We start from the raw sequence: 57671 nt of genomic DNA, 5'->3' as shown, positions 1-57671 counted from the left end.
CATCCTGTGCGCTAGCGGCATACGCGTTTGCAAAGTTGAAGTTCAAAGGCAGCGGCATCCTCTTTGGATTCGTTATATTCACCATTGTTGTACCGCCGCAGACGATTATGATTCCGCTATATTTAACGTATAGGTACTTTGATATGTTCGGTTTAGTAGGTTTGTTTTCGAAGAGGGACAGCTTTAATCTAATTGATACCTTTTGGCCTTTCCTGATTTCATCCGCAACGGGAATGGGGCTCAAAAACGGTCTTTACATTTATATTTTTCGGCAATTTTTCCGAGGCATTCCGAAGGAGATTGAAGAAGCGGCCGTTGTTGATGGCTCAGGTGTTTTTAAAACCTTCTATAAGATCATGCTGCCGAATGCCGTTCCTGCTATCGTTACGGTTGTGCTGTTCTCCTTCGTATGGCAGTGGAATGACAGCTATTATGTTTCGTTGTTTCTCAGCAAAGTAAAAGTATTATCAACGCAGTTAGCAGACATGGGCTCTGTGCTTGGCAAAGAACCCGATCTTGTGTATCAATCCATGCTGCTGAATACAGGCGTTCTCCTGCTTATGCTCCCGCTTATCATCATGTACTTGTTCGTACAGCGCTATTTCGTCGAAAGTGTAGAGCGTACAGGCATCGTAGGCTAACGCAAGCAAAGTGAGCATTAATCGGCATTAGGCAAGAACGTGGAGCGGCGTCTTTGCTTTCATCCCAAACAGAGAATGGAGAAGGATACTTTGATATCATCTACTACTGTTCATATCATTTCACACACCCATTGGGACAGGGAATGGTACTTGCCATATGAGAAGCACCATGTTAGATTAATTGCGCTTATCGACCGTTTGCTTGAGACGCTGGAGCGAGATTCGGATTTCAAAAGCTTCCATCTTGATGGCCAGACGATTATATTAGAAGACTATTTGCAAATTCGTCCGGAAAAAAGAGCGCTGCTTGAGCAGTATGTTCGCGAAGGACGCATTCATATTGGACCGTGGTATATTTTGCAGGATGAATTTTTGACGAGCGGTGAAGCAAATGTGCGCAATCTCGTTTATGGACACCGAGATGCCATGCAGTTCGGCAAAGTTGCAAAGGTGGGTTATTTCCCGGATTCGTTCGGGAACATTGGGCAAGCACCGCAGCTGATGCTGCAAGCAGGGATCGAGAATGCTGTGTTCGGACGCGGTGTGAAGCCAACTGGCTTTAATAATGAAGTTTCTCAAACGAAAGTCTACGAATCACCGTTCTCCGAGATGATTTGGGAGGCTCCTGACGGCTCAAGAGTGATCGGCATTCTGTTCGCCAATTGGTACAGCAACGGCAATGAAATTCCAACTGATCCTGAAGCTGCTGGTGTTTATTGGCAGCGTAAATTAAAGGATGTCGCCGAGTATGCTTCAACGCCCCACTGGCTCATGATGAATGGCTGCGATCATCAGCCGGTGCAGACGGATGTAGCACAAGCTATTGCGACAGCGCAGCAGCTATTTCCGGAATATCAATTTGTCCATTCGAATTTTGAAGATTATATTGGGGCGGTAACCGCATCGCTTCCTGAGAAATTGTCCATCGTTAAGGGTGAACTAAGAAGCCAGCATACCGATGGCTGGTCGACGCTAGTTAATACTGCATCTTCGCGAATCTATCTTAAGCAAATGAACCAAACAGGTCAGGCGCTGCTGGAGAAAGTGGCCGAACCGATAGCAGCCTTTGCTTATTTGACAGGCCATGCTTATCCTCATCATCTATTCACTTATGCTTGGAAAACATTGATGCAAAACCATCCGCATGACAGCATTTGCGGATGCAGTGTCGATGAGGTCCATGCAGAGATGGTGACCCGTTTTGCCAAAAGCAAGCATGTCGCCGAAAGCATTATCGAAGACAGCTTATCCGCAGTCGCTTCGAAGGTAGATACGAGCGGATTTACTTCCTTTGGAGAGGTTGCTTCAACACTCGTTGTTGTTAATACAACGGGCTGGCTGCGTTCTGGTATTGTTACCACTGATGTTGAGATCGAGCGCATCTATTTCAATAGTGGAATAGATTTTTACACGATGAAGCAGCGACTGAAGGAAATTGATTTAGCAGGCCTATACCTCGTGGAGTCAGAGGGCAGCAAGGTCTCCAGCGGCATAGAAGATCTAGGCGTACAATTCGGATACGATTTGCCCGAGGATCAGTTCCGTCAGCCTTATTTTGCTAGAAAAGTACGTATTCAATTTGAGGCGCACGGTGTACCAGCACTTGGCTACAAGACCTATGCGCTGATTAGAAATGATTACTCTAAACAGCTTCAAGCTGAAGAAGGCTCTCTAATTAGGAATGAACGAGAGATGGGCAATGATTATTTAACCGTAACGATCGCTGATGACGGTTCCTTGACTATTGTTGATCATCGTTCGAATGAAGTGCTACGCAATCAATGTATATATGAAGATACAGGAGACATCGGTAATGAGTATATGTACCGCCAGCCAAACGGTGACGTCCCGCTGACAACGAGAGGCCTTCGAGCCGAAATACGCATAACGGAAGATACACCTTATCAAGCCAGCTTTGAAATTACGCACCAGATGTTAATCCCGAAGTCGGCAGAAGAGCTGTTGCAGCAGGAGAGAGAAGAGCTGATTTGGTTTACTGGACGAAAATCAGGCAGGTCGGATAAGCTCATTCCTTTTACGATTAAGACGAAGGTATCACTTAACAAAAACGGGCAAGAACTGCAAATAGAAACAACCTTTAACAACGAGGCTCTTGACCATCGTTTGCGTATGTTGTTCCCGGCAGACTTTCAATCGAAGACACATTTGGCAGATTCAATCTTTGAAGTGGTGGAGCGGGATAATACCCCTTCGGAGGAATGGAGAAATCCAAGTAATTGTCAGCATCAGCAAGCTTTTGTGACATTGATTGGCGAGAAGCAGGGGGTTACGATCGCCAACCTTGGTTTAAATGAATATGAAGTTTTGCGAGATGAAGATGAAAACAATACCATTGCGGTTACTTTGCTGCGTGCGGTGGGAGAGCTAGGTGATTGGGGGTACTTCCCGACCCCTGAGGCACAGTGTCTCGGCGAGCATACGGTTAAGCTTGAAATTATACCGTTTCCGGTGGAGAATCAGCATGCAAAGTCGGAGTTCATTGGACATGGAGCTATGGCATCGATGAAGGAAGCTTATCAATATCAAGTTCCTTGGATAGTGAAGCAGACGGGTACACATGAGGGTGAGCTTCCCAGCCGTTTTTCCTTTATGCAATGGGAAGGTGACAAACTATGTTTGTCTGCTCTTAAGGTATCGGAGAACACGGGGGATTTGATTGCGCGCTGGTATAATCTATCACGAGATGAGCAAACGTTAAGCGTATACCCTACGCTGGGCGTGAGCGCAGCACATCGCAGCAGCGTTATGGAGCAGAGGCTGGAGGAGTCAGAGCTTGGCCGAATGGTGGTTCGTCCCGCTGAAATCATTACGCTGAGTTTAGATGTTTTTTTGTAAATTAGCATACGGAGTATAACACACCCCTAACTGTCTTTGAGAAACGGTTGGGGGTGTGCTATATTTCAAGAGGGATGAGGATGACATGTACGTAAGCATCAAGTTTGCGGCATGGGCAAATATTATGAAAACAAGGGGAAGGTGTTACGGATGAAAAGAGTACTGCTGCTCGGAGATTCGATCCGAATGGGCTATGAACCGCTTGTGCGCGAGGCTTTGAAAGAAACGGCACAGGTTGTTGCGCCTGAGGAGAACGGCAGATTTGCGAAACATACGTTATGGGGAGTTAACTTGTGGATTAAAGATCTGGGCAAACCAGATATCGTTCATTGGAACAACGGATTATGGGATTTGCATCATGAAGCGCCAATGGTCGAGGCACTTACTTCATTAGAAGAATATTTGGAAACGCTTAAACGGACGGCGAATGAGCTGCAAAGAACGGGTGCAAACATCATATTTGCAACAACGACGCCTGTTCCAGCCGATGCGATTGGGCGCAGCAATGCAGAGATTGATTTATACAATGCGGCAGCTGTAAAGCTGATGGAAAGCCTGGGCATACAAATAAATGATCTGAACGCTACCATAAAGGAAGATCTAGCATTACATATTTGCGAGGACCGTTTGCACTTATCTGAACGAGGAAATCGTAGATGCGCGGAGAAAGTCATCGAGCACATACATAAATATTTGTAATGTAAGGAATAAAGGAAATGGCAGTCCAAAGCCTGAAGCTAGGCCGGACTGCCATTTCTTGTTTTAACGGATAAGGTTCACATCGTCGCATCGATCAAAAAAAGCGGTTTGCTGCTGCAAAGAGGCTTCATCATTTTTGACAGCGTGTATCGCTTTGGCGAAGTTGCTTGCGCACATTGAAATATACTCCTTACCATAAGCTGCCGTCGATAATGAAGGATCGCCCGCAATCTGATTTGGGAACTCCATATACCAATGGATGCCAGCGGACAGCCTATGCTCCGTTAGCGTTCGTCCAAGACCTTTGGACTCCCACTCGCCTGGATTCAAACGGTCCATATGGACAAGAGACGGATTAATATGAAGAATTTGCGATGTTTCCATATGATCGGCATGCCCATAGTCATCTGGCGTTTCATAGGATTGATCAAGATGAGCAAGCTGCTCGGCATTTAATTCCCATAGATTATAGGCGTACACAACATAATCCTTGCGTTCATCGAGCATCGTTTGGACGAAATAGCTCAGCAGATTGTTATTGCCGCCGTGCCCATTGGCCAAAATAATTTTGTTGAAGCCGTTGCGCCTAATTTCCTTGCACACTTCCTGCAAGAGGCGCAGCTGCAGCTCACTGCCAAGAGCAACTGTGCCTGCGTAATGCTTCACCTCGGATACTTGGCCGAAAATATAATAAGGAAAGATAACACAGGACTCTAATTGAGCTGACTTCTCTACAATTTCTCTAGCGATCATCATATCCGTTCCGAGGGGAAGATGATCGCCATGCTTTTCAAGACAGCCGATTGGAAGCACGCAGACTCGATTCGTTGACTTAACGGCCGCCTCAAATTCCTTGACGGTCAAGTTTTCCCATAACATACAGTTGGTCCTTTCTGCGTGTTGTTTAGTGGGCTGCCTTGGATACGTAAACGAGAATAATGGTTTCCAAATAATTAAGATCCGCAGCCATTCGTTTTTTAACTTCTATGTTCAAAGCACGATCCGATTCGATACGCTCCAGAAGCTTCTCTATTTTCTTAAGTGCTTCTTTGGCGTCCTTGCCAACTGATTTTTTATCCTTCCAGCTTTTTTCAAGCTGCTCCAGCTCTTTTACATATTTCTTATCGTTATCCATCCCATTGAACGGGACATAAATCTGTTTGATTTTGCGCTGCATTTCGGAAATGATCGTTTTGAATGATGTTAAAACATCTTTGTCTGGCACGATGGCGGGTTTGCTGTAGAGCCCTGCTAAAAGCGCCTTGTCATATTCATTTCCAAACAACGATTCAAATTCGAACAAAGCTGAGCCGGAGACGCCTACTGCGACGGAGTCGTTTATTTGTTTAAGCAGCATCTCCTTCGTTAAGCCAAGATTCGTTCCGACACCAATGACGATCAGCGCTTTGTTGTTTGCGAGTGCAACTGAGTTTAAGGAATCAGTGGCAACAGATGAAGCGTCTGGATGATAGGACATCGGAAAGAGCTGGTCGATATAGTTTTTGGCAATCCAGTCCTTTGGCTCTTGGTGCATGAACTCTGGCCCATTCACGTAGTTCGGCCATACGGCGGCGGAGACTCGGATATCCGGCTTCAGGTTTTTGGCTTCACTGGAGATCCGATATACGAACTCATTAATCGTATTTTTTCTAAAATCAACCCACGCTTGCCAAAGCTTGTCGACGGGATGAAGGTCGATCGGATCTGCGCCATGCTTCTGCTTGAACAGATTGCGCGTATAAGAGTCATAACCAAAGTCGTTCGTGTAATCACCTGCATCGGGATAACGAATATAGTCCAAATGCAAGCCGTCTACTTTATATTTCTGAAGCAGCTCCTTATAAATTTCAGAAACAAAGTCCCGTACTTCAGGCCTTACAGGATTGAGGAAATAATACTGGGTGTTGTAAAGCGGAACGTCTTGATAATCGTGGCCTTGTCTACTAATCATGGACCATTCCGGCTTAAGGCTTCTGACGGGACCTGCCATACTGCCGACGCCTACCAAAAAGTTTTCGACCCATGCATGAACCTCGATGCCTGCTTTTTTGGCTTCAGTTATATAGGCGTTCAAAACGTCAAAACCGCCATAAATCGGATTTTGAGCAGCTAGCGGATGGCTCGTTGGGTAAATCGTAAAGCCATTCCACCAGGTCTCTAAGTAAATGGAGTTGATATTTAAGGCTTGAAGCTTCGCAATATGCTGCTGAACCTGCTCGAGATTCGTTTCCTTCGGACGAATCCAAATGGATCGATGATCTACAGCGCGGGATTCATAGCCCATGAAGCTGGCCTTCTCCACCCGTGCGTTCAGCTCTGCGAACTGGATCGTGAAGGAATTGAAATCGCCTTGAGCAATCTGGCTTTTCAAATCGACCAATGCTGCTTGTGCAGATGTAATTTGCTGTTCCATACCGTTATAGTTAATGTCTAGAAACTGCTGCTTGGAGAGAATAAGCTTTTGCTTCGCGGCATCTATTCCTATTTGCGCTTTATCCAAATAGGATTCTGGCGTGAACAGAAATAACGCTTGTTTCTTATCCGTGAGCAGCTTGAAGCTACTGCCAATGGATACATGCTCGCTTAGCCAGCTTGCTTTGACGCCATGCCCGGATATGACATATCCGCCAGCTGGAATGGTAGAATTATTGCCGCTCACCTGCGTGACCTTGCCTTCCGAGTTTACGACAACCTCGTATCCCCAAGGATTCGTTCCCGTTGCTGGGCCATAGCTGTTGTCGTAAATAATGAGCTGATCCGTTCCGCGGTGTCCGGGGTATGGTTCATTGCTGCCGTCATCCCAGCCTCCGGGATTATCTTCTCTCGTTCGCGGATTTAAGGCGTCGTATCCTATTTTGGAGGCTTCAACTAACACTTCATTGTTCATATTCAATTCAACGGCATCTCCAATCCGCACAGTTCCATTTAATTTAGCAAAAAACGGACTTTCAGCTTGAATAGAGAGAACGTATCCACTTGCAGGAATGGATGAGTTGTTATCGAGCCAATTGCCGCTAGTATCCTGCGTCATCGTTGCTATTCGCGTAACGGAACCTCCGTCAACGGTAATCTCCATGCCCCATGGATTTGTTTTTGTTGCAGGGCCGTATTCTGGTAAATACAGAACGATATCCGCCGCTCCGCGCCCTGCATTAACCTGAGTAATTGGAACGATCTCTTCATTAACGGTGAAATATTGGGCTGGATAAACCGATATAGGAAAGCTCGTAGTAATGGAATCTCCAATCTTGAAGCCGTTGATCAATGAAGCTTTGTTTCCCGTTCCAGATATGACGTATCCGTTAGCAGGAATATAAGTGCCGTTAGTGCTGTTTGTATATATGGCTGTAACGATATCGTTTGTAATGATGGCTTCTGTTGTCGGAACGAGTGGAGGTTTTGTTGTGGTTCCGTAGCTGCGGGTAAATATCATGAGTTTGTTGTCTTGACTCTCTTGATTAATGAGGTCAACGATGTGGTTTGTGCCGTCCTCAAGCGTAATGGATGGCTGGTCAGGAGAAGCGGGCTCTGAGAAGGCGGTTGAAGAAATGCTGATCAGAAGAAGGGCAACACAAAGAACGAAATTAAACAATCGTTTGGTCATCATGGCATACACCTCGAATCTTCTCATTTGTACGCATAAAACAGAACCTTACACTTCACCGCCTTTCGGATAAAGTAGCTGTTCATGTTCATGATGGATTGTTTATCTAGCAGTAGTGTAACAGTAAGCGGATTGTTTTTCCATAAATTTTATAAAAAGAGGATAATATTTTTATTTTCAAACTATCGCTTCAAATTTTCTGGCCAATGCGTCTCAATGCCTTGATTTTGAATAAGTGTTAAAAAAGCTTCCAGATGCAGCTTGTTTTCTCGTACTTCATGCGGGGTGACTTGATTTATAATGGAGTAAGCGGCTAAATAGCCTGCTGATTCACCGATGTTCCATTCGGTTGGATGCAGTCGGTAGCAGCCGTTTGTAATTTGAGTGGTGCCAATATTTTTACAGGCAGGGAGCAAATTTTTCATCCGAACGGGGAGGAGGGCTCCGAGCGGAATTTCGTAAGGCAAGCTGGGAATGTAGAAGCCGCGATTGGATTTTGTTGTTGTGTGGAGATCTAGATGATAACTTCCGACGCCTACACTGTCCTCATATCGTTTGATCCCTTGATCCCCCCTGATTTCGAGGCTGACATCATGCTCCGTAATCGTATATTTCGCCTTTATTCTGCGAGATTCCCGAATATAAGGATGTTTGGCAATGCCATCTTCTGTTCCAACAATGTCACCGCGAAGTCGAAGGCCGGGATAACCAATGCCTCCATCTGGACGCGGTGCTTCCGTTTGCAGCCAATAAACGAGCGATAGACTTTGCTGACGCGCACTCTTCAAATGTTTTTGTTTTTCTTCCTCAGTTACCTCATAAATAGGTCCTAAATAATAATCGTTTTGTGCCCAGTTAATTAAAGTGATATCGCTTTCAAACGAGCCTTCTTTAAACAAAGAACGGTCAATTATGCGTCTGTAAGTCCAGAAGGGCATGGGTTCTTTCCCATCAGGCATGAAGATAATTTCTTTGTCCTGGCTTGGATCATGAATGTCTCCCATTTTCCAGCCGAACAGCGGGAAACGTGAATGCGCAGGAATGAAGCTTCGCCAAAAGTCATACTGCTCTGGTTTCTCAATCGTATAATCCGCGTTCTCTATGTGATCCAAAGCAAATACATACGTAAAGGATTGCATGTCAAGGGAATCGGCCTGCTCGAGCGCATGCGGTTCTCCCGTTTCAGCTTTTGCTTCAGCTCCTGATACATACTCTGCACCGGCAAGAGGAAGAAGGTCGCCGCATTCAGTCGCGTCCAAATAGTAGGAGCCATGCAGCTTCTTCATTTCACCTGAAGTGATATGTTTGACAAGGACAGATTCAATCAGGTCTTCGTTTGTTTCAGCGGACTCTAATTGATAGCCGAGTAGAATAGTTATTTTTCCACTGCTGATATGAGGAGCAAGCATGGTCTCAAGCACATGAAGCGCGGCTTTTGGTTCATGGCATAGTCGGCTGACCCAGCCGTTTCCTGGGTTTAGGCGGTCATTGTTTTTGGCGTCTTCTACTAAGGGATAGTTTTCCTTGTAATAACGGCGAATACGGTTGCGAAACTCACGATATGTACGGGTGCAGCCGAAGCTTTCAATCCAAGGATGCTCGTCGGGAGGAACGGCTTGACTAGTCAACTGCCCGCCAATCCAATCCGTTTCTTCTGTAACAATCACCTTCATGCCTAACTTGGCTGAGGATAGTGCAGCCATGCATCCGCCAAGCCCTCCGCCAAGTATAATAATGTCAGCTGTAATCGATTGTTGTTCCATTCGAGTCCCGCCCTTCTAGAATTGAATGAAAATTTGCTATATCGTAACACGAGATAGAGATTATATCCACCAATTATGATATTATTAAAAAAAATATCTTTTTCAAAATTCTGGCAGACCATGAAGCCTATATCCGAACATTATTTTAATTTGTGAAAGTCAATTGAAGGAAAGAGGAGGGATTCTATTGCCTCAAGATATCAATATGCAATGGGTTACGAGTCTTTGTATTCATTACGATATTGGAGAGCCGCTCATTCTTCCAAGTCCGGTCACTGGCGGTTTGCTTCATCACATGTGGAAGCTCAGCACAACAGAAGGCCAATTCGCCTTGAAAATATTAAATCCTGAAATTATGTCAAGAGCAGGTGTCTTGTCCAACTATTTGCTCTCAGAGCGTATTGCAGCTGCCGCAGCAAGTGCAGGTATACCTGCCGTCTTAGCAAAGACGGTTAATAATGACATCATTACTCAGGTTTCTGGTGTGGATGTTATGCTGTTTGATTGGATTGATGGTGCTGTCATTACTCCTGCTGATTGCAGCAGGGAACACGCGAGTATAATAGGAGCTTTGCTTCATAAGATTCACAACTTAAAATTCGAGGAGCAGCATAGCCCGCTCTGGACCTCCTTCGGGCAGGACTACTTGAGGGAATTGATAGATGAAGGACTTAGGACAGCGATGCCATGGGCGCAGCAGATTGATGCTGGATTCAATGACTTGTTAGAATGGAATCATCAGTATCAGCAAGCCAGCCAGATGTTGAACGATAGCCAGTGCTTCAGCCATCGCGATTTAAATCCGAAAAACGTCGTTTGGAAGGACGGTCTTCATCCGCATATTATTGACTGGGAAGCAGCTGGTTCAACAAATCCAACAATGGAGCTGCTTGATGCTGCCTTAAGCTGGAGCGGGATTGATACGGGTCACGTCAATAAAGAGATTTTTATGACGATGCTAGGCTCATATCAAAAGGTCGGTGGGACAGAGCTAACACATTTGAAGGAAGCTTTCTACGGCAGAATGGGCAGCATGCTCGAATGGCTGGAGTACAATATGAGACGTTCACTGCACAAAGATATTTTCGGTGAGTCGGAGCAACAGCTTGGCAATGAGCAGGTGCTGTTGACCTTCTCGTCCTTAAAGGAAATGTCAGCAAATATTGATGAGTGGATGGAATGGATAGGGGAGAGGGATCAGAATGAAACCAGCAATCAATAAAAAAATTATCGTCATTGCCCACCGAGGTGCGGCCGGGTATGCACCCGAGAATACGATGGCGTCCTTTCAGCTTGCGATAGAGATGAAGGCTGATTTCTTGGAACTGGATATTCAGCTTACAAAGGATGGGCAGCTTGTTGTTATTCATGATACAGAGGTTGATCGTACGAGTAATGGCAGAGGCAAGGTGCTGGACTTTACGATGGCTCAGCTGAGTGAACTGGACGCAGGAAGCTGGTATAATGCGAAATTTGAAGGTGAACGAATTCCAACACTATCAGAGGTATTCAACTTATGCAAAGGGAAAATCGGTATCTTAATCGAGATTAAGGCGCCTTGGCTATATCCTGGGATAGAGCAGAAGTTAGCCGAAGAGCTGCGTGATCACGGCATTCTGGATGAAGATCCTGCCTCTATTATTGTTCAATCTTTTGATCAGAGTTCTGTGAAGCGATTTAGTGCTATTATGCCCCAGGTTCTAGTTGGTTTGCTTGTTTATCAGTCTGAAGATGTAACGGTAGAGAAGCTTCAAGAAACAGCCGTGTATGCAGATTATGTGAACCCGAGCTTGAATCTCGTTACGAAAAGTTTCGTAGACACCATTCATGCTTTAGGCAAAAAAACGACGCCTTGGACGGTTCGCTCGGCAGCGGAAGTGCCGCCATTGCTTGATTTTAACGTTGATGGCATTATTACCGATTATCCTGATTATGTGAAGTGATAGGGATTGAGCGGGATGTTTTGAGGGTATGTCATTTATTGTGAGCCTTGAATAGATCATCTAAACCATTTAGATAAGTACACTATGAAGCGAGCTGATACGATGAAGATGGCAGGTCAAAAAATTAACCAGTCCAATACGCTTTTGTTGATTTCGAGTATTTATACTTCCTTGACCAAAGCGGAGAAAAAAGTAGCCGACTATGTGAAATCAAATCCCGAGGAAGCGGTTATGGCGACGGTAACCGATTTATCTGAGCAGGCGGGGGTAGGCGAAACGTCCGTTATTCGGTTTTGCCGCAAGTTAGGCTTCCGTGGTTATCAAGAGTTTAAGCTTTCTATTGCGCAGGATTTGGTCAACCGTCCGTCGTACTCGACCGTTGAAATAGAAGAAGAAGACAGCACGCTGACGAAGGCAAGAAAGATTACGCTTCGCAACGAAATGATGCTGAAAAATACGCTTGATCTAATCAATCCGGCGGATTTGGAGAAAGCTGTCCATCGGATGCTCGCAGCGGACAAAATTTATATTTTTGGAGTAGGATCATCCGGTATTACAGCGCTTGATCTTCATTATAGGCTGATGCGAATTGGAATGAATGTGGAGGCGCATAGGGATTCCCATATTATCGCCATGTCTGCATCGCTCGTGAAGAAAGGGGAAGTGGTGTTTGGCATATCAACTTCGGGGAGCACGAGGGATCTGGTAGATCCGCTGCGCCAAGCGAGAGCTAATGGAGCTGAGGTCATTTGTTTGACAAGCCATATGCGTTCTCCGATAACAGCACATGCTGACACCATTTTATTGGTGCCCTCACGTGAGATGCCTACCGAAGGCGGTTCTTGGTCAACAAAAATTACTCAGGTACATCTATTGGATATTTTGTGCAATTTGTTGTCTCATAAGAAAAATAATGCCACAGAAGCTTTGGAGAAGACGGCTCGCTCCGTCGTAGACAAGCTGTATTAATCGATAGGGCCGTCTTTCGATCATATCGCAAAGCCCATTAAAAATGGGACTGTCTCAAAAGCGTTTAGCTTCTGAAGGGATTGCACACATGAAAAATAGCCTTACAGGAGAGCTATTCCTGTACGGCTATTTTTCTATTCTGGTCTATATTAGCTTGCATCATCAGATTGTGGGCAAGCGAAAGCCACCCGGCCTCTAGACTTACCTTAGGCAAGCCGCGAAGCAGAAAACGCCGAAATACCCGGCTATTCTTGATCTGCCCGAATACACTTTCGGGTTCAATCATTCGTCTTATCAACAACGCATATCCTCACACTTTTTCTTTGTTTTGATGCTATTTTGAGAAGTCTTCAGCAGCAATCTCCGCGATCTATGTCCAGCTATCCTGCACGATTGCAGGAACTTCGCCCATTATAGCTGTGTAGGATATTTATGTTGTATTTATGCAATAACTTACTATATGATCAGCCATTTTAGCACTTAAAGAGCGCTTATATTGTAGGAAATACAGTATAGCTGCACGTAAGTGTGAAAATGATGCCGCTATCCTGCGAATATGCAGTATAGAAAATAATGAAGAACAATGTAGAAGTGCAGTGTTGCCGAATTAGAAAAGAGGATATCCCAAAAGGGTAAACCTGAGAGAGAGAAGAATCTCATAGTATGTGCAAAAGAACCTTCAAAACCACTCTGAAAGTGAATCTGAAGGTTCTTTTTTGCCAGCATATTACGTGAAAAGTGGGGGCTGAATGATTCAGAAAATGCTTCAGAGACAGCCCCCTTTTCTTTGATGGGTCTCTATAAAGATAAAGAGCGCTTATTGCCCTGCTTCGTCCTGTTTCTCTGCTTCGAAAGATTGAATGCTTTCTTTGCGGCGCTCGTTTTTAGCTTCGATCGATTGCTGCTGATCCGAAGATAATTCATCTGCAAATTCATTTAAGTACTGTTCTGCTTCTTGCAAATTTTCTTTTGTGTTGTTAATGTGCTGCTGCAAATGAGCGGCATTATCTTCTCTGTTGTCTGGTTTAGCCATTTGTAATCCTCCTCTCTGTGCAGTAGTCCTTATTAAGATGTCCGACAAGCACCGAAATTATGCCAATAGAGAGCCCTGAGATCTAATGTTTAAATTTTCTGACAATATAGAATAAAGGCATTTTTTTTTAATATATAAATTAATAGTGGAGAAAAAATCCTTTGCATGATAGGTTAAAAAAGGATTCATTTGAAGAAGGACGAACCTTATAGAATACGGTTTTTCAAAACGGTTGTTTACTGGATTTTCGGATAAAAAGAATTTTCTTTCAGAAAAAATAAAATTGTTGAAAAATTCCTCCAGTGATGATATGTTGTAAACAGGAAAGATCATCACTTTCTGGGAGGATTTACAGCATCTCATTATTGGTGGACTACCATGACAATCACATAAAAAGTAAGCCGAAACCTTCCAAGTAAGTGGGGCATGAAGGCATCGATGCGGGGTTGGAACTTGAACTGAAAACAGGGAGGGATGACCAAACAGCAGTTGATCGCAGCAAATGTAGAGTAAGCATGAGCTCTTGCATTTCATCCATTGGAGGGGTAAAGCTATGCGGAAAATAAAATTATTTGCAATGGTTTTATTGGCGGTTACGCTCGTTTTTGTATCGGCATGCAGCAAGGGCACCAATAACGGAAGTGAGAAAGCTACGAACAAGCCTACGAATGATACGACTGTCGAAACGGCAGCTCCGACAGAAGCTCCGCCTGTAGAGCCGGTTATCGACATGAACGGCGAGACGTTGAAAATTATTCACTGGGTCGACGGACCGTCAGAAGATACGCCGGAAGGTGCAGCGACACTTGAGAAGTGGCGGGCTGCCGAGAAGAAATATAATGTGAAGATCGTATGGGAGAAGGTGCCTTGGGGCGAGAACATAAAAATGGTTACAAACGCTGCGCTCTCTGGTGAGTCGGCAGCCGATATCGTACCTTTGGATTACTATTTTGCAGTGCCGGCCATCAATCAAGGATTGTTTATGCCGGTGGATGATTTCTTCAATTTTGATGATCCCAAATGGCCTGCAGGCTTGAAGCAGCACGGTGCGGTCAATGGCAAAATGTACGGCTTTACCTCCAATATCAACAACGCCTCTGGTCTCTACTACAATAAAACATTATTTGAGCGCGAAGGTCTTCCGGATCCGCATGATTTGATCGCTCAAGACAAATGGACATGGGACGCTTTCCTAGACATCGCCAAAAAAGCGACAAAAGATACGAACGGCGACGGTGTAATCGACCAATGGGGCGTCACCAATATTGTCGGAAATCTATCGCGCATCTTGATTCACTCCAACAACTCCTCCTTTATTACACTCAAAGACGGCAAAAACGTCTTCAACTATGACGATCCAAACCTGCTAGAAGCACTTCGATTTTTTAGTGATCTATTCAATGTGCATAAAGTCGTCGCTCCTAACAAAAACGAGAATTTCGAGGATTACAATGAGTCGCAAACGTTATTCAACTCCGGTAAAGCCGCAATGGTGACTGGTGAAGTATGGGAAGGCGCAACAAGAACAACAATGACCGATGAGCAAGGTTTTGTTTATTTCCCTAAAGGTCCAAAAGCAACAACATGGCAAGGCAGCATTGAAAACTACGTCCAGTTCTATATCCCTGCCATCGTCAAGAGAGCAAAAGAGAAAGCTTATATTTGGGAACAAATTCAAATGTGGGATCGCGTAGAGCCGATTAACCGCGAGGAAGCGGAGAAGCAGCTGCTTGCTGATGAAAGCGATATTGAAGTGATGCTCGATTCTCTCAAATATGCACAGCCTATTTTTCTGCCGCTAGGCGGAGCTTTAAGCGATATTTCCTATTCGATTGCCAATCGCGGCGAGTCGCCAGAGACGGTGCTTGAGCGAAATAAACAAATTGCGCAGGATGCGATTGATAAGGATTTGAATACACAAACAACAACAAAGGCAGCACAATAAAGGATGAGACTAGATTGATGAAACAGCATCGCAGGGAATCCCCATAAGGGATTCCCATCCTTTTATATGGACGACCATTTAAAGAGGAATGAGGGGTTCGCATGCTGAAGGTAACCAGGAAAACAAAGAGAGTGGTTGGCGCACTGCTGGCTCTGGTCCTATGCCTGACAATCGTCTCCATTTATCCTGCGAGCCGCTCCTCAGGCAGCGATCACATACTTGAGTCTACTCACGCGGCATCAGCCTTATTGGAGAAGAAATTAGCAAACCTCCCTTCAGCAGGCAATCGCTATGAAGAGTATGCAGCTGAGTATGCATATGAGCCGCATCCATCGCTCAATCAAACAATTGAAGCCGAATCCTTTGCTGCGATTGAGGGTATGAATGCTGAAAAATTGGAAGTTTACGACGGTGCCGAGACGCCAGTCGTTGAAACGGAAGATTCAGGCGTCATTCATTGGGATGTTGATGTGCCAGAAGACGGATTATATCATATGGCTTTGCGCTATTTTCCGGTGGAAGGCAACACTTCACCCATTGAGAGAGAGCTGCGTATCGACGGTGAAGTTCCTTTTGAAGAAGCATCCAGACTTGTTTTCTCACGGGTATGGCGCAATGAGCTGGCCGAGCTGGAGCAGGATGCCAAGCAAAATGATTTGCGGCCGAGACAAGTTGAAAGCCCGCAGTGGCAGGAGAGAGTATTGCGTGATGCGGAAGGTTATTATCGTGAGCCATTCTCCTTTTATCTATCCAAAGGCCAACATCGAATTTCACTCGTTTCTCTAAGAGAACCGATGATTATAGACTATTTGAAGCTTTACCAGCAAGAAGAAATTCCTCCCTATGAGAAAGTAGCGCAAGGGTATGAAGAGCAAGGCTATAGTGCGACGAAAGGCTTGTTTATTAAGCTTCAAGGCGAGGACGCCGCGTTCAAATCGAATCCCTCATTGTATCCGCTGAATGATCGCTCCAGTCCTGGCACGGAACCCTATCATGTATCGAAAATTAGAATGAATACAATCGGAGGCGTCAACTGGAAAATTCCCGGACAGTGGATTTCGTGGAACCTTGATATTCCAGAAGACGGGCTTTATGAATTTGGCCTAAGATACAAGCAAAATACGGTCAGAGGCGTCAACGTGGTTAGAGAGCTTTCCATCGACGGGAAAATTCCGTTCAAGGAGGCGGAAGCTATCCCTTTCCGTTATGACGGCGCATGGCAGATTGGAATGCCCGGCGAGGATGGCAAGCCGTACTTATTTTATTTGACAAAGGGGAAGCATGAAATCAAGCTGGAGCTGACGATGGGCGACCTCGCTGAAATTATTCGAATGGTGCGTTCCAGCATCCAGCAGCTCAACGCATTGTACCTCAAAATCATCATGATCACTTCAGCTTCGCCAGACCCTCTGCGCGATTACGAGCTGGAGAAAAAAATTCCTGAGCTGCAAAAGGTGTTTAAGGAGCAGAGCGAGTTTCTTACCGCTGCAGCAGATCGGATGGATGAGCTGGTTGGCGGCACGAGCGCCAGCACGACGATCTTAAGAACAACCTCCTATCAATTGAAGGATATTGGAAGCCGTACCGAGACGTTGACCTCACGGCTCAAAGGCTTCAAGGATAATGTGACCGCCCTCGGCACTTGGCTGCTTACCGTAAATCAACAGCCGCTTGAAATCGATTATTTGTTTTTCAAATCGCAGGACGTACCTGTGCCGAAGGTCAGTACTGGAATCATCGGGAAGTCTGTACATGAAGTGATGTCCTTTGCCAGATCGTTTTCCGAAGACTACAGCCACATCAGCAACGTCAAGCAAGGAGACAAGGAAGTAACCGTGTGGATTGCAGCAGGAAGAGATCAGGCTCAGCTGCTTCGGTCTATGATTGACAACACCTTTACGCCGCAAACCGGCATCTCAGTTAATTTACAGCTCGTGAATCCAGCAGTTGTTCTGCCGGCAACGCTAGCGGGGAAAGGCCCGGATATCGCGCTGACACAAGGCGATGTAATCAACTTTGCGATGCGGAACGCGCTTCAGGATTTATCCAGCTTCCCGGAATTTGAACAGATTAAGGACCGGTTTATGGATAGCGCTTTCGCAAGCTTTAAGTATCAGAACGGCGTGTTTGCTCTACCAGAAACACAATCGTTCCCAATGCTATTCTATCGCAAAGATATTTTGGAAGAGCTGCATTTGGACGTGCCGCAAACATGGGAGGATATGTACCGTATCATTCCCGAGCTCCAGAAGCACAACATGGATTTGGCGCTACCGCAAAATATCGTGTTTGAATCGATGCTCTATCAAAATGGCGGCCAATATTACCAAGAAGATGGCATTGCCACGGATCTTGATTCAGCCATTGGCATAGAATCGTTCCAAAAGTGGACGGAGCTGTATACCAACTATAAGCTGCCAATTGAATTTGATTTCATTAACCGTTTCCGCACAGGTGAGATGCCAATTGGTATTGCGGATTATACCACGTTCAATTTTTTGACGATTTTTGCCCCGGAAATTAGAGGCCAGTGGAGTTTTGTCGCGGTCCCGGGCACGAAGAGCGAGGCGGGGAAGGTTCGCCACGATACACTTAGCTCAGCTACAGGCACAGTGATGTTCAAAGACGCCAAAAATAAAGAAGCAGGCTGGTCGTTTATGAAATGGTGGACGGACACGGAGGCACAGGTCACGTTTGGGCGTGAGATGGAAGCGATATTAGGGGAATCGGCGCGATATGCAGCTGCGAATTTAGAAGCTTTGCAGCGTCTTCCATGGTCAGCAAAGGAAATGAATCAGTTGGTTGAAGAGCTGAACTGGGTTGTCGGCAGACCTGCTGTCCCAGGCGGCTATTCACTCGATCGGCACATCTATAATGCCTTTTACGAGGTGTACACCGACGGCAGCGAACCGCGTGAAACGCTGGAAAACTATGTCCGAACGATCAATCAGGAAATTACGATCAAGCGCGAAGAATTTGATTTGCCGACAAAGTAGAAGGGAGGGGTCCATATGATTCAGCTTGTTAAAAAAAGCAAGTTAAAATTGGACAGCAAAACGCTGCGGCCGCGGTTGAATCTGAAGTGGAAGGAAGTTTCGAAGAACAAGGTTTTATATGCCATGATTGCACCGTTCTTTCTGATCTTCTTCACCTTTACCGTCCTTCCCGTCTGCTTATCGCTGCTGGTCAGCTTCACTAACTTTAATATGCTGGAATTTCCGAAGTGGGTAGGCTGGCGCAATTACGCTCAATTGTTCGTTAGGGATGATGTGTTTCTAATCGCTCTAAAAAACACGTTGATCTTCGCCGCAATCACAGGACCTGTCAGTTATATCGCCTGTTTTGTGCTCGCGTGGATCATTAATGAGTTTCCGCCAAAGATTAGAGCTTTTGCGACGCTGGTTTTTTATGCGCCTGCCTTGTCAGGGAGCGCCTTTATCGTGTGGACGCTCTTGTTCAGCAGCGATTCCTATGGATATATCAATGCTTTCCTCCTCAAGTGGCATTTGATATTGGAGCCTATCCTTTGGCTCAAGACACCTAAATATATTCTTCCGATCATCATTATCGTTCAGCTTTGGCTCAGCCTTGGAACGAGTTTTCTTGCCTTTATCGCAGGGCTGCAAGGACTTGATAAAACATTATTCGAGGCGGGTGCGATCGATGGCATACGCAACCGCTGGCAGGAGCTTTGGTTCATTACGCTGCCTTCGATGAGGCCGATGCTGATGTTCGGCGCGGTCATCCAAATTACAGCTTCCTTCGGCGTTGCGGAGGTAGCGACTGCGCTCGCCGGGTTCCCAAGCGTGAAGTATGCGGGGCATACGATCGTTACGCATTTAATGGATTACGGCTCCATTCGCTTTGAGATGGGATACGCCTCAGCTATTGCGACCGTGCTGTTCGCAATGATGCTCGGCTCGAATCTCATTGTGCGTAGGCTGCTGGCGAAGGTCGGTGAGTAGCGATGATTACAATTCGTCTAAGAAAAAAAAGAATAAGCCGCTCATGGATGGGCGATGTCTTTCTGTTCTTGCTGCTTGCAGCAGTAGGATATTTTATGGCAATGCCGCTTGTATTTGTGATCAGCAATGCATTCAAGCCGATTAACGAAATTTTGAAGTTTCCGCCTGATTTTTTGGTCAAAAATCCTACATTCACTAACTTTACGGACTTATATCATCTGCTTTCCGGTTCATGGGTGCCTTTTACTCGTTACATTTATAACACTTTTTTTATTGCGATTGTTGGTACGGTCGGTCACGTGCTCATTGCTTCCCTCGCAGCTTATCCACTGGCGAAGCGGAAATTTCCAGGAAAGGGATTCCTTTTCACCATTGTAGTCCTATCACTAATGTTCTCAGCTACGGTTACTCAGATTACGAATTACATGACGATGTCATGGCTCGGTTTTCTGGATACCCACTGGGCGGTTATTATTCCGGCAATTGGCTCCTCGCTTGGGCTGTATCTTATGAAACAGTTTATGGAGCAAATACCGGATGCGCTGCTCGAAGCTGCACAGATTGATGGTTGCAGTGAAGTTCGCATTTTCTGGAGTGTCGTTATGCCTGTCGTCAAACCTGCATGGCTTACGCTAGTTATTTTTTCTTTCCAAGGTTTATGGGGGGCAGGCGGAGCAGCGGGCTCGATGTACATTTACAGTGAGCAGCTCAAAACAATTGATTACGCGTTAAGTCAGATTCTGGCGGGAGGCATCGCACGAACGGGTCCTTCGATGGCAGCAACATTGCTGCTGCTCACCGTTCCGATTCTCATCTTTGTGCTATCGCAGAGCAGCGTTATTCAAACGATGTCAACCTCCGGCATGAAAGAATGATGGGAAAGGGGAGGCTTACGTTGAATCGATTATGTAAATTTCTGCTGCTCTTCCCACTAATGCTGATCCTGGTTGGCATTTCGGTTCCAGTCTATGCTGCACCATATGATGGCTACAATTATTCGTGGTGGGGAGATCCTGAGCCAGCGCCTGTGCCGTACTTGCCAGTGAAGCAAATCGGCGGGGAGCAGTTAAGCTCCGGACCATTCAAATCGCCAGAGGACTTGTTCATAACCGCTGACAATCAGATCTATGTCGCGGATACAGGGAATAACCGCATTGTCGTGCTTGATGAGCAAGCAAGTGTAATTCAGACGATTGATGCTTTTGTGAATGGCAATAAAGCGGATAGCTTCTCAGCTCCGCAAGGAATCTTCGTACATTCAAATGGACATTTGTTCATTGCTGATACAGGAAACAAACGCATTGTTGAACTAACGAAGGAAGGCGAGCTGGTACGCGTCATTGGCGCTCCGGAGAGCGATGTGCTGGGCGGAAACTTTGTCTATGAGCCGATCAAGCTGGTCGGAGATTCAGCGGGTCGTTTATATGTTGTCGGAAAAGGCGTGTTCAATGGCATTATGCAGTTTGATTCCGGCGGCAAGTTCTCAGGGTTTATGGGCGTCAATAAAGTACGCTACAGTGCCGCGGATTTGTTCTGGAAGCGCGTCATGACGAAGGAGCAGCGTTCCAAAATGGTGCTCTTTATCCCTGTCGAATTCAACAACGTCGATATTGACAGTGAGGGCTTTGTTTATGCTACAACAAGCGAGGCATTCTCGGATACACCAGTAAAGCGTCTGAATCCATCTGGAACGGATGTGCTGAAGAGAACGGGCTACCAGCCTCCAAAAGGTGATATTCGATTCCGCACAGGAGGCACACGGCCCGGAACATCAGCTATTCAAAGCGTCGCTCTTGATCGAAATGGGATTTACAGCATTTTGGACAGTACACGCGGGAGAATCTTTACGTACGACAGAGAAGGCAAGCTGATGTATATTTACGGACTGCTTGGTGAGCAGGTTGGGACGTTTAAGACGCCAACCGACATTGACATGTTAGGCGATAAGATGATTGTGCTAGATAAAGGCTTGAATCAGCTGGTCATGTTTGAGCCAACGCGCTATGGAAAGGTGATTCGGGAAGCCGTTATTAATAATGATATTGGCGAGGAAGAAAAGTCGGTCGAGAAATGGCGCGAGGCTTTGCGATTAAACAACAATCTCGAAATCGCTTATTTGGGGATCGGGAAAGCGGAGCTCAGACAGGGACATAATTACGAAGCGATGAAGCATTTTGAGCTGGGCATGCACACGCAATATTATTCACGGGCTTTTGAACGTTACCGCAAGGATTTCATGTGGGAGCATTTCGGGAAAATTGCTGCAGTAGCGATAACAGCAGTCGTACTGCTCATCGCTGCGAGAGTGCTCATCAAGCGTAGAACAGCTGAGCCTGGCGTAGTGGGAATGGGCTGGTATACGATCTTCCATCCGTTTAATGGATTCTGGGAGCTGAAGTTCGAGCGAAAAGGGAAGATCTGGTTTGCTTTGCTGCTGCTGCTTATTCTATCACTTCTCTATGTACTCAAAAGGCAGTTTACCGGCTTTATCTTTAATCCAACGGTCAATGCAGAGAATGTAAACGTGCTTGATGAGATTAAATTTATTGTGCTCCCGTTTTTTCTATGGTGCATCGCCAACTGGTCGATGACGACGCTGATGGATGGCGAGGGGAAATTCAAAGAAATTGTAATGGCTACCGCCTATGCGCTTATTCCAGTTGTGCTGATGCAAATTCCACTCATTTTATTATCCAATGTCATTACGATTCAGGAAGGTTCGTTCTATCGATTGCTGGAGTCAATCGGCTTCTTGTGGTTTTTTGGATTGTTATTTGTCGGTATGCTTACCGTTCATCAGTACACGGTGGGGAAAACGGTCATTACGATGCTGCTAACGATGCTTGTGATGGGCATCATCATCTTCTTAGGCTTGCTTTTCTTCAGCTTAGCGCAGCAGATGCTTTCCTTCGCAGCTACGGTATACAAAGAAGCGATGTTTAGACTAGGGGAGGGATAATGCCATGTCAAAGCACAATACACGGAAATGGGTGGCATTGTCCCTGCTGCTTGCGATGCTGTCGCTGCCGGCTTGCACATCGGCAACGGTTAACAGCACCCTTACATCCGGGACGCCTAGTAAAGATTCCGCGGAAACGGATGCTTCGCTCCGTGCACTAGACGCGTCAGCTCAAGTGGAGCCTCGAATAGAAGGTCTTGATCCGGTGCTGGAGAACGATGCACTTCGGCTTTATATTAGCAAGGCTACTGCTGAAATCGCGGTCGTGGATAAAATAAGCGGGAACATATGGCGCTCGAATCCAGACAGCTCGGAGGATAAGCTTGCTTCACCGTATTTAAAGGGGAAATTATCCTCCCAAATCTCTTTCGTCTACCTCACGAAGAGCGGTCAGAACAAAGATTATGACAGCTATAACAACAGCGTGAAATTTAATCAGTTTGAAATTAAGCAAGCGGATAATGGGGTGACGGTCACCTATCAGTTCGGTGATCCGCAGAAAGGGCTTGAGTCCATACCGCAGAAGATAAACAAGGAGCGGTTCGAAGAAAGATTGCTGAAGCGATTGGAAGATCCAGCGGACCAAGAACAGCTGAAGGTTAGATACAAGCTAAATGAGGAGCAGGGTATTTACGAACGCCGAGAAATACCAAAAGCTGTCGTGAAAAAGCTATTGGCAATCTTTGAGAAGGCGGAATATACGGAAGAGGATTTTGCTATCGATAATGGTGAGGGAGACGGCGGCGGAGCAGCTGAAGAATCGGTTAAACCGAAATTTTCGGCAGCGATTGAATACACATTGGATGGCAGAGATCTAATCGCTTCAGTGGATACGTCGACCATCACTGAAGATACTCCGCCTTATCGGATTCATTCGATCAGTCTTCTAGAAAATTTCGGAGCTGCGGGCCAGAAGGATGACGGCTACCTCTTTCTTCCTGACGGGTCGGGAACGCTTATTAGGTTCAACACTGGAAATATCCAGGCGCAGCCTATCCTGATCCCGATATACGGTGAAGACAGCTCGATCTATGTAAATGAAAAGTTTAATACGCTTGAGCCAAACCGGTTGCCGGTATTCGGAATGAAAAAGAATGATGCAGCATTTCTTGCCATTATTGAGCAGGGGGAAGCGCTAGCCAAGCTTTCCGCGGATATAAGCGGGCGATTGCATGAGTTTAATACGATTGCTGCCCAGTTCATTATTTTGCCGAAGGACGAGGTGCGTTTAAGCAATAATGAGATCATGCACAAAACGCCAAAGGAGACGTACAAGGGGAATTTGAAAATTCGTTATTCCTTATTAAGCGGCGATGAGGCTGATTACTCAGGCATGGCAGCAAGCTATCGCACTTATCTGGAGAAGGCGGATGGGCTATCAAAGCTGAAAGCAGAAGGAGATGCGCCATTTTATATGGAGCTTGTTGGCAGCATCCCGAAAAAGAAAAACATGTTAGGTTTTCCTTATGAGGCTCTTGTACCTTTAACGAATTTGAAGGAAGCTGAGCAGCTCGTTGATCAGCTTCACGGCAAGCAAATACAAAATATACGGCTGAGTTACAAGGGCTGGTTTAATGAAGGCTTAAATCATACGATAGCATCGAATATCGACATGGATAACGTGATAGGGAGCAAAGGCGATTGGAAGCGATTAGTGGAAAAGCTGCAGAAGAGCGGAGGTGGGTTTTATCCGGATGCAGCCTTCCAGCTTATCTATCAGAATTCCGGGAAATTTAGCCCGAGCAAAGACTCTGCCCAGTACATTTCTCGGCGCTATGCGAAAATTTATGAATTCGATCGCGCAGCATATTTTCGGCATAACGAGCTGTTGTCACACTATTTGTTGACTCCAAGAAAGCTAAGTTCAACGGTCAGCGGTTTTCTGTCTGATTTCAAGAAGCTGAATCCTGGAGCTATTTCCTTGAGGGATCTGGGCTCTGAGCTTCATTCGGATTTTCGAAGAAATGCAGAGGTGACAAGAGAGGACGCAAAACGAATCGTTACAGATCAGCTCGAAGCCATTTCGGAGATGTCACCAAGCATAATGGTCAATGGCGGCAATGCTTATGTTCTCCCGTATGTATCGCATATTCTAAACATACCGCAAAAAAGCAATGAATATCAGCTAGCCGGTGAGTCGATACCGTTTAACCAAATGGTGCTGCATGGTTATATCGAATATGCGGGAAAAGCATACAACATGGCTGATGAGCAAGACTTTCGGGAAAGTGTACTGCGCTCGCTTGAAACGGGTTCAAATGTCTACTTTAGCTGGTTCTATGAGGAGCCGTCCGTTCTTAAGGACACTCGATTCAGTTATCTTTATTCGAATGATTATGAGCAATGGTTTGATGAGGCTGTCGACGCTTATGGCGAAGTGAATGCAGTGCTGCGGCAGGTCCGCGGTCAGAGCATGATCAAGCACGAAAAGCTGGCGGAACGCACTTACAAAACCGTATATGAAAGCGGCTTAACGGTTTACGTAAATTACAGCGATTCCGTTGTTCAAACGGATGGTGTGACCATTGAAGCCCATGATTACATCGTTAAGGGGGGATAAGGATGTCGAAGAGACGAACACTGAGCTTGGAGCGCAAAAAGGAAATATACGGCGTGTTGTTCGTAACCCCTTGGCTGCTTGGATTCGTACTGCTGATGGTTATCCCATTCGTCCAGTCGCTTCAATTCAGCTTCCATAAGCTGACGCTTAATTCGGAAGGCTACTCGCTTCAATATGTCGGCCTTGAAAATTATCGCAACATCTTTTTTGTTGATGCGTGGTACGTTCGTTCCTTAACGGAAGCCGTTACGGTGATGGCATTAAACGTACCGCTCATTATTTTTTTTAGTTTATTTACAGCCACATTATTGGTGCAGAAATTCAAAGGGAGAATGCTTGCGAGAGCGATCATATTCCTGCCAGTCGTGTTAGCCTCAGGGGTTATAGCTAAGCTTGATAACGGCAATTTTCTAGCTCAAATGATCGGATCCGCTTCAACCGACATGGAGGGCAACTATTCTGGACTGCGAAGCATTGAGCTAAGGCCGCTGCTCTTCCAAGCTGGTCTTAGCCGGGACATTGTGGAGTATTTGACTAGTGCGGTTGATCGAATCTACCAGATCATCAGCTCGTCTGGCGTCCAGATACTCATTTTTTTAGCGGGGCTGCAGTCGATCTCACCTTCTCTTTATGAAGCGGCGAAGATGGAAGGGGCCACAGGTTATGAAGCCTTCTGGAAAATAACATTTCCCATGATTTCGCCGCTCATTCTGACGAATGTGGTGTATACCATCATCGATTCCTTCTATGACAATAAAATGACGCAAATGATTCAGGAAGCAGCTTTTGGTCGATTGGACTTTGGCGTCAGCTCGGCGATGTCATGGATTTACTTTCTAGTCATCTCGATCATTCTAGTCGTATCGACGTATCTGATTTCGAAGCGTGTATTCTACTATGACTAACAAGGAGGAAGAGATATGGAAGCTGAGACAAAGGTGAAAGGCCGCATCTCGGACTCTGCCTTAGTGCGGGCCGCAACGAGCTGGTACGATCGCCATAGCCCAGTTGAAAAAGCGAAGCATTGGCTTTGGATATTCATCCGTTCCGTACTCATCGTCGGGATTTGTTTTATCATTTTGTATCCGATCATTACGAAGCTGTCCATCGCGTTGCGCGACAAGCAGGATATGTTCGATGCAACCGTCGTATGGCTGCCGCGGCATTTTACACTGGATAATATCAAAATCGTCATGGGTTATTTAAAATATTCGGAATCCGTCACTAACACGCTGCTGCTTAGCCTTGGGACGTCGCTGCTTCAACTCGCTTCCTGCGCACTGGCTGGTTATGGCTTTGCAAGGCTCAAGTTCCGGGGCAGCGCCATTTTGTTCGGAGTCGTCATCTTCACCATCGTTGTGCCGCCGCAAACGATTATGGTTCCTACGTATTTGCATTATCGCTTTTTTGATGTGTTTGGGCTCTATCATCTGTTCACGGGAAAAGATGGCGTGAATCTGCTGGAGAGCTTCTGGCCTTTCTTTATTTCTTCGGGGCTTGCGATGGGCTTGAAAAACGGTCTGTATATTTATATTTTCCGTCAATTTTTCCGCTCACTGCCGAAGGATTTGGAAGAGGCCGCGTATGTGGACGGAGCGGGCATTCCGGGTACCTTTGCAAGAGTCATGCTGCCTAATGCTGTACCTGCGATAGCTACGGTCATGCTGTTCTCGTTCATCTGGCAATGGAATGACAGCTACTTTGTAAATCTTTTTGCGCCAAATTATACCCTTCTTGCAAGAATGCTCGATTTGCTGCCTGGTGCTGTTCGACCCGAATATGTTGGTGGTATTTCTCATACATCTTTATATTTGAACACTGGAACACTGCTCGGCATTTTACCGATCTTTATTCTTTATTTATTCGCACAAAGATACTTTGTAGAGAGCGTAGAGCGCACAGGATTGGTAGGCTAGCGATTATTCGGGCAACCGTACTTACGATTGGAGGGTTCTGCAATGAACGATGCCATAGGAGTAGATAGCGAGGGGCTCTTGGATAAGCAGGTGACCCTATGATCCCACCATTAATTGCCGGACTAAAAAAAGGATTTATCGTATCCTGTCAGGCGCTTGAGCATGAGCCATTGTACGGCTCCGATATTATGGCTGCGATGGCAGCGGCAGCGGAATCCGGAGGGGCATCAGCTATTCGTGCCAATACGCCGCAGGATATTGCCGCTATCAAACGCAAATGCAAGATTCCGGTTATCGGACTATATAAAAAACATTATCCCGATAGCGATGTCTACATTACTCCAACCTTGCTAGAGGTAGGGGAAGTGATCCGAGCGGGTGCTGATATCGTGGCTATAGACTGCACTTCCATGCCGAGGCCAAGAAACGAGAAGCTGGATCATGTCATTGCTGCTATTCGCAAAAATTTTCCTAATACGCTGATCATGGCGGATATTTCTACTTTTGAGGAAGGCGTATCCGCCATGAAGCTTGGCGTAGATGTCGTCTCTACGACGATGTCGGGTTATACGCCACAAAGTCCGAAGCTGCAAACCCCTGATTTTGAGTTGATCGGAAAATTAGCTGCGCTTGGTCAGACACCCGTTTTTGCGGAAGGAAGAATATGGTCGATCGAGGATTGCTTGCGCTGCTTTGACGCTGGCGCGCACGCTGTCGTAATCGGAACCGCTATTACAAGGCCGCAAGAGGTTGTGAGACGTTTTGTAACGAGCATCAAGTAATGAGTAGGAGGCAGCGATATGGAGCGATCGGATAGTGGAGCTTTTCTTCGTTCAGGGGAACAAACGGCAGGAATAAACAATCTGATGTTGTTTTATAACGGTCATTATGAAAACGATGCGGGCGTATGGAGGAAAGAGCAATTTATACCCTATATCAGCTACATCGATGCTGAAGGCAAGCCGCTCGAATGGCTGTTTGACGGGGCTTTGTTTCTAGCCAAGTGGTCTCATTCTTCAAATGGATTTGAAGAATCAGAGGAGCATCCAAACGATGAAAAAGACTGGCAATGGTACTTGGATAAGACCTTTGGGGAATCAGGTGAACTGTCGGCTTTAAATGAAGCGATGGAGGAGGTAGCGCTGCAACTCGCAGACCCAAAGCATAAAATGAAGGTTGTGCTCATGATTCCCTATCCGGCTCCGAATCAGCAGAACTTTGGAGCAATAAGCGATGATGGCAACTCGCTTTGCTTCGATCATACAATTGTTTCAGCAGTGGAAGCGACTCGAAATAAACAAAAAGCGCTTGAGTGGTATATTGGTCAACTGCTAGAGCGCTGGGAGCGTGCTGACTTGCCCTTTCTCGAGCTGAAGGCGCTCTATTGGATGAATGAAGCAGTGAATACGAGTGTTCCCTACGAGGAAGGGCTGATTGGCTGGACGGGAGATATGGTTCGCGCGAAAGGGCTGAAATTTTTCTGGATTCCCTATTACAGGGCCAGCTTGTATTGGAAATGGAAGGAGCTAGGCTTTGACGCAGCAGCAATGCAGCCTAATCACTTTTTTACTAAGACAGGCGAATCGAGAGTCGGGATCGCAGCCAACATGGCCAAACAAGCCGGCATGGGCGTAGAGATCGAGGTCGATTCTCGAGTTTTTGAAAGCAATGGCGATTTCCGCGCAAAATATGAAAATTATTTGGCAGGCGGCGCGAGATATGGTTATAGCGGGGATGTATTTAAAGGTTATTATCAAGACGTTAAGCTGCTCTTTGATGCAGCATATGCGGAGGAGCCGGAAAAAAGGGATATTTATGATTTGACCTATCAATTTATAAAGGGGCGTTATAAACGATGACAAAAGTGAATATTGGCGTGATCGGGGCAGGCTCTATTTCGGAGGTTCATCTGAATGCGTATGCAGGCAATCCAGAAGTTAACCTCTATGCCATATGTGATTTAAATGAAGAACGTGCCCAAAACAAAGCGACTAGATTTGGCGCGCAAAAGGTGTTCACGGACTACCGCGAGCTGCTTGCTGATCCAGCAATCGATGCAGTAAGCATTTGCACATGGAACAACTCGCATGCTGAAATTAGCATTGCTGCCGTAGAGGCCGGCAAGCATGTTCTCGTAGAGAAGCCGCTTTGCAAAACCGTTGCAGAAGCGGAGCGGGTAGAGCAAGCGGTGAAAAATAGCGGCAAGGTTTTGCAGGTTGGTTTCGTGAGGCGATACGGATCGAATACAGACGTTTTGCAGCGTTTCATCAGCGCAGGTGAGCTTGGCAGCATTTATTATGCAAAGGCGACTTGTTTGCGAAGGTTAGGGAACCCAGGCGGTTGGTTCTCTGACAAGGAGCGTTCGGGCGGCGGACCTTTAATCGATCTTGGCGTACACATTATTGATTTATGCTGGTACTTAATGGGCAAGCCGAAAGTAAAGTCGATCAGCGGCAATACTTATCGTCAGCTTGGGAATCGGGCAAATGTTCAAAATCTATCGTTTTACAAAGCATCCGACTATGATTCCAGCAAAAACACCGTTGAGGATCTGGCAAACGCGCTTATCCGTTTCGACAACGGGGCATCACTTTTGGTTGATGTAAGCTTTACGCTGCATGCCAAAAAGGATGAGATTACCGTCAAAATTTTTGGTGACAAAGGTGGCGCCGAAATCGAGCCGGAGCTGTTCATCGTTGCGGAGAAACATGATACGATTCTGAACATTACGCCGCAGGTTGACCAGTTAGGCTTTGATTTCGCCAGCGGATTCCAAAATGAAATCAACCATTTCATCGACAGCTGCCTCGGAAGAAAAGAGACCTTAAGTCCAGTACAAGATGGTCTTGAGGTGATGAAAATGCTGTGCGGCATATACGAATCAGCAGAGAAAGGTGAAGAAATTCAGTTCAGCTGAGCTTTAAAGGGTTAATAAAAATGCTGTTCCATCGGGCAAGCCTAGGAACAGCATTTTCATATCTGATGTTAATCACTTGCGAGCGCTGTATTATAAGGATAAATCGACTTCAAACATGCGATTCCAAGGGAGATCGGCTTTTATTTCGTCGATTCTGCCCTCAGCGAGTTCAGCTAAATAATCATTGCAGAAGCGCTGCAGCTTTTGGGTGATGAGCTGAGATACATGCTCTTTAACTTGGCTCACATCGAAGTAGTTGGCTCCGAGCTCTGGCAAGTGATGAGCGACTTCCTGTCTTACGATTGTTTGATAACCCCAATCTTCAATCAAACGATAGAGCATGAAATGCTCGCTCATCTGTGTGCTTGATTCTTGGTTATTGCTTTGTTGGCGATAGTAGGAAGCTACGATGGCATGCGCTATCACCGTTCCGAGTGTATTGCCGGACGTATTCCAGCCAGCGTAAGCGGAGAGGCGGGAAATTAGGTTTTTCTTGGATAACAGTTTTAAGAGACTATTATCGGCGCCATTGCATGAAGCGACATCCGCCAGTGCGACCATGCAGCCTTTATTAGCTATCGCTTCAATCGCCGTAACGAATTCAGCTATATGTACCTCAGAGAAGTAGGAACGGTGACGATCCCGGTATAAATTTGGTGATTCAGCTGCATCATGCGAAGACACTGGAGGAGAATGTACCATAAGTACAAAATCGGCTGTCATCGAGGAATCACCCATGAAGGCGCCTCCTGAAGTTAAGTGAGATTTTATGCTTTCATTCAGACTGCGATCCTCGTATTTCGGAATGATCGTTGGCCCAAGTGTCGAGGAGTAACGAACAAAAACCTCAGGTTGATATTTTTTGATCGTGCAAAACACCTTGGCAAATAAGATGCTTCCTATTTCGTCAGCACCAGGGTAAATAAGCACATTATCCATGAGATTGTACTGCTCTACCGAGATAAGAAGCTTGCGCTGCTCCATCGGACTGAAGCCGTATTTCGAATTATCGTCCAGAGGAATAACAAGATGATCAATGATGCCGGATTGTACGAGCGTGATCATATGTTCATTTACTTGTGAGTTCGCTTCTCTGCGCTGTAGAAAGTCATTTAGAATGGCGCTTGGTATAGAACTATGAAGCTGAAGCCATTCGTTTTGTTCATCATCGTTCAGCAGCTCGGAGGTCTGCTTGTCTTTTAACCAGCCATAGCGATAAATCGAGTGTCCATAATGCGCGTAATAATCAGGTTCCTCGTCACTGCTGTTGTAAGCTGGGGCTCTCATAATTAAATTGAACGCATAAATGCGAAGTGCCGGATTGCGCTGCTTCAGCTGCTCAAGCAGTTGGAGACGTTCCATGCATGCTTGAAGCGATAATTGATGCAGACGGGAAGGAACAATGCCGCCGTAAACGAGCATATCAACGGAAAGTATCAAATAGTCTGCATTAGCAGTTTGCTGCAACAGCCAATCATGTACCCCTTCATAGCGGGCAGGCTGTTTCTTTCTTCCGAGCAATTCTAGTGGCGGAGCGACGAGCGAGAGATCGCTGATTGCAGCTATCATTTGTGGGAATTTTGCATTGCAAGGACGTTCGTCTAGCGGAAGGTAAACGACTTTACTCATACAATGACCTCCATTTATGGATAAATGATGAATTACACCTATTATACATCAAGCAGAGTGTATGGAATATTTTTTTATAAAAAAAATTTAAAAAGGATTTTTTCTCTAAAATGGTCATAAAAATTGGATTATGAGATCTCACATCAGCTATTGGATGATCATTTATGAGGCGTGGTCTCGTTTTACTAGAAAAGTCGTAATTGTGATGATTGGAGGATTTATTCTAAAAATTTAAAATAAATAAAAAAATATTCCGTTATCAATTAATAGGTGGTACACTACAAGTGAAATTGGAAAAAGGAGGTATAACTGGTTGTCTACGTTGTTTAAGGACTCATTTCGCAACCAAGCCGTTTCTGGTCCTAGCATCCAGATTGATCCCTCATTTCCCTATTATCAGCAAAGGTCGCCAGAGAGTATTGTTGAAGAAATTATGCTTGCAGGGTATCAAAGCGTCCATTATTTTGTTGTAAATGAACATGTCATTCAGAAGGACTTGCTGCTTGCCTTCCGTCAAAATGGAATTCCGGTGTGGGCGATGGTGATAGGAAACGGTACCTTCTCTACCGACAGGTTTCCAGAAGAATGGCCTTCTTGGCAGATGAAGCTGCTTAAGGAGCCGAATGACGGCTTCTGGCGATTGTCGCCATTTAGTGAAGGCTACGTGCAGTGGAAAAAATCAGCGATGGCTAAGCTTGTGACGGAGTATCCTTTCGACGGGATAGAAATTGCCGAGCCGTATTTTCCAGAGTGGGGCGGGATTGAGAGAGGGGTTTACGGTGATGTTGGGCCGCTTGCAAAATCGGCGTTCCGAGCACGTTACGGCGTAGATATGCCTGATTTTACAAATGCAGCTGCTCCTAACTATTACCTTCGGGATGTTCAAACCTACAACAAGTGGATCGAGTTCCGTGTAGAAGCAGTCAATGGCTTTATAAATGAAATGATAAATGGAGAAGGAGGCGTTCGTGAGGTTAGGCCAGATATCGTTGTTGCCACTTGGTCGCTTGCGATTAATGCAGGACAGGATAGCGTCGAACGACTCCGTGAAGACCAAGGCCTTGATGCTCCATCGATGATTGAAAAGGTAAACCCGGATATCCATTTCTTGCAAACGCATTGGCCCGATTGGCTGCGTGGAGATCTGCCAGCTGATTACGTAAAAGGCTACCAGCCTTTTGTCGATCAGATTAAGGAGCGATTTCCCGAGCTGCCATTAGCCGTTCAGGCGGATATCGGTTCTGCACAACCAATGATTAAAAGCGGGGAATGGCTGGAGACATTCAGTCAAACGGCTTTTGCGCTCGGCTATGCATCTTGGACAGCTTATGAGTATCATACAGGCGGTTATATGTATGATCATAAGCCGTTTCCCATGCTTACTGAACGGAGAAGCAGAAACGAAATTGTGATTTCATTCAACAAACGAATTGACGAACACTCGGCTATGAATGATTCCTGCTACAAGCTTTGGAATAACGGCGCTTCTATTTCTCTGGTATGGGATAGTATAGCGGTTGATGGAAATAGAGTTATTCTTCGTTCGGAACAGCTGCCGGCAGCTTCATTTGTGCTAGAGCTAAGTGATATTCGTGATACGCCGGAGAGTTGGTTGTTTAAGGATAGACCCGCAAATGTGATTCCAAATGGTACGAGATTGTCCATTCTAGGAGTTTATTGAGCAAGAACGCTGCAATCATTACTCATGGGGAGTGAAGATGAATATATGCAAAATATTCATATTGGTTTTATAGGTACTGGCGGTATCGCACAGCTTCATGCTGGTCAGATGCAAGCGCTGGAAGGCGTGGAAATCGTTGCAGTGGCAGACCCAAATGAACAGTCTGCTCTGCAGTTTCTATCCACATTCCATTTGACCAATACCCGACGATACGCATGCCATAAAGAAATGCTCGAAGAAGGCGGTTTGGATGCCGTTATTATATGCTCACCGCATACTTTGCATTTTGCCCAAGCACTTGATGTATTGAATGCAGGCTGCCATGTCTTGATTGAGAAGCCGATGACCTGCACCTCCCAAGAAGCTGAACAATTAATAAACGCTGCAGAGGCAAATTCGAGGCTGCTTCAGGTTTCCTACCAAAGGCATTTCCAACCGGAGTTCATCTTTATTCGCCAAGCGATAGCAGATGGCGTAATAGGCAAACTAAGCTCGATTAACGCAACGCTCTATCAGGATTGGAAACGAAGCCAAACAGGCACATGGCGACAAAATGCTGCGCTTTCTGGAGGCGGTATGCTAATGGATTCAGGCAGCCATATTATTGACGTTCTGTTATGGACGACAGGCCTTACACCGCTTGAGGTGAAGTCGACCCTCAGCAGCCATGGTGCACCGGTGGAAATCGATTCTTTTACGAGCATCACCTTTGAAGAGGGTGCCATTGCTGCGCTGAACATTATTGGTTATGTACCGGGCTATAAGGAGTTTTATTCCTTCTGCGGCGATTTAGGCGTGATCTATCTCGAGAATGGCAGAATTGAGATTTCAACCTATAAGGATGGCGTTCTGCCAGTTCAGCTGCCAGCTCAAAGCACGAATCAGGATAAAAGCTTCATTGACGCGATCAGAGGAGAACATGAAATATTGGTATCGGGAGAATATGCTAGGAAGGTTATCCAATTGACTGAAGCAATATATCGTTCAGCAGACTATCAAGTTTGATTTGGCACTTCTAATTTCCATGAGGAGCGTGATTGGTATGAACGTTAGCTTGAGTATGTGGAGCGTGCATAAATATTGGTATGAAGGAAAATGGGATACCGTTGATTTTCTAGCATTTGCCTCCGAGACAGGGGTTAAGGGAGTGGAGCTGCTCAGTTGTTTTTGGAAGGAAAAGGAGAAGGATATCCCATTAATTGATGAAGCGCTTCGTAAATATGGGTTGCAGGTTGCATGCTTCAGCGCGTGCAACAACTTTGTGGTAGCAGATGATTCACAAAGGCAAGCACAATTAAAGGAAGTAACGGATGCTGTCGACGCAGCTGTTCATTTTGGAGCCAAGGTCGTTCGTGTATTCTCAGGGGATTTGCCCAATGACTCCATATCGTTTGAGCAGGGAATGCAATTCGTAATTGATGGACTTCGTGCAGCGGCTGATTATGCCGAACAGAAGGGTGTCACACTTTGCCTAGAAAATCACGGGTTATTTGCAGGACGCAGCGACCAGGTTATGGCTATTATCCAACAGGTTAATTCCCAGGCGCTGCGAAGCACGTTCGATACCGGAAATTTTCTGCTCGTTGGCCAAAGCTCTAGCGATGCGATTGATGAGCTGAATGGGTATGTTGGTCATGTGCATGTTAAGGACTTTTTACCAGTGCCGGAAGGTACGGCTGGCAGCGTCACTAGGGCTTTAACGGGGGAGCTGTTTCTAGGGAAAATTGCTGGAGAAGGCGCTGTCGATTTGAAGTATATTTTCGGCGAGCTGAAAAAATCAGGTTTTGACGGGTGGCTTACCGTAGAGTTCGAAGGCGAAGAAGAGCCTAAGCTTGGCTCTATTGAAGCGGTTAATCATGTAACACGAATAGTGGCAGGCCTTTAAGAAAGCATTAAATGATAAAGGATAGTTAGTTGATTGTGTCTACGACCAAAACTTAAAAACGATTTGGAAGGAGATATATCGTGAAGGTGCATTTTCTTGGCACTGCTGCTGCGGAAGGTTTTCCAGCGATGTTTTGTCGTTGTGTGCACTGCTTGAAGGCAAGAGAACTTGGCGGTAAAAATGTGAGAACACGGAGCTCCGTCCTTATTGATGGCGTGTTAAAGGTTGATTTTCCGCCAGATACGCTTCATCATGTTTTGACGGGCGGCATCGATCTCGGTCTTGTGAAGGATTTGTTCATCACGCACACGCATCTGGATCATCTTCGTGCAGAGGATTTAGAGATGCGGATGCCTGTTTATGCTCATGGATTGGATGCGCCGTTGCATGTTTACGGCCACGATGCTGTCATTCGCAAATGCCGGGATGCTGTTGGCAGACCAGATGCAGAGCGGTTGGTGCTGCGAAAAATAGATCTGTTCGAAACCGTCGATACCGGAAACGCCAAGGTGACGGCGCTGCCGGCAAATCATGATCCCGATGAAACCTGTTTGCTCTTTCTAATCGAAAAGGATGGGAAGCGTATCTTTTATGGACACGATACCGGGCTTCTTCCTGAAGAAACATGGCGATGGCTGGAACAGACGAAATTGGACCTCACCATATTGGATTGTACGAACGGCCATCTGCCGTTTACAGGCGGACATCTCAACATCGCAGCCGTTCTTGATATTAGGAACCGGTTACGCAGCAATGGGATATTCAGCCCGGATAGCAAGGTTGTGGTCACACATTTCTCTCACAATATAGAATTGCTGCACGATGATCTTACGCAGTTTTTTGATCAAGAGGATATCATAGTAGCTTTTGACGGTATGATTTTGCAGCTATAATAAGGTTCCTGAAAGGAGTGAATGCCGTTCATGAAAGCCTCCGAACAGTACTACTTGCAATACAGCCATCATGTTGAAATTGAAAGGCAGCAGGCAATGGACGAGGGGAAACAGATCAGCGCAGAATTGGCTGCTACGTATGAGAAGCTGGCTTCCATGGAGTGGAATGACCCGCAACGTGAACAAATGGCTGCGGCTTATATCGACGAAATGGGGAAGCTGCCTTTAAGAGCTGACTTCCCTTTTGTTGAGCCCTCTAACCTGCCGGAAATAGTAGCGGAAAGACCAGTTGCCGAATTTCCGGTGCAACAACCTGCTCTTTATGAAGATTTGGCAGATAAAATGTATGGTGCCTGGCTCGGTCGATCCGCAGGCTGCTTATTGGGGCAGCCGATCGAAGGGTGGAGAAAGGAACGAATTACAGGCTTGTTAAAGGAAACAAACAATTTACCAGTTCATTATTATATTTCATCCGAAATTGATCCGGAAATTGCGGAAAAGTACGGCGTCATCAACGAGGGCGGGTCGTATGGAAACGAGCTCGTAAGCTGGATTAATAATGTGAAGCATATGGTCGAGGACGATGATATGAATTATACGATCATCAGCCTTGCTGTATTAGAAAAATTCGGCTATGACTTCTCTCCTGACGATGTAGCAGAAACATGGCTTAACCTGTTGCCATTGCTGCGCACCTGTACTGCAGAACGCATTGCTTACCGAAATCTCGTTAATCGCTTAGATCCACCACTCTCAGCTACATATCGCAATGTCTATAGAGAGTGGATTGGCGCTCAGATTCGTGTTGATTTGTATGGCTACATTAATCCTGGGAATCCAGCGAAAGCAGCTGAAATGGCTTGGAGAGATGCTTCGATCTCGCATGTGAAAAATGGCATCTACGGCGCCATGTGGACTGCAGCTATGCTGGCAATGGCTGCTGTGACGGACAACAGGCAGGATGTGATCAGAGCCGGTCTCGGTCAAATTCCTGCAAATTGCAGGCTTGCAGACGATATTCGGACGGTGTTACGCTGGTATGAGGAGCAGATGACCTTTGATTCAGTAGTAGAGCGTATCCACCATAAATATGATGAAAGCAATGCACATCATTGGTGCCATACGATCTCAAATGCGATGATTGTAGCCGCGTCTCTGCTGTATGGTGAAGGTGACCTGGAAGCAACAATAGGTTTAGCAATCATTTCGGGCTTTGACACGGATTGCAATGCGGCTACCTCAGGTTCTATCGTAGGTATGCAAAAAGGTGCGAGCCAACTACCCGAGAAATGGGTAAAGCCGTTAAACGATAAAATTCGTTCAGGCGTAGATGGCTTCGGCATCGTGCCTCTTTCTCATTTGGCAGAGCGAACGGTGAAGTTGATTGCAAATAATCCTTATTTGAAGTAATGGAGTTGCTATAATTTGAAAGCGATACAAAAACAATAAACCCAATACCGCCAAGGTGTTGGGTTTATTGTATACTGGGAGAAAAGGGTAATCATTTCATCTTATAATAAGAGCTATATTTGGAGGAGATCATTCGATGCGTTATGAAGTTAGATTGAATGCGATAGAACAGAAATGGGATATTGTAGCTGGCCGAAAAGAGATCATAAAAGGAATGACGGATATATTTTTTGCTGAGAAAATTGCTGAAGAATTAAATAAAGCCTACGATCAAGGCAGTGCTGATAGAGAAAATGTAGATAAGAAAATCAATGACAGCATAAAAAATTTATTTTTTTAAGAGTTAATAGAGTTTTGTTGAAGTATTGAAGAGCTAATTGGACATTTAATTAAGAATGAGAAATTCGAAAGAGTTTTTGACTAGTGTATGGATTGAACTAAAACAGAATCGAGGTGTGAGAATTGAACCAAATTATTATACAAAAATATGATCCTCAAAGAGATAAAGCTCAAATCGAACGCATGCTGCTTAACTACAATCATCTATTGAATATATTTTATAATGATGAAAAAAGTAACAAAGATAATATTTTGGTTGCACTCAATAATACTTCAAGCATTGGGTTTCTTTCATTTAATGGTTTCGGCAGAAAACCTCAGGCCATATTATATGTTAACAAAGAGCATGATGCAGCGGATATCGGCTCAATGCTAATACAAGAATATGAAAAAATGCTTATTCCAAATGAAAAAGTAGAGCATACCCTATTTACATGTTCTCATCATGACACTGATTTAATCAGTCTTTTGGACAATAACGGATACAGATTATATTTATCCTCATACATTATGGAGCGTAAGGGTGAATCATTCCCCTCAGATAACATCATAGTTAGAAATTATGAAGAGAATGATTATTTTGAATGGGATAGAATTTGCGAATTAGCTTTCTTTCATATGCGACAGCGTATAGGATTGTATCCTTCGTTTTTTTATAAGCCTGTGGAATGGGAACGCGAGCAGTTTGCACAAAATAAAAATAATATGTTTGTAATGATAGTTGATAATACTATAGTAGCCATAGGAAAAATTGAAGGAAATAAAATATGTACCGTTGCAATTTCCATAGAACATCAATCACGCGGTTATGGAAGAGTTTTTGTGAAATACCTGGTTAATGAAATCATCAGCAGGGGTGAAGAAAAGGTAATCCTTGACGTTGCAAAAGGTAATTTTGCGAAAACGTTATATGAAAGCCTTGGGTTTGAAGAAACGGCGTTTTACCACCACTATATTAAATATTTTAGACCGGATACAAGACTAAGTGCTCCACCCGACGGTTATTAAACAATACTTATGGATGCTGAAAAGTGCCTGGAAATGAAGCTAAAGCTCGGAAGGCAATCCATTCAAATACATATGAATAGCGTTTGTACTTTGTTTAAGTACTTGAATCGTTTTAGAGTTAGGCTGTTTATATATTTCTAAATAGTCTATCTCGTTATATTGTTGCCGTATAGGAAAAGCTAATTTTTCTTCAGTTAAAGAAAACTCCGCAGCAATGCCGGCTTTATTTCCACGAGCATCAAAGCGAACCCATCTTCCAATGCTGTTGATAAAAGCGGCATTAAGAGCATGAATGCAGTATCCTGTGTCGGGTGTATCCCCGATTGTAAGTCGCTGATAACAAAATCCTGTTGGAATCCCTTTGCTTCTTAACAGTGCAGATAATAAATTTGATTTGGCGTAACAAATACCTTCTTTATAAAATAGGACATCTGAAGCGCTGCATGTTATCCGATTGCTTTGAATGTCCCAAGAGTGCGCTATTTGATCTCGAACAAATTCGTAAGCATTTTTTATAAAATCGACTTCGTTAGAAGATCTAGAAAATAATCCATCTGATAAATCGTTGATTGCCGGATGACTGAAATCGATGACTTCTGTTTCCTCCAAATAATCTAATATGTTATCCGATTCACACGATATGTTCATAGCATAATGCCTCCAGTTATTAGTTTATTCTTAGGAATTATTATGCATATAAATGAATTAATATACAACAATTAATTTCGTTCAACCGTTGTTGACCTAGTAGTTTTTATGACTGAATAATGAAATGCAATATGGTACAATAGAACGGATTATTATTGAGAAAATGCAATTATATGCGGTAAAATATAGAAGTAAAGTGCTTTAAGAATTAACATAATTTAGTGGTTATTAAATATTAGAAAACAGGCAGGAGTAGAAACGATGAAATGCCCTCATTGCAACAACGAATTAAGAGAAGTCCCTTTATGTTACGGAATTGAAGCACCAGACTATTTTTACAAGGTGCCAGAAGAGCAAAGAACAGAGTTAATTAGAGATTTTTGCGTAATTGATGAACAGTTTTTTTATATTAGAGGACACATTGAAATACCAATTATTAATAGTAATGAAAAATTTATATGGAGTGTTTGGGTTTCACTTAGTGGCGAAAATTTTTTGAAATCCAATGAATTATTGAATGTACAAGGAAGAGAAAATGAGCAGCCATATTTTGGTTGGTTGTCGACGGAACTTTCAATATATCCAATATCAACACTGTCGTTGAAAACAATGGTACATACACAAGAAGTTGGCGCCGTTCCATTAATAGAACTGGAACAGACGGATCATCCCCTTGCAGTTGAACAAAGAGAAGGAATTACAATGGAGAGAGTAATAGAGATTGCTCATTTAACCAATCACCACATGAACGATTGAATAGCCAATGAAAACTGACTTTTATGAACATTTATTTTCAATAAAAATGAGTGAATCGCAAAATTACGCAACAAAAAAACCACTTCGTTATCATGAATTAAGTGTCATGATAACAAAGTGGTTTAAATTTACAAAATGTTGTCTCATATTGACCACTAGATTAAACATCGTCTAAAATAGTCTATAAACCCAATAAGGATGCGGTCGAGAGGACTCGAACCTCCACGGCTGTTACACCACTAGAACCTGAATCTAGCGCGTCTGCCAATTCCGCCACGACCGCAAAACATGTTTTAACAAAAAATATCGTATCATGAACAAGCTGGAATAGTCAACAATATTTTATAAAAATGGGGGAAAATGCTGTGGAGCAATTAGAGCAAAAAATTATGCAAGAAGGAATCGTCCTTAATGACAATGTATTGAAGGTGGATTCATTCTTAAACCATCAAGTAGATCCGCAGCTTATGCTTGCCATAGGTAAAACATTCACTTCCCTATTCGAAGCACAAGGAATTACGAAGGTGCTCACACTGGAGTCTTCAGGCATCGCACCTGCGGTTATGGCCGCTCTGCAAATGAACGTGCCATTAATATTTGCGCGTAAACGCAAGTCACTGACACTTAAAGATGATCTCTATACCGAGAAAATCTATTCCTTTACGAAGCAAGAGGAAAGTGAAGTTACTGTTTCACGCAAATTTTTGGCAGCTGAAGATCGTGTCCTCATTATAGATGACTTCCTAGCGAACGGTGATGCAGCACTTGGATTGGCTCGGATCGTTGAGCAAGCGGGTGCATCGGTAGCCGGAATTGGCATCGTAATCGAGAAGGCGTTCCAGCCAGGTCGTGAAAAGCTGATCGAGCATGGTTATCTTGTACATTCATTGGCAAGAGTGGCATCATTAACAGGCGGAAAAGTATCATTCGCTCCTCATCCAGTCACTCACGCTTAAACAACAAGTTGTATGTAACTAAATTGCTCACAGAAATTTAAGTTCGAACAAATTATAAATAGGATTCAATGACAAGGGAGGCCTAAATCAGGTCTCTTTTTTTTATATATTTATAAGTTAGGTTTATGCTTCTGATATTATGCTGCATTCGCATATTTTCCAGCATTTTCACAAACAATAACAGCAAACGGTGAAAGGTGCGTGCAGCAATGAGCAGACAGCATAATGTAATTGAGGAAAGAGAAATACAGAAATTTCGTAAAATGAGATGGTCATCGGTTGCTAAGACAGCTGCGACAGTCTTGCTGCTGAGTGCATTTTCAGCTGCTACGAGCCCGCTCAGCTATAATCATGTTTCTGCTCAAAGTTCAGCTAAAGGGATAAGTGCGGCTGCGCAGGTGGATGAACGGAAGCCAGTGGCAATCGTAATTGACGATTTTGGCAATAACATGAGCGGAACAGAGGAAATGATGAAGCTTCCAGTCAAAATTACAGCGGCGATTATGCCTTTTATGCCAACGACTAAGAAGGATGCAGAGGAAGCGTATAGGCTTGGCCACGATGTCATTGTTCATATGCCGATGGAACCGAACAAAGGACTAAAAAGCTGGTTGGGCCCTGGAGCGCTTACGACTGATTTAAGCGATGCAGAGGTGCGTAAACGGGTAGAGGATGCCATTGACGATGTGCCTCATGCCATTGGCATGAATAATCATATGGGCTCAAAGGTGACAGCAGATGAACGAATGATGCGAATTGTGCTAAGCGTGTGCAAGGAGCGGGGGCTCTTTTTTCTAGATAGCCGGACCACCTTCAAAACGGTTGTTCCCAAATTAGCCAAAGAGCTGGGCGTGCCGACAGTCTCCAATGATGTTTTTCTTGATGACGTTTATACCGTTCAGCATATATCTAAGCAAATCGGCGTGCTTCGCAAGCATTTGGAGTCACATGACAGCTGCATCACGATCGGACATGTTGGAGCTCCTGGGAAATATACCTCCTCGGTTCTTCATCAGTCCATACCTGCGATGCAGCCTACTGTGAGATTCGTGAAGCTGACTGCGCTTATTGGCGGAGAATCAATGAACGATCCACTTGTATTGCCTAATCCCTAAGGCAATGGCTTCAGCAACTTCTTGCTGACGCTGCGGATCTGTCAGCATCGTACGATCATGCTCGCTGCTAATAAAGCCCATTTCTACAATTACAGCAGGGTCCTGTACCCTTCTAAGTAAATAAAACGGTTTTCCTTCCCTTGGGAGGAAAGCCGTATTTTGTTGTCGATTAAGTGCATCTTGTATGCAAAATGCAAGCAATGAGCTTTCACCGCTGCTCTGATGCAGTACTAAAGGGCCTTTCTGCATACTTTTCTTAGACCAATTGACATGCAAGCTAATGAGCAGTTCACTTTCAATTTCATCGGTTAATTGCCGGCGCTGCGATAAATCTTTACGATGTCTTGAGCGTGAATTATGCCAACGATTATCGTCACTGAGTGCATAGTCGCCGGTTCGATTGAGTACAGCCGGTATGTTTTGGCTTCGCAAAATAAAATACAGCTTACGCGCAACAGCTAAGTTAATGTCCTTTTCTAAAATATCAGCTGATGAGGCTCCCCCGTCAATCCCACCATGCCCAGCATCAATGATGACGACAGTTGACGGAAGCGCCCAATCTTGATTGTAGCCTACCGGCAAAAGTGGCCATGCAAAAGCGCTGGATGAGCTGCTGGAAGCAGCCAGCCATATTACAACAAAGGTTAGTGCCATTTTACGAAACATGCTGATTGTTCCTCCAGATTTCTTTGACATACGGTTAGCGTGGCTGTTTGGAGGGAAACTCATGCATGTTTAGATTGGATGGTTAAGGGGCAAACTTAAATTATTAATTCATACGGTATTGAAAGGACTGATTAGCATGGCAAAAGGCGATGAATACGTAAAATTTATGACCGAAAAATTTATAAATTATATAGAGACACCAAGGGAAGAACGGAAACAAACCAACGTATTAGCCAAATCTCGGAGAGAGCCTTGGCTGACGCGTTGGTTCGGATGGGGACCAGTGAGTGTAATGTTATGGTGGCGTGGACGGGCTGAGCGTCATCGGTAAAAGTGACCAAGCTCGATTAAAAGCTGAAGGGGAATATAGCGGCGATCAGAACCATCCTCGCTTGCTTCAAGAGCAACATAGATTTGACCGTTATCCCATTTGTTATACCCGACGACAGACCAGACATATAACATCTGGCCATCAAACAGCTCAGCGGTAAAGCGGAGCTGTTCTTTGTTGTTTATTTTGGCAAAGAGAGGTGTGTAGGAATTAGAGCTTACTGTGATGGGTTTATTCGTTAGCCAGGGAAGCTTATCGAATGGATTAAATGACGGCAGCGAAACATGTTTAATAAGGACTGCTTTCTGAGTGTTAAGTAATGGAGCCGCTTTATCAAGCTTAGTTGCAGCAGCATTTGTCCAATCCTCCTTCTTGGCAGGGAGCGATTCACCGCTGACAGCATCTGCATAATACGTTTCTTTCTCTGTCGTTATTTTCCATGCGGCAAGGAGAGGATGAACATATATTCGATCAATTTGGGTTGCAGGCTTTAGAAGCTCAAGTTGCTTAATCGCTCTGGTAAGGGTACTTTCATCGAATAATGGATGACTGTTTGTTCCATATTCGCCTAGCTGATATCCACCTGACTCCACCGCATTAATGACAAGATAACCGACAGTATTTTTATTTTGCATGACAAGCACAAGCCAGCTATGCGTTCCAGGGCCAATAGGAGAAACAATAAGCGTCGACTTCTTCCACGCGGCAAAAGAAGGCTGTACAGCTAGTTCTTCAACCCATCGCTGCGCTTGCTGCTGAACAGGCTCATAAACGGTTGTAGGATTAGAAACGGCCGCAGCAGCTTGTGGCTGCAATCCGCCTGCATACAATACAATAGCGGTCAAAACACATGCCGCTGTAAGCTTGATGAATTTTTTTGGCATAATTAATCACCTCCATATCATTGTATAGGACAAGCTTTAAGAAGGCTGTTGCAACCTGTCGCGTAAGGGCGGCCTTGTGACCGCCTTTTTTTGACGTATTGCTGCGGATAACGTCAGATCCATGTCAATCGATACCCTCGAGATGAAAGATGCCGCAGTTAATGGCGGACGCAGTCACCCTAGGCTCATATTGCCATCTGATTTCGGATTGACGCTGAGCGAATTGCTCCTCAATCGCTGGTTTGTTTTCTTCGATTGCATTCTTAACAAGCGGCTCGTAGTAGCCATTAATTCGGTCAAGCTCTTCCTTCAACCTTGCTGATGCACTCTCAGCCCAGCTGTAATCATAGCTGCGAAGCTTGCGCTCCAGCATTTGTTCTACAATGCTAAGCGCTTTATTGAAGGAGAGGCCATTTTTGGTAATGTGAATATTTGCCGGCAGGCGAGGCGTAAGCTTGTGCGTAAGCAAGCGATCGTAGAAATGCTCCACACATTGGCCAGTCGCGAGCGAGACACCGTAGCTATGAATTTCTTCGCGCTTGCGATCACAAGCGAACTCTACCCGCATATTGACAGACAGCCATGCTGTGTAAGGGGTCGAGGTAAAGGGATTGTTCGAGCGTTTGTCTGGCTCCTGAAACAAATGGACGAAGCTGCCCTTAGCTTTTGCAGCATCAAATATTTGCTCGAGCTTGCGTGCGCCAAAAAACAAGTCTTCACGCGGAATGCGAACGGGTGCTGCCAAGCTGCCGTGAATGAAGCCTAGCGAACGCCCAAGAGCGACATTCGCTGCTGTATCTTGCGCGTTCAGCGCAGCATCCTGTTCGGTGTTCACGACTTCAATTTTTTTGAGCTCCTCGGCAGCGTCATATTTGTTTTTGTCCGTAACAAACAAGAACGTCATCGTCTCTGGTTCTGCGTTAACACGATCGACGAAGCTCCAGTAGTAGGGACGATTCGTAAGTTCACGGTCGGCGTGAGGAGAGAGCTTCACCGTGAAATGGCTTGGTGATTTTTCTAAAATTGAGCATTCGGTAGCTTCTAAATAGCGGTTTACAAATTTGTGCACCTGTTTTTCGTTCAAGGCTGCACCTCCACGGTTTGTCCAAGCGTATCCAAATTCACTAGCAGGTCGGGACTTGTCGGCAGCGGGTTTTCGCCTGTCAGCACCTCTTCACGAATGCGGCTGAGGGAGGAGCCCAAATGATTAATTTTTTGTTTTAAATCCGTATCGTTGCCCGATTCTAGCAGCATGCGTGCAAGCCGCTGCTCCAGCGAGCCATCCCCTTTTTCAAAGCGTTCCAAAATATGATCCAGTTCGCCAATAACAAGCTCGAACAGGTTTATTTTTTCATGCAATAGGTTGACGATATGCTCTTCAATAGTACCGATTGTGCACAGATTGTAGATTTTTACATCTTCCTTTTGCCCGAGGCGATGCACCCGTCCAATGCGTTGTTCGACTCTCATTGGATTCCAAGGCAGGTCGAAATTAATCATGTGGTGGCAAAATTGCAGGTTTATCCCTTCGCCGCCTGCTTCCGTTGCGATGAGGATTTGCGCGCGCCCGCGAAATAAATCCATCATCCAATCCTTTTTGCCGCGGTTCATACCGCCGCGATAAGGGACGGCAATCATATTTTGAGCGCGGAAAAACTGCAGCAAATATTCCTGAGTAGCCCTGTATTCAGTGAAAATGATAACCTTGTCGTCCATTTCCTTGACAAGCTCCATCGCTTTTTCTGCTTTGGTATTGGCTTTGATATTTCGAATTTTTTCTACAAGCTCCCATATTTTTGGACGCATCGGGGAGTCCTCGGACGTTTTCTTAAATAGATTTACAAGCGTTAGAAAAACCGCATCTCGGCTGCTGCAAACTTCACGCTGAAGGGTAACGAGTGAGAGCATGCTCGATAAATCGCCGCCGCTTTCTTCATACCGTTCCTTGACAAAGCCCGTCACCGCGTCGTACAGCGCTTTCTCTTCTTCTGAGAGAGTAAGCGGTATATTTTTGACAAAACGTTTCGTGAAATGAATGCCGCCGTCCCCGCGCCGATTCCGAATCATGACGCCAGAGAGTGCTTCCTGCAGCTGATCTTCATTTTTCGGAAGCCGCTTGTCGACAACAAAGTTTGCTGCAAATTCACTTTGACCTCCCAGCTGACCAGGCTTGAGCAGTGTAATGAGATTGAACAACTCGTCCATATCGTTTTGGATTGGGGTAGCCGTAAGGAGCAAGCAATATTTTTTGCGTAAAAGATTAGCAAACTGATAGTTCGTCGTTTTCTTGTTTTTCAGCTTATGTGCTTCATCGATGATGATGATGTCATAATCTGTTCCAAGCACAATCTCGCGATGCGGATCACGCTTTGCGGTATCGATAGAAGCGACAACTACATCATATCCCCATGTATGCTCCTTCTTCTGAGCTACGGCTGAGATGCCGAATTTCTGATTAAGCTCACGCACCCATTGAAGCACAAGGGAAGCGGGGACAAGAATGAGAATACGCTTAGCTAAACCGCGCACAATATATTCTTTGAGCACGAGTCCTGCTTCGATCGTTTTGCCAAGCCCAACCTCATCGGCTAAAATCGCACGGCCGCCCATCTCATGCACCACTTTGCGCGCTGTGCTGATTTGATGTGCCATTGGCTCGAAGGCTGGAAGAGATCGCAAGCATAACAATTCTTCGAAGCTTTCAATTCGTTTCGCTTGCTCGGCTTCCATAGCGAGCTGATATAACGTCCAATCATCCCATGGGCCGCCTTTTGTTAAACGGTTTTGCAGTTCTTCAAACCAAGAGCGGTCATGCTGCAGCTCAACTAAAGGATGAAGCTTGCGAGAAGTAAAGGCGGCAGTGCCTGCTTCACCTGAGGCAGCCTGCGGCGTCGTCTGAAATGTCATCTAGTACAGCTCCTTCCGCAGTAAAAGGGATAAGTTGTTATTAGTATTGCCTTTTCATCTAATATTAATAAGATGCTGCTTAAAAAAGAGGATGGACTAGCAATATAACGAGAGTGGGCATGTAAGCGGACAGGTTTGCTAAATTTCGCCACAAATGAGCATGAAAATCAATATGTAGTATAGTATAATGGTTTTATGACACAATATATTGTGCTAAAAGCATATCTGATCTTACCTATGCCTTCAGCACGTTAGTATGAGGGAGGAAGCAGCTGCGATGGAGATGTCTGGTGGAAATCGGCTTGAGGGCCTTAGTGAAAAAATCTTTTTGGATCGATATGCGTGGAAAAATGCAGATACGAGTAAAACGGCGATCGGAGATATCGTGCTTGTTCTAACGAAGGATGATCCGAAATTTCCTGTCAAGGAAGTCGGAGAAGTTATCGGCCGTGATGGCAGCAAGGTGACCGTAAAGCTTAGAAACGGCGAGCATGTGGAGTCTACAACAGAGAAACTTACGCTGACGATTGAGAAAACGCCTGAGGAAATGTGGGATCGTCTTGCAGATGCAATGGCATCCGTTGAAGATGGATCAGAGAAACAAAAGGAATGGCGGGACAAATTCAGATACTTATTAGATGATTGGAAGCTGGTTCCAGGCGGGAGAATTGCAGCGGGGGCTGGAGCGAGTGAAGAGCTGACGCTATTTAATTGTTATGTCATTCCCTCACCGAAGGATAGCCGGGGCGGCATCATGACAACGCTCACGGAGATGACAGAAATTATGGCGCGCGGCGGCGGTGTTGGGATGAATTTATCTTCACTGCGACCTCGAAGAGCGATAGTTGCAGGTGTTAACGGTTCATCGAGCGGTGCTGTGTCATGGGGCGGGTTGTTTAGCTATGCAACGGGACTCATTGAGCAGGGCGGCAGCCGCCGCGGTGCCTTGATGCTTATGATCAATGATTGGCACCCGGACGTATTAGAGTTTATAACGGTCAAACAAACGATGGGTCAAGTGACAAATGCCAATCTGTCGGTATGTATCAGCAACGCTTTTATGCGGGCTGTAAAGGAAGATTTGGAATGGGAGCTCGTATTTCCAGATACCAAAGATATAGAGTATAACGAGCTCTGGACCGGCGATCTGGATGCATGGCGCAAGCTTGGCAAAAAGGTTATCCCATACAAAACGGTGCGCGCTCGTCAAATATGGCAAGCGATTATTGAATCCGCATGGAAGTCAGCCGAGCCAGGCGTTGTCTTTATGGAGTATTATAATCAAATGTCGAACAGCTGGTATTTCAATCCTATTATTAGTACGAACCCTTGCGGTGAACAAGGCTTGCCAGGCTGGGGCGTCTGTAACTTGTCAGCTGTAAACCTATCGAAGTTTTATGATGAAGAGAAGCATGACGTTGCTTGGGATGAACTTGCTAAAGTTACACGCTGGTCTGTAAGGTTTCTTGATAATGTCATCGACAAAACACCCTATCATTTTGAAGAAAATGAGCGCAATCAAAAGCTTGAGCGGCGTATCGGGCTCGGAACGATGGGACTAGCTGAGCTTATGATTAAGCTGCGTATCCGATACGGCAGCGCAGAGTCATTGGTTTTTCTAGATAAGCTGTATGGATTTATGGCTAGGGAGTCTTATTTGGCGTCTTCGGAAATCGCTGCTGAGAAAGGTTCGTTCCAAGCGTTTGAAGCGGATAAATATGTTCAGAGCGGATTTATGAAGCAATTGATAGCTGAATTTCCGGAGATTGGCGACAATGTGACCCTGAACGGCATGCGAAATGTGACGGTCATTACACAAGCGCCGACTGGCAGCACGGGAACAATGGTCGGAACGTCTACGGGAATCGAGCCTTATTTTGCATTCGAATACTATCGTCAAAGTCGTCTTGGTTTTGATAAACAAGATGTTCCGATTGCAGCGTCTTGGAAGGCGTCTCATCCGGGGGAGGAGCTTCCAGATTATTTTGTAACCTCGATGAGTTTGTCGGCTGAGGATCATATTCGGGTACAGGCGGCTATTCAGCGCTGGGTGGACAGCTCTATTTCCAAAACAGCGAATTGCCCGGCAGATTTCACAGTGGAAGAAACAGGAAGATTGTATGAGCTTGCTTTTGAGCTCGGCTGCAAAGGTGTGACGATTTACCGAGATGGCAGTCGTGATGTTCAAGTTCTCTCTACGTCATCAAAAGAAGAGAAAACAGAAGCACCATTTGATGCGGATTTGGTGGAAGCCGTTATCCCAGCAGCCGCACAACCTGAGCAGGAGCTCGATAAGCAGTATAAACGCAGACCGCAGGTGCTGCGGGGTGCGACCTATAAGGTGAACACACCATTTGGCATGGCTTATATTACGATAAATGATCTCAATGGCACACCTGCAGAAATTTTCTTGAACGTAGGCAAGGCAGGTTCGGATGTGTTTGCGATGGCTGAGGCATTAGGGCGTGTGTGTTCGTTATTTCTGCGTTATGGCGATCATGGAAACAAGGTGAAGCTGCTCGTCAAACATTTGAAAGGGATCGGCGGATCGGGAGCGATAGGATTCGGAGTTAACCGAGTGGAGTCCATTGCGGATGCCGTTGCAAAATCGCTTGAGATTCATATGGAGAATGGGACGGAGCAGGAGACGGCAGCGAAAATAGTACAAAGAGAAGAAGCAGCAGCGTCTGCGGATTATCCGGCGATCTCCACATCTGCTGTAGACACTCCTTCCGTTGATTTGTGCCCCTCTTGCGGCTCAGCAGCGCTTATTAATATAGAAGGCTGCAAGCAGTGTACGCAGTGCGGCTTTAGCAAGTGTAATTGATAGGGTATAGAAATGAATTAGGTAAGCAAAAAAAGAGAACCTCATGGTTCTCTTTTTTAATTTGTGTAGTCTTTCCAATAATGCAAAAGAGTTAGGCTGGCTCTGGAAAGATATGATGACGCTCCAGCAAATACCAGCAAACCAAGTTAAGTTTATTCGCAATTATAGAGGGATTGTATACAGCTTTCTGAAAATATACCATATGTCTCCGATTACCAAACTGATCGATGGGTCCCCCCATGAAATCGCAGCGTTAATGAATAAGTTTACAATTTTAAAAACAAAAATCTAATGTTTTGACTCCACATTTGGATGAGATTGCTCAGCAATTCAATGCCAAGTTTGTAGAAATAGCGAAACAAAACTAATATGATTTTCAAACAAAAAAGACCATTCTCCTCGTATAGGTGAAGGGTTTGGTCTTTGCAGGTTCATTATTCCCGTTCTTTTCTTTTCGAATAATTTTGTATCGCATCGTTCAATAGGGCATAGTTGAAATCCGGCCAGCTTTTATCCGTAAACCATAATTCAGCATACGCTGCCTGCCATAGTAGGAAGTTGCTCAGCCTCTTTTCACCGCTTGTCCGAATGATTAAATCAACTGGCGGATAATCGGAGGTAGCGATCGTTTTCTCAAATTGTTCATCGAAAGTGAGCGGGTCTGCTCCGCTTGCGATGAGCTTTTTTGCAGCTTGCAGAATTTCAGTTCTCCCCCCGTAATTAAGAGCCATATTTAGAAGCATGCCAGTGTTGTTCTTCGTTATTTCACAGGTTCTCTGAATGACATCCACCGTATGAGCAGGAAACGAGCTAATGTCGCCGATATAAGTTACTTTTACATTTTTTTTGTTTAGTTCTTCGATCGTTTGATTCTGAAAATATTTGATAGGCAGCTCCAATAAATAATCAACCTCGGCTTTGGGCCTTCTCCAGTTCTCCGTTGAAAATGCATATAAGGTCAAGCAGCTAAGCTTTAGCGAAATCGATCTTTTTATGATTTTCTGCATCGTTTTCATCCCGTAAAAGTGTCCAACGTTTCGTGGCAGTCCTTTACGAGTTGCCCATCTCCCGTTGCCGTCCATAATGATCGCGATATGTTTTGGAAAAAATTTATAACGATCCTGCTTGAAAAATAAATGTGACCACAGCATGACTTTCCTCCTCAAGCAAGTTAACTTTCTTTTTTATCTAGATACGACCCACAAAATCAAGGTTGCTGCCGGTACGAGCAGTAATTGTGCCAGCACGGTGCCCATCACACGGGACAACATAAGCAAACCGAATACTTTAGTTAACGCAGCGCTTTTTTTCTCTCCCTTTAGCACTTTATCCGTCAATAAGCCAATTTCAGGATCAATAAGAAGTGCTAACAATATCGTTGCTACCCCATTGATTAGTCCTGATGATTGAGAAGCTGCGATCGCATGCTCAGTCGTAATGGAAGAAGCAAGTAAAGCAGCCAGAACGCCAATGGTATAGATCGCAGTTACGATAATGTTGAGTAGAAACAATCGTTTTGGTATGCCGCCAATTCTTAATCGCGCCAGCATTCCCAGCTTTGGCAGCCGGATGTGTGAACGCGAGTTTTTAAGTTTCTCAATGGATACCGTCGTTCTAAGCAAGCCTGGGATAGAGCCTGCTACCTCCAAATGGGCAATGACTCGTCTAGCCAGCATCACCGCGGTTGGAAATGCTAGCATTGCAGCAATTGTTCCGAGTGACGCGCTTAAGATTATAATTCGAAATTGCTCAATCAGTGAATACTCCATGGAAGTTTTGGCAGAATCGATGAGCTTTCCCATAAGCGGTGCTTGCACCATGTTGGCTGTTCGCGATACGAGCAGGATAATGCCGGTTAACGATATAGCGACAGCTATTTTTCCCATACGCACGCCTGCTAATCGAAGAGAGTATGTAATCGTTTCTGCAAAATGAATAATAAACGTAAAGCTGCTAACTAGAATAATATGCTCAAGCATGGCAGCACCTCTTTCCCTTATGGAGGTAAGATTCTACTATCATTAAATAGGAAATACCGAAATTAATAAATAGAAAGTAAATAAGCAAGTTTTTCTTATTTTATGTTCGAAGGAGCGTTATCATCTCTCATCTAGTAAAATATTAGTTGTGAAAATGGTAAACTTAGACTCTATCGGCTTGTAAGCAATGCTTGCAAAAAGAGAGCGCTTTATTGACAAAATACATATAATCGAATAAGATTCACCTATCTGAAAGGTAAAAAGGATGATAGAAATGATTCAGAAAGTTAAGAAGCAAAATGTCCATGAGTTGGTCTCAGAAGAGATTCAAAAATACATCGAGGTTAAAGGTTTGCAGGAGGGAGACAAGCTTCCATCAGCCGAAGAACTGACTAAATTATTAGGTGTAGGACGTTCCTCTTTGCGCGAAGCACTGAGGTATCTTGAAGCTATCGATATTGTTAAAGTGGTGAATGGAAAAGGTATATTTGTTAATGATTCTGAGTCCTATCGCTATAGCGGAAAGGTGAAAATTGAGAATGAGAAGAAGTTTCTTCTTCATATTCTTGACGTGCGCAGAGCTTTGGAAGGAAAGGCTGTAGAGCTTGCTGCTATACGGATTAGCAACGAAAAAATCGAGAAAATGAGACTATGTTTAGAAGAGTATGATGTGTGCAAAAACAGAGGTCTGGATACATCGGCAATTGACTATAAGTTTCACCAGCATATTTATGATGCTGCCGCTAATCCGCTGCTTCACAGCGTCTATGAATCTATCTCTGAATTAATCAAACGTTTCTTTGCTGGCCCGTTCGGCGTTAAGGAATTATTTGATAACACGTATCCGTTCCATCGTACGTTATTTGATGGTATTGCCAAACATGATGTACAGCATGCATTAGCTGAATTTAACAAAATGATGGATATTATCGAGGAAACGATACGTCATTATTAATTAAAATTAGTTATTGACAAGATGAAAGTGCTTACATTATATTTAACCTATCATACAGGTAGATAGTATGACACTACGTCTTTAGGGGGATTCATATGTTTGGTAAACCAATGAAAACATGGATGTTATCCGCTTTGACGGCTGTAATGGTTTTTACTCTCACTACAGCTTGCAGTTCTTCAAATGATGGGAAAAAGCCTGACAGCGGAAGTAAAGAGAAAGTAATTACGCTTCGCATGATTGAAAGCTTGACCAGCCCGAGTCGTACAGCATTGATTAAAGCAAGCATCGACAAATTCATGGCCCAGAACACGAATATCAAGGTTGAATTGATTTCTCCACCGTTTGATCAGGCTGATAACAAAATCAGAACGATGTTGGCCGCCAAACAACCGCTAGACGTTTTGGAAGTACGCGATCTTAACGTTGCGGAATTCGTAAATAACAACTACGTAGAGCCATTAAACGATTATACAGGCTCATGGAGCGACTTTGGCACTGTAACGGCTGTTGCCAAATCCGTTGCTTCCGTCAAGGATAAGCTCTACTTCATACCAAACGGATTGTATCAGCGCCAATTGTTTTATCGTGCAGATTGGTTGAAGGAAGCGGGAATCAATGCTCCGGTTACCTACGAAGAGTTAGTTAATGCTTCTGTTAAGCTGACGGACGCTGCGAAGAACCGTTATGGCTTCTCATTCCGTGGCGGTCCTGGTGCCAACGGTGTTCCTGATACATTGATTCAAGCGTACGACGCAGACAAGATCAATGTTGATGATGCGATGTTCCTGAAAGATGGCGGAACAATCTACTCTTCTCCAGAAGCCAAAACGGCATTGGATCTATATGTGAAGCTGTACAAAGAAGGATCACCTCCGGATTCCATTAACTGGGGCTTCCAAGAGCAAGTACAGGCATTTACTTCTGGTGTAACTGCATTCCTTTTGCAAGATCCAGATGTTATTCAAGTATTGGGCGAGAACATGCAAGAAGGCACATGGGCAACAGCTCCAATGCCTACTGGCCCATCAGGCAAAGCGATGATTTCTGCAGGTGGAGCAGGTTGGGGTATCACTTCACACTCGGAGAACAAAGAAGCTGCTTGGAAATTAATTACTTTCCTATCCTCCCCTGAGGAGAATACACAGCTATCCAAAAGCCATGGTACTGTACCGATCCACTCTTCGGCTACAGAGGATGAGTTTTTCCAAAAAGGACCTTACAAAACTTTGCTTGATATGACGAACAAACCAGATACTTTCATCAATTTCAAACCGCCATTCGAATATCCTGCTAATGGACAATGGGGTACGGTCGCTATGGAAAGTGGTCAGGCGATGCTACTAGGCCAAACTTCAGTTGAGGATACGTTAACGAAGTGGAATGAATATTGGGCGAAAGCGAAAGCGGACATGAACAAATAATCTGAAAAATAGTGATGGGTGGCTCAGCAGCCGCCCATCGCATTTTCTAAGTCAAGGGCGGTGATTGCATTGAGAAAGCAGCGAACGTATATTTTGCTCAGCTTGCTACCAGCTTTGGTGTTGCTGCTCATATTTACGTTTTATCCATTCCTGCAAGGGGTAGTCATGGCGTTTCAGAACTATGTTCTGTTCGATCTGACGAACGTTCGATTCATCGGATTCCAGAACTTTGTAACCGCATTCCAAGATGCTAAGTTTCTAAAAGCAATGACGAATAGCGCATACTGGGTGTTTTTCTCCTTAACGTTTCAATTTTTGATTGGCCTCTCACTTGCACTGATTTTGCGCAAACCGTTTAAAGGCAGAGGGGTATATCAAGGGTTTATCTTTTACTCTTGGGCTTTGTCTGGTTTCTTAATCGGCTTGATTTGGAAATGGATGTTCAACTCCCAAATGGGCGTTATTAATGATCTTTTAATGCGCATCGGCCTTATTGATACTAGAATCGGTTTTCTCTCTGACCCAGATTGGGCGATGTCATCGGTCATTATCGCCAATGTATGGTACGGGATCGCGTTTTTTGCAATCATGCTGCTTGCGGCACTTCAATCGGTGCCAGCTGATTTGTATGAGGCAGCGGATATGGATGGAGCGGGGAGCATTCGCAAATTTGTTAATGTCACCTTTCCTTTTATTCTTCCTACGATTATCGCAACGACGTTGCTCAGAGCGATATGGATATTCAATGATCCAACGATTATTTACGGTTTGACTAACGGCGGTCCTGCGGGAACAACCCATATTTTATCCTCATTAATGCTGGATAAAATTATTTACGGCGGGGACTACGGGATGGCATCGGCAATTGGTGTTACGATGATCGGCATTCTAATCTTGTACACGATTTTCTATTTGTTTGTGACCAAGTCGGAAAAGGTGGGTGATTTTTAAGATGAAGCCACGCATACTGACAGGTCTGAAGGTGCTGTATCTAGCGTTGCATTTTGTAATCATGGTATTTCCTTTATACTGGATCGTCATTACTTCACTTAAGCCTCAAAAGGATATATTCTCTTTCCCGCTTCAATATTGGCCAAAGCAATTCACGCTGGATAACTACATCCAGATTTTTAAAATATCGAAATTCCATATTTACATTTTCAACAGCTTATTGGTGGCCGTTCTTGCTGCCGCGATCGTTATTTTTATAGCGACTCTAAGCGCTTATGTCATGGCCCGCTTTCAGTTTAGAGGGCATAAACAGATTATGATGGCGTTTTTCGTTACGCAAATGCTTCCGGGATTTATTGCACTAGCTCCATTGTACTTATTGATGGCGGACTTGGATTTGATTAATTCAAGGATGTCATTAATTATCTGCTACACGGTTATGCTTATTCCATTCTCAACTATTATGCTTCGAGGCTTTTTCCAACGCGTTCCGAGCAGCTTAGAGGAGGCAGCCATGATTGATGGTTGTTCACGTCTGACGGCGTTGTTAAGAGTGATCATTCCGGTCATGTTGCCGGGCATTGCTTCAACCTTCATCTTTGCATTTGTACAAAACTGGAATGAGCTGTTTATGGCTGTCATGTTTATCGATGACGAGGCATTGAAGACGTTGCCGGTAGCTATGAACTCCTTCGTTATGAAATTTGATGTCGATTGGGGTGCAATGTCGGCTGGAACGGTACTATCGGTCATTCCTACCGTCGTATTGTTCGCTTTTGCCCAGCGTTTCATCGTAGAGGGATTAACACAGGGAGCAGAAAAAGGATAATAAATTCATGGAATGGATAGAGGGAAACGACATGATGGAGAGAAAAGAAATGGATAATCAACTGCATACAAAAGTCTCTCACGATCAGGTAGATAAACAACATTACGGTGCGGTAACCATACCGATCTATCAAAATAGCTTATTTACTTTCGAGAATCATGAAACCTTCGATCAAGCGATGCAGGATGTATTAGCTGCCAACGTATATTCCCGCGGCAACAATCCAACGGTAAAATATTTGGAAAGCAAAATCGCCGAATTGGAGGGCGGTGAGCAGTCGCGCTGCTTCGCATCGGGCATGGCTGCAATTGCAGGAACGCTGCATGCGCTGCTTAGTTCAGGCGATCATGTCATCTGTGTTGATCAGGCTTACGGGCCAACACGAGAGTTTCTAAACGAGATGTCAGAGAGGTATCAGGTTGAAGTCACTTATGTAGATGGCAGTTTGCTCTCCGATTTCGAGGATGCAGTACAGCCAAATACAAAAATTATATACGTGGAAAGCCCTACTTCAGGACTTTTCCAGCTGCAAGATCTTGAAGGAATAGCTGAGCTGGCGAAAAAAACAGGGATCATTACAATGATAGATGGCAGCTGGGCAACACCTTGTTTCCAAAGGCCGCTGACTATGGGAATCGATCTCGTGCTGCATTCAATGACTAAGTTTTTTTCAGGACATAGTGATTGTCTAGGCGGAGTTGTAACTGGAAGTGCTGCGCTAATTAGTAAAATTGAGAACAAAGGGTATATGCTGCTAGGAGGAATCATGACCGCTCATACAGCGTCGTTGATGATTCGTGGTTTACGTACGCTTCCGCTTCGTATGGAGCGCCATCAGAAGAGCGGCATGATCATCGCGGAGTATTTGGAGAAACACCCTATGGTCAATCGTGTAAACCATCCAGCTCTTCGTTCACACCCTCAGCATGAACTGGCACAGAAACAACTGGACGGATACAGCAGCTTGTTTTCTTTCGAAAGCAAGCTTCCCGTTGCTGTCATGAAGCAGTGGGCTGATGCGCTGCATTATTTCCGGATTGCAGTCAGCTGGGGCGGTTATGAGAGTCTCGTTACGGTCAATACAACGCCTGAGCGTAGAAACCCGGACGGAACGAACCCTTCAGTAGCCAGATTGTACATCGGTATGGAAGATCCATATACGCTGATCGATGATATGGAGAGAGCGTGGAAGCTAGTAAAAGCTTATTAGGGTAAATAGTGACTCATCGGGAGTAATAGCTGCTCTTTCACCGTAGTTGCTCCAGCGAGCAGCAGTATTATCTTATTGGAACGAAGGTTGTCGGGGAAGGTTGGCGGATTGCTAGCATGGGAGCTTTAGAATCCTCGTTCCTTGCGCAGCTTATCGAGCGTAATTGGAGCAACTTGCGGATATTGGGATAGGAAACGAAGGTTGCTGAGAAGCATTAAAGGATACGATTGCTTTAGTGGATTGATCTTTCTCGACATGCTGTTAGAGCACTTTTTTAACGATTTTCGGTTTTTTTGAAAATTATGCGAATATCAAGCGAATATCTTCAAGGCCACTTCTTCGGAAGTGGCTTTTTTGTATTATTAGAGCGTAGCAAAGGGGGAGCAGTCTCGAGTTTTCGAGTTTTTGAGGTTTTGAGCAGTGCTAACGGACATCAGTTCCGCTAAATTACGGTTTAAGGGGGTTTGTAAGTATGTAACGGACATGAGATCCGTTATTTGTGATAAAACCCCCGAAATTACGCAGATTTATAGCAAATAGCGGAACCTATGTCCGTAGAACTCTCAAAATGGGCTAATATTCACAAATAACGGAACTTATCGGTTTAACCCCCTAAAT

At 44.9% G+C, this 57671-nt stretch carries 47 protein-coding genes, 1 tRNA gene and 1 pseudogene (1 of these 49 running past the window's edge); 34 read left to right on the top strand and 15 right to left on the bottom strand.

What is annotated here, in order from left to right; all coding sequences use genetic code 11:
• From ACIFSR_RS28390 to ACIFSR_RS28380, 3 genes are all read left to right on the top strand, one after another.
• On the top strand, positions 1–641 hold the 3' portion of the coding sequence (locus ACIFSR_RS28390) for a carbohydrate ABC transporter permease (protein WP_076270037.1). The gene continues 313 nt to the left of window position 1, outside the view; only the last 641 of its 954 coding nucleotides appear in the window; the start codon falls outside the window, past its left edge; the stop codon is at positions 639–641.
• Positions 642–731: 90 nt separating this feature from the next.
• Positions 732–3497: an alpha-mannosidase gene (locus tag ACIFSR_RS28385; protein ID WP_430061707.1), complete on the top strand. Its 2766-nt coding sequence runs from the start codon at positions 732–734 to the stop codon at positions 3495–3497.
• 150 nt (positions 3498–3647) lie between these two features.
• Positions 3648–4196, top strand: coding sequence for an SGNH/GDSL hydrolase family protein (locus tag ACIFSR_RS28380; RefSeq protein WP_430061705.1), 549 nt, complete (start codon positions 3648–3650; stop codon positions 4194–4196).
• A 63-nt stretch (positions 4197–4259) separates the two neighbouring features.
• Here ACIFSR_RS28380 and ACIFSR_RS28375 read toward each other — a convergent pair whose 3' ends face one another.
• The 3 genes from ACIFSR_RS28375 to ACIFSR_RS28365 all read right to left on the bottom strand — a co-directional run bounded on the left by ACIFSR_RS28375 (position 4260) and on the right by ACIFSR_RS28365 (position 9563).
• Positions 4260–5075, bottom strand: coding sequence for a creatininase family protein (locus ACIFSR_RS28375; protein ID WP_430061703.1), 816 nt, complete (start codon positions 5073–5075; stop codon positions 4260–4262).
• Between the two features lie 25 nt (positions 5076–5100).
• A complete protein-coding gene (locus ACIFSR_RS28370; protein ID WP_430061701.1) occupies positions 5101–7803 on the bottom strand; it encodes a glycoside hydrolase family 10 protein in 2703 nt (900 codons plus the stop codon).
• 179 nt (positions 7804–7982) lie between these two features.
• Complete coding sequence (locus ACIFSR_RS28365; protein ID WP_430061699.1) at positions 7983–9563, bottom strand: FAD-dependent oxidoreductase; 1581 nt, start codon at positions 9561–9563, stop codon at positions 7983–7985.
• Between the two features lie 187 nt (positions 9564–9750).
• Here ACIFSR_RS28365 and ACIFSR_RS28360 point away from each other — a divergent pair, with 187 nt between their 5' ends.
• The 3 genes from ACIFSR_RS28360 (at position 9751) to ACIFSR_RS28350 (ending at position 12475) form a co-directional block, all read left to right on the top strand.
• Positions 9751–10785 carry a phosphotransferase gene (locus tag ACIFSR_RS28360; RefSeq protein WP_430061697.1) on the top strand — a complete coding sequence of 345 codons (1035 nt, stop codon included), beginning with the start codon at positions 9751–9753 and terminating at the stop codon, positions 10783–10785.
• Complete coding sequence (locus ACIFSR_RS28355) at positions 10766–11506, top strand: glycerophosphodiester phosphodiesterase (protein WP_430061695.1); 741 nt, start codon at positions 10766–10768, stop codon at positions 11504–11506. The genes ACIFSR_RS28360 and ACIFSR_RS28355 overlap by 20 nt, the downstream gene beginning before the upstream one ends.
• A 102-nt stretch (positions 11507–11608) precedes the next feature.
• On the top strand, positions 11609–12475 hold the full coding sequence (locus ACIFSR_RS28350; protein WP_430063153.1) for a MurR/RpiR family transcriptional regulator: 867 nt from the start codon (positions 11609–11611) through the stop codon (positions 12473–12475).
• Positions 12476–12587: 112 nt separating this feature from the next.
• Here the strand turns inward: ACIFSR_RS28350 and ACIFSR_RS28345 are convergent.
• Both ACIFSR_RS28345 and tlp read right to left on the bottom strand, forming a co-directional pair.
• A pseudogene (locus ACIFSR_RS28345) lies at positions 12588–12785 on the bottom strand (transposase); the annotation flags it as partial.
• A gap of 507 nt (positions 12786–13292) precedes the next feature.
• On the bottom strand, positions 13293–13508 hold the full coding sequence (tlp, locus tag ACIFSR_RS28340; RefSeq protein WP_339208592.1) for a small acid-soluble spore protein Tlp: 216 nt from the start codon (positions 13506–13508) through the stop codon (positions 13293–13295).
• A gap of 553 nt (positions 13509–14061) precedes the next feature.
• Between tlp and ACIFSR_RS28335 the strand changes: the two genes are divergently transcribed.
• The 11 genes from ACIFSR_RS28335 (at position 14062) to ACIFSR_RS28285 (ending at position 29770) form a co-directional block, all read left to right on the top strand.
• Positions 14062–15453: an ABC transporter substrate-binding protein gene (locus ACIFSR_RS28335; protein ID WP_339208594.1), complete on the top strand. Its 1392-nt coding sequence runs from the start codon at positions 14062–14064 to the stop codon at positions 15451–15453.
• Between the two features lie 101 nt (positions 15454–15554).
• A complete protein-coding gene (locus ACIFSR_RS28330; RefSeq protein WP_430061693.1) occupies positions 15555–18449 on the top strand; it encodes an extracellular solute-binding protein in 2895 nt (964 codons plus the stop codon).
• A gap of 15 nt (positions 18450–18464) precedes the next feature.
• Positions 18465–19418, top strand: a complete 954-nt coding sequence (locus tag ACIFSR_RS28325) for a carbohydrate ABC transporter permease (RefSeq protein WP_144376841.1) — start codon at positions 18465–18467, stop codon at positions 19416–19418.
• Positions 19419–19420: 2 nt separating this feature from the next.
• A complete protein-coding gene (locus ACIFSR_RS28320; protein ID WP_076270027.1) occupies positions 19421–20293 on the top strand; it encodes a carbohydrate ABC transporter permease in 873 nt (290 codons plus the stop codon).
• Between the two features lie 20 nt (positions 20294–20313).
• Positions 20314–22377, top strand: a complete 2064-nt coding sequence (locus ACIFSR_RS28315) for a YIP1 family protein (protein WP_339208598.1) — start codon at positions 20314–20316, stop codon at positions 22375–22377.
• 4 nt (positions 22378–22381) lie between these two features.
• Positions 22382–24937, top strand: a complete 2556-nt coding sequence (locus tag ACIFSR_RS28310) for a DUF5696 domain-containing protein (RefSeq protein WP_430061691.1) — start codon at positions 22382–22384, stop codon at positions 24935–24937.
• A 2-nt stretch (positions 24938–24939) separates the two neighbouring features.
• Entirely contained in the window at positions 24940–25842 is a 903-nt protein-coding gene (locus ACIFSR_RS28305; RefSeq protein ID WP_430061689.1) for a carbohydrate ABC transporter permease, read from the top strand.
• Between the two features lie 15 nt (positions 25843–25857).
• Positions 25858–26853: a carbohydrate ABC transporter permease gene (locus ACIFSR_RS28300; protein WP_430061687.1), complete on the top strand. Its 996-nt coding sequence runs from the start codon at positions 25858–25860 to the stop codon at positions 26851–26853.
• Positions 26854–26951: 98 nt separating this feature from the next.
• Positions 26952–27635: an N-acetylmannosamine-6-phosphate 2-epimerase gene (locus ACIFSR_RS28295; protein ID WP_339208602.1), complete on the top strand. Its 684-nt coding sequence runs from the start codon at positions 26952–26954 to the stop codon at positions 27633–27635.
• A gap of 18 nt (positions 27636–27653) precedes the next feature.
• Positions 27654–28712, top strand: coding sequence for a DUF4855 domain-containing protein (locus tag ACIFSR_RS28290; protein WP_430061685.1), 1059 nt, complete (start codon positions 27654–27656; stop codon positions 28710–28712).
• Positions 28709–29770, top strand: a complete 1062-nt coding sequence (locus tag ACIFSR_RS28285) for a Gfo/Idh/MocA family protein (protein WP_430061683.1) — start codon at positions 28709–28711, stop codon at positions 29768–29770. Before ACIFSR_RS28290 ends, ACIFSR_RS28285 begins: the two co-directional genes overlap by 4 nt.
• A gap of 90 nt (positions 29771–29860) precedes the next feature.
• Here ACIFSR_RS28285 and ACIFSR_RS28280 read toward each other — a convergent pair whose 3' ends face one another.
• A complete protein-coding gene (locus ACIFSR_RS28280) occupies positions 29861–31399 on the bottom strand; it encodes a DUF4127 family protein (protein ID WP_430061681.1) in 1539 nt (512 codons plus the stop codon).
• 313 nt (positions 31400–31712) lie between these two features.
• Between ACIFSR_RS28280 and ACIFSR_RS28275 the strand changes: the two genes are divergently transcribed.
• From ACIFSR_RS28275 to ACIFSR_RS28245, 7 genes are all read left to right on the top strand, one after another.
• Positions 31713–33080 (top strand): N-acyl-D-glucosamine 2-epimerase, encoded by a 1368-nt coding sequence (locus tag ACIFSR_RS28275; RefSeq protein ID WP_430061679.1) that lies wholly within the window; start codon positions 31713–31715, stop codon positions 33078–33080.
• 45 nt (positions 33081–33125) lie between these two features.
• Positions 33126–34085, top strand: a complete 960-nt coding sequence (locus tag ACIFSR_RS28270) for a Gfo/Idh/MocA family protein (protein ID WP_430061677.1) — start codon at positions 33126–33128, stop codon at positions 34083–34085.
• Positions 34086–34122: 37 nt separating this feature from the next.
• Positions 34123–34965: a sugar phosphate isomerase/epimerase family protein gene (locus ACIFSR_RS28265; RefSeq protein ID WP_430061675.1), complete on the top strand. Its 843-nt coding sequence runs from the start codon at positions 34123–34125 to the stop codon at positions 34963–34965.
• A gap of 80 nt (positions 34966–35045) precedes the next feature.
• A complete protein-coding gene (locus ACIFSR_RS28260) occupies positions 35046–35858 on the top strand; it encodes an MBL fold metallo-hydrolase (protein WP_430061673.1) in 813 nt (270 codons plus the stop codon).
• A gap of 30 nt (positions 35859–35888) precedes the next feature.
• Positions 35889–37268 carry an ADP-ribosylglycohydrolase family protein gene (locus tag ACIFSR_RS28255; RefSeq protein WP_339208611.1) on the top strand — a complete coding sequence of 460 codons (1380 nt, stop codon included), beginning with the start codon at positions 35889–35891 and terminating at the stop codon, positions 37266–37268.
• 136 nt (positions 37269–37404) lie between these two features.
• The gene (locus ACIFSR_RS28250) at positions 37405–37608 is read left to right on the top strand and encodes a hypothetical protein (RefSeq protein WP_430061671.1); all 204 of its coding nucleotides are present in this window, start codon (positions 37405–37407) and stop codon (positions 37606–37608) included.
• Positions 37609–37730: 122 nt separating this feature from the next.
• The gene (locus ACIFSR_RS28245) at positions 37731–38615 is read left to right on the top strand and encodes a GNAT family N-acetyltransferase (protein ID WP_339208613.1); all 885 of its coding nucleotides are present in this window, start codon (positions 37731–37733) and stop codon (positions 38613–38615) included.
• Between the two features lie 39 nt (positions 38616–38654).
• On the opposite strand, the gene ACIFSR_RS28240 is transcribed toward ACIFSR_RS28245, so the two are convergent.
• On the bottom strand, positions 38655–39263 hold the full coding sequence (locus tag ACIFSR_RS28240; protein ID WP_339208614.1) for a transglutaminase-like domain-containing protein: 609 nt from the start codon (positions 39261–39263) through the stop codon (positions 38655–38657).
• Between the two features lie 261 nt (positions 39264–39524).
• Between ACIFSR_RS28240 and ACIFSR_RS28235 the strand changes: the two genes are divergently transcribed.
• Complete coding sequence (locus tag ACIFSR_RS28235) at positions 39525–40019, top strand: DUF2199 domain-containing protein (RefSeq protein WP_339208615.1); 495 nt, start codon at positions 39525–39527, stop codon at positions 40017–40019.
• A gap of 199 nt (positions 40020–40218) precedes the next feature.
• Here the strand turns inward: ACIFSR_RS28235 and ACIFSR_RS28230 are convergent.
• Positions 40219–40302: transfer RNA gene (locus ACIFSR_RS28230), tRNA-Leu, on the bottom strand.
• A gap of 82 nt (positions 40303–40384) precedes the next feature.
• On the opposite strand from ACIFSR_RS28230, the gene ACIFSR_RS28225 reads away from it, so the two are divergent.
• Positions 40385–40975, top strand: a complete 591-nt coding sequence (locus ACIFSR_RS28225; protein ID WP_430061668.1) for a xanthine phosphoribosyltransferase — start codon at positions 40385–40387, stop codon at positions 40973–40975.
• 209 nt (positions 40976–41184) lie between these two features.
• The gene (locus ACIFSR_RS28220; RefSeq protein WP_430061666.1) at positions 41185–42090 is read left to right on the top strand and encodes a divergent polysaccharide deacetylase family protein; all 906 of its coding nucleotides are present in this window, start codon (positions 41185–41187) and stop codon (positions 42088–42090) included.
• Here ACIFSR_RS28220 and ACIFSR_RS28215 read toward each other — a convergent pair.
• Positions 42055–42756 (bottom strand): N-acetylmuramoyl-L-alanine amidase family protein, encoded by a 702-nt coding sequence (locus ACIFSR_RS28215; RefSeq protein ID WP_430061664.1) that lies wholly within the window; start codon positions 42754–42756, stop codon positions 42055–42057. The two genes, ACIFSR_RS28220 and ACIFSR_RS28215, sit on opposite strands and share 36 nt — an antisense overlap.
• Before the next feature lie 136 nt (positions 42757–42892).
• Here ACIFSR_RS28215 and ACIFSR_RS28210 point away from each other — a divergent pair, with 136 nt between their 5' ends.
• The gene (locus ACIFSR_RS28210; protein ID WP_076270010.1) at positions 42893–43087 is read left to right on the top strand and encodes a YqzE family protein; all 195 of its coding nucleotides are present in this window, start codon (positions 42893–42895) and stop codon (positions 43085–43087) included.
• On the opposite strand, the gene ACIFSR_RS28205 is transcribed toward ACIFSR_RS28210, so the two are convergent.
• From ACIFSR_RS28205 to ACIFSR_RS28195, 3 genes are all read right to left on the bottom strand, one after another.
• Positions 43078–43971 (bottom strand): hypothetical protein, encoded by an 894-nt coding sequence (locus tag ACIFSR_RS28205; protein WP_430061662.1) that lies wholly within the window; start codon positions 43969–43971, stop codon positions 43078–43080. The genes ACIFSR_RS28210 and ACIFSR_RS28205 overlap by 10 nt on opposite strands.
• 124 nt (positions 43972–44095) lie before the next feature.
• Positions 44096–45055, bottom strand: coding sequence for a YqhG family protein (locus ACIFSR_RS28200; RefSeq protein ID WP_430061660.1), 960 nt, complete (start codon positions 45053–45055; stop codon positions 44096–44098).
• Positions 45052–46878 (bottom strand): DEAD/DEAH box helicase, encoded by a 1827-nt coding sequence (locus tag ACIFSR_RS28195; protein ID WP_339208622.1) that lies wholly within the window; start codon positions 46876–46878, stop codon positions 45052–45054. The genes ACIFSR_RS28200 and ACIFSR_RS28195 overlap by 4 nt, the downstream gene beginning before the upstream one ends.
• Positions 46879–47155: 277 nt before the next feature.
• Between ACIFSR_RS28195 and ACIFSR_RS28190 the strand changes: the two genes are divergently transcribed.
• The gene (locus ACIFSR_RS28190) at positions 47156–49705 is read left to right on the top strand and encodes an adenosylcobalamin-dependent ribonucleoside-diphosphate reductase (RefSeq protein WP_430061658.1); all 2550 of its coding nucleotides are present in this window, start codon (positions 47156–47158) and stop codon (positions 49703–49705) included.
• Positions 49706–50139: 434 nt separating this feature from the next.
• Here the strand turns inward: ACIFSR_RS28190 and uppS are convergent, their stop codons facing one another.
• Entirely contained in the window at positions 50140–50856 is a 717-nt protein-coding gene (uppS, locus tag ACIFSR_RS28185; protein ID WP_339208626.1) for a polyprenyl diphosphate synthase, read from the bottom strand.
• Positions 50857–50889: 33 nt separating this feature from the next.
• Positions 50890–51684, bottom strand: coding sequence for a lipid II flippase Amj family protein (locus ACIFSR_RS28180; RefSeq protein WP_430061656.1), 795 nt, complete (start codon positions 51682–51684; stop codon positions 50890–50892).
• A gap of 274 nt (positions 51685–51958) precedes the next feature.
• Here ACIFSR_RS28180 and ACIFSR_RS28175 point away from each other — a divergent pair, with 274 nt between their 5' ends.
• The 5 genes from ACIFSR_RS28175 to ACIFSR_RS28155 all read left to right on the top strand — a co-directional run bounded on the left by ACIFSR_RS28175 (position 51959) and on the right by ACIFSR_RS28155 (position 57053).
• A complete protein-coding gene (locus tag ACIFSR_RS28175) occupies positions 51959–52639 on the top strand; it encodes a FadR/GntR family transcriptional regulator (RefSeq protein WP_076270001.1) in 681 nt (226 codons plus the stop codon).
• Between the two features lie 95 nt (positions 52640–52734).
• Positions 52735–54063 (top strand): ABC transporter substrate-binding protein, encoded by a 1329-nt coding sequence (locus ACIFSR_RS28170; protein WP_339208630.1) that lies wholly within the window; start codon positions 52735–52737, stop codon positions 54061–54063.
• Positions 54064–54123: 60 nt separating this feature from the next.
• Positions 54124–55014, top strand: a complete 891-nt coding sequence (locus tag ACIFSR_RS28165; RefSeq protein WP_339209580.1) for a carbohydrate ABC transporter permease — start codon at positions 54124–54126, stop codon at positions 55012–55014.
• Between the two features lies 1 nt (position 55015).
• Positions 55016–55843: a carbohydrate ABC transporter permease gene (locus tag ACIFSR_RS28160; RefSeq protein ID WP_076269999.1), complete on the top strand. Its 828-nt coding sequence runs from the start codon at positions 55016–55018 to the stop codon at positions 55841–55843.
• Positions 55844–55850: 7 nt separating this feature from the next.
• Complete coding sequence (locus tag ACIFSR_RS28155) at positions 55851–57053, top strand: trans-sulfuration enzyme family protein (protein ID WP_430061653.1); 1203 nt, start codon at positions 55851–55853, stop codon at positions 57051–57053.
• A 125-nt stretch (positions 57054–57178) separates the two neighbouring features.
• Here ACIFSR_RS28155 and ACIFSR_RS28150 read toward each other — a convergent pair whose 3' ends face one another.
• Positions 57179–57310, bottom strand: a complete 132-nt coding sequence (locus tag ACIFSR_RS28150; protein WP_430061651.1) for a hypothetical protein — start codon at positions 57308–57310, stop codon at positions 57179–57181.
• Positions 57311–57671 lie beyond the last annotated feature (361 nt).

The organism is Paenibacillus sp. NRS-1760 (assembly GCF_050467785.1).
In the GTDB taxonomy this organism is placed as follows: domain Bacteria; phylum Bacillota; class Bacilli; order Paenibacillales; family Paenibacillaceae; genus Pristimantibacillus.
Note: the sequence above shows the minus strand (reverse complement) of the source record. Positions and strands in the feature narration are given on the sequence as shown.

Bases quoted from the DNA above. Each gene is read 5' to 3' on its own strand.
- ACIFSR_RS28380 (WP_430061705.1), top strand. From the start codon at position 3,648: ATGAAAAGAGTACTGCTGCTCGGAGATTCGATCCGAATGGGCTATGAA.
- ACIFSR_RS28375 (WP_430061703.1), bottom strand. From the start codon at position 5,075: ATGTTATGGGAAAACTTGACCGTCAAGGAATTTGAGGCGGCCGTTAAG.
- ACIFSR_RS28370 (WP_430061701.1), bottom strand. From the start codon at position 7,803: ATGATGACCAAACGATTGTTTAATTTCGTTCTTTGTGTTGCCCTTCTT.
- ACIFSR_RS28365 (WP_430061699.1), bottom strand. From the start codon at position 9,563: ATGGAACAACAATCGATTACAGCTGACATTATTATACTTGGCGGAGGG.
- ACIFSR_RS28355 (WP_430061695.1), top strand. From the start codon at position 10,766: ATGAAACCAGCAATCAATAAAAAAATTATCGTCATTGCCCACCGAGGT.
- ACIFSR_RS28350 (WP_430063153.1), top strand. From the start codon at position 11,609: ATGAAGATGGCAGGTCAAAAAATTAACCAGTCCAATACGCTTTTGTTG.
- tlp (WP_339208592.1), bottom strand. From the start codon at position 13,508: ATGGCTAAACCAGACAACAGAGAAGATAATGCCGCTCATTTGCAGCAG.
- ACIFSR_RS28335 (WP_339208594.1), top strand. From the start codon at position 14,062: ATGCGGAAAATAAAATTATTTGCAATGGTTTTATTGGCGGTTACGCTC.
- ACIFSR_RS28330 (WP_430061693.1), top strand. From the start codon at position 15,555: ATGCTGAAGGTAACCAGGAAAACAAAGAGAGTGGTTGGCGCACTGCTG.
- ACIFSR_RS28325 (WP_144376841.1), top strand. From the start codon at position 18,465: ATGATTCAGCTTGTTAAAAAAAGCAAGTTAAAATTGGACAGCAAAACG.
- ACIFSR_RS28320 (WP_076270027.1), top strand. From the start codon at position 19,421: ATGATTACAATTCGTCTAAGAAAAAAAAGAATAAGCCGCTCATGGATG.
- ACIFSR_RS28310 (WP_430061691.1), top strand. From the start codon at position 22,382: ATGTCAAAGCACAATACACGGAAATGGGTGGCATTGTCCCTGCTGCTT.
- ACIFSR_RS28305 (WP_430061689.1), top strand. From the start codon at position 24,940: ATGTCGAAGAGACGAACACTGAGCTTGGAGCGCAAAAAGGAAATATAC.
- ACIFSR_RS28300 (WP_430061687.1), top strand. From the start codon at position 25,858: ATGGAAGCTGAGACAAAGGTGAAAGGCCGCATCTCGGACTCTGCCTTA.
- ACIFSR_RS28295 (WP_339208602.1), top strand. From the start codon at position 26,952: ATGATCCCACCATTAATTGCCGGACTAAAAAAAGGATTTATCGTATCC.
- ACIFSR_RS28290 (WP_430061685.1), top strand. From the start codon at position 27,654: ATGGAGCGATCGGATAGTGGAGCTTTTCTTCGTTCAGGGGAACAAACG.
- ACIFSR_RS28285 (WP_430061683.1), top strand. From the start codon at position 28,709: ATGACAAAAGTGAATATTGGCGTGATCGGGGCAGGCTCTATTTCGGAG.
- ACIFSR_RS28280 (WP_430061681.1), bottom strand. From the start codon at position 31,399: ATGAGTAAAGTCGTTTACCTTCCGCTAGACGAACGTCCTTGCAATGCA.
- ACIFSR_RS28270 (WP_430061677.1), top strand. From the start codon at position 33,126: ATGCAAAATATTCATATTGGTTTTATAGGTACTGGCGGTATCGCACAG.
- ACIFSR_RS28265 (WP_430061675.1), top strand. From the start codon at position 34,123: ATGAACGTTAGCTTGAGTATGTGGAGCGTGCATAAATATTGGTATGAA.
- ACIFSR_RS28255 (WP_339208611.1), top strand. From the start codon at position 35,889: ATGAAAGCCTCCGAACAGTACTACTTGCAATACAGCCATCATGTTGAA.
- ACIFSR_RS28250 (WP_430061671.1), top strand. From the start codon at position 37,405: ATGCGTTATGAAGTTAGATTGAATGCGATAGAACAGAAATGGGATATT.
- ACIFSR_RS28240 (WP_339208614.1), bottom strand. From the start codon at position 39,263: ATGAACATATCGTGTGAATCGGATAACATATTAGATTATTTGGAGGAA.
- ACIFSR_RS28235 (WP_339208615.1), top strand. From the start codon at position 39,525: ATGAAATGCCCTCATTGCAACAACGAATTAAGAGAAGTCCCTTTATGT.
- ACIFSR_RS28220 (WP_430061666.1), top strand. From the start codon at position 41,185: ATGAGCAGACAGCATAATGTAATTGAGGAAAGAGAAATACAGAAATTT.
- ACIFSR_RS28215 (WP_430061664.1), bottom strand. From the start codon at position 42,756: ATGTTTCGTAAAATGGCACTAACCTTTGTTGTAATATGGCTGGCTGCT.
- ACIFSR_RS28210 (WP_076270010.1), top strand. From the start codon at position 42,893: ATGGCAAAAGGCGATGAATACGTAAAATTTATGACCGAAAAATTTATA.
- ACIFSR_RS28205 (WP_430061662.1), bottom strand. From the start codon at position 43,971: ATGCCAAAAAAATTCATCAAGCTTACAGCGGCATGTGTTTTGACCGCT.
- ACIFSR_RS28195 (WP_339208622.1), bottom strand. From the start codon at position 46,878: ATGACATTTCAGACGACGCCGCAGGCTGCCTCAGGTGAAGCAGGCACT.
- ACIFSR_RS28190 (WP_430061658.1), top strand. From the start codon at position 47,156: ATGGAGATGTCTGGTGGAAATCGGCTTGAGGGCCTTAGTGAAAAAATC.
- uppS (WP_339208626.1), bottom strand. From the start codon at position 50,856: ATGCTGTGGTCACATTTATTTTTCAAGCAGGATCGTTATAAATTTTTT.
- ACIFSR_RS28180 (WP_430061656.1), bottom strand. From the start codon at position 51,684: ATGCTTGAGCATATTATTCTAGTTAGCAGCTTTACGTTTATTATTCAT.
- ACIFSR_RS28175 (WP_076270001.1), top strand. From the start codon at position 51,959: ATGATTCAGAAAGTTAAGAAGCAAAATGTCCATGAGTTGGTCTCAGAA.
- ACIFSR_RS28170 (WP_339208630.1), top strand. From the start codon at position 52,735: ATGTTTGGTAAACCAATGAAAACATGGATGTTATCCGCTTTGACGGCT.
- ACIFSR_RS28160 (WP_076269999.1), top strand. From the start codon at position 55,016: ATGAAGCCACGCATACTGACAGGTCTGAAGGTGCTGTATCTAGCGTTG.
- ACIFSR_RS28155 (WP_430061653.1), top strand. From the start codon at position 55,851: ATGGAATGGATAGAGGGAAACGACATGATGGAGAGAAAAGAAATGGAT.
- ACIFSR_RS28150 (WP_430061651.1), bottom strand. From the start codon at position 57,310: ATGTCGAGAAAGATCAATCCACTAAAGCAATCGTATCCTTTAATGCTT.